This is a genomic window from Rhizobium giardinii bv. giardinii H152, assembly GCF_000379605.1.
Classification (GTDB): Bacteria; Pseudomonadota; Alphaproteobacteria; order Rhizobiales; family Rhizobiaceae; genus Pararhizobium; species Pararhizobium giardinii.
The window spans coordinates 165,714-223,384 of the sequence record NZ_KB902691.1 but is presented as its reverse complement, the minus strand read 5'-3'; the positions used below and the strand labels follow the sequence as shown (position 1 = coordinate 223,384).

Annotated in this window: 45 protein-coding genes, 1 tRNA gene and 1 pseudogene (2 of these 47 cut by a window edge); 16 read left to right on the top strand and 31 right to left on the bottom strand. The window is 62.4% G+C overall.

The features are described 5' to 3' along the window. The 4 genes in view from A3AY_RS0122650 to soxG are tightly spaced (at most 11 nt apart) and all read left to right on the top strand, a layout consistent with a single transcriptional unit that may run on beyond the window. A protein-coding gene (locus A3AY_RS0122650; protein WP_018327971.1) for a sarcosine oxidase subunit beta crosses the window boundary here: on the top strand, positions 1-855 show its 3' portion. Its footprint begins 399 nt before the window's first position; 855 of the gene's 1,254 nt are visible here — the last part of the coding sequence; its start codon lies off the left edge, out of view; its stop codon occupies positions 853-855. Between the two features lie 11 nt (positions 856-866). Next, positions 867-1,211 (top strand): sarcosine oxidase subunit delta, encoded by a 345-nt coding sequence (locus tag A3AY_RS0122645; RefSeq protein ID WP_018327970.1) that lies wholly within the window; start codon positions 867-869, stop codon positions 1,209-1,211. Beyond that, positions 1,208-4,201 (top strand): sarcosine oxidase subunit alpha, encoded by a 2,994-nt coding sequence (locus A3AY_RS0122640; RefSeq protein WP_018327969.1) that lies wholly within the window; start codon positions 1,208-1,210, stop codon positions 4,199-4,201. The genes A3AY_RS0122645 and A3AY_RS0122640 overlap by 4 nt, the downstream gene beginning before the upstream one ends. Further along, a complete protein-coding gene (gene soxG, locus A3AY_RS0122635) occupies positions 4,194-4,757 on the top strand; it encodes a sarcosine oxidase subunit gamma family protein (protein ID WP_018327968.1) in 564 nt (187 codons plus the stop codon). The genes A3AY_RS0122640 and soxG overlap by 8 nt, the downstream gene beginning before the upstream one ends. 205 nt (positions 4,758-4,962) lie before the next feature. Here the strand turns inward: soxG and A3AY_RS0122630 are convergent, their stop codons facing one another. The 16 genes and pseudogenes from A3AY_RS0122630 to A3AY_RS0122550 all read right to left on the bottom strand — a co-directional run bounded on the left by A3AY_RS0122630 (position 4,963) and on the right by A3AY_RS0122550 (position 30,144). Continuing rightward, positions 4,963-6,036: a DUF2332 domain-containing protein gene (locus A3AY_RS0122630; RefSeq protein WP_018327967.1), complete on the bottom strand. Its 1,074-nt coding sequence runs from the start codon at positions 6,034-6,036 to the stop codon at positions 4,963-4,965. Next, positions 6,029-6,517, bottom strand: coding sequence for a MaoC family dehydratase (locus tag A3AY_RS0122625; protein ID WP_018327966.1), 489 nt, complete (start codon positions 6,515-6,517; stop codon positions 6,029-6,031). The genes A3AY_RS0122630 and A3AY_RS0122625 overlap by 8 nt, the downstream gene beginning before the upstream one ends. Positions 6,518-6,596: 79 nt before the next feature. After that, positions 6,597-8,570, bottom strand: coding sequence for a glycogen debranching protein GlgX (gene glgX / locus A3AY_RS0122620; protein ID WP_026203723.1), 1,974 nt, complete (start codon positions 8,568-8,570; stop codon positions 6,597-6,599). A 361-nt stretch (positions 8,571-8,931) separates the two neighbouring features. Beyond that, positions 8,932-9,411, bottom strand: a complete 480-nt coding sequence (locus tag A3AY_RS0122615; protein WP_018327964.1) for a chemotaxis protein CheW — start codon at positions 9,409-9,411, stop codon at positions 8,932-8,934. Continuing rightward, complete coding sequence (locus tag A3AY_RS0122610) at positions 9,411-11,201, bottom strand: methyl-accepting chemotaxis protein (RefSeq protein ID WP_018327963.1); 1,791 nt, start codon at positions 11,199-11,201, stop codon at positions 9,411-9,413. The genes A3AY_RS0122615 and A3AY_RS0122610 overlap by 1 nt, the downstream gene beginning before the upstream one ends. Before the next feature lie 361 nt (positions 11,202-11,562). Further along, positions 11,563-13,191: an alpha-D-glucose phosphate-specific phosphoglucomutase gene (locus A3AY_RS0122605; RefSeq protein ID WP_018327962.1), complete on the bottom strand. Its 1,629-nt coding sequence runs from the start codon at positions 13,189-13,191 to the stop codon at positions 11,563-11,565. A 6-nt stretch (positions 13,192-13,197) separates the two neighbouring features. After that, entirely contained in the window at positions 13,198-14,637 is a 1,440-nt protein-coding gene (glgA, locus tag A3AY_RS0122600) for a glycogen synthase GlgA (RefSeq protein ID WP_018327961.1), read from the bottom strand. A gap of 3 nt (positions 14,638-14,640) precedes the next feature. Then, positions 14,641-15,900 carry a glucose-1-phosphate adenylyltransferase gene (gene glgC, locus A3AY_RS0122595; protein ID WP_018327960.1) on the bottom strand — a complete coding sequence of 420 codons (1,260 nt, stop codon included), beginning with the start codon at positions 15,898-15,900 and terminating at the stop codon, positions 14,641-14,643. 123 nt (positions 15,901-16,023) lie between these two features. Continuing rightward, on the bottom strand, positions 16,024-18,234 hold the full coding sequence (gene glgB / locus A3AY_RS0122590) for a 1,4-alpha-glucan branching protein GlgB (protein WP_018327959.1): 2,211 nt from the start codon (positions 18,232-18,234) through the stop codon (positions 16,024-16,026). Continuing rightward, the gene (locus A3AY_RS0122585) at positions 18,231-20,696 is read right to left on the bottom strand and encodes a glycogen/starch/alpha-glucan phosphorylase (protein ID WP_018327958.1); all 2,466 of its coding nucleotides are present in this window, start codon (positions 20,694-20,696) and stop codon (positions 18,231-18,233) included. Before A3AY_RS0122585 ends, glgB begins: the two co-directional genes overlap by 4 nt. Before the next feature lie 511 nt (positions 20,697-21,207). Continuing rightward, positions 21,208-22,086: a transglutaminase family protein gene (locus A3AY_RS0122575; RefSeq protein WP_018327956.1), complete on the bottom strand. Its 879-nt coding sequence runs from the start codon at positions 22,084-22,086 to the stop codon at positions 21,208-21,210. Between the two features lie 36 nt (positions 22,087-22,122). After that, on the bottom strand, positions 22,123-24,537 hold the full coding sequence (locus A3AY_RS0122570; RefSeq protein ID WP_018327955.1) for a circularly permuted type 2 ATP-grasp protein: 2,415 nt from the start codon (positions 24,535-24,537) through the stop codon (positions 22,123-22,125). A gap of 7 nt (positions 24,538-24,544) precedes the next feature. Further along, positions 24,545-27,874 carry a transglutaminase family protein gene (locus A3AY_RS0122565; RefSeq protein WP_018327954.1) on the bottom strand — a complete coding sequence of 1,110 codons (3,330 nt, stop codon included), beginning with the start codon at positions 27,872-27,874 and terminating at the stop codon, positions 24,545-24,547. A gap of 184 nt (positions 27,875-28,058) precedes the next feature. Further along, positions 28,059-28,832: a VOC family protein gene (locus A3AY_RS0122560; protein WP_018327953.1), complete on the bottom strand. Its 774-nt coding sequence runs from the start codon at positions 28,830-28,832 to the stop codon at positions 28,059-28,061. Positions 28,833-28,884: 52 nt separating this feature from the next. Next, positions 28,885-29,300 (bottom strand): annotated as a pseudogene (locus tag A3AY_RS38125) (DUF1579 domain-containing protein). Between the two features lie 115 nt (positions 29,301-29,415). Continuing rightward, the gene (locus A3AY_RS0122550) at positions 29,416-30,144 is read right to left on the bottom strand and encodes a DUF899 domain-containing protein (protein WP_026203722.1); all 729 of its coding nucleotides are present in this window, start codon (positions 30,142-30,144) and stop codon (positions 29,416-29,418) included. A gap of 75 nt (positions 30,145-30,219) precedes the next feature. Here A3AY_RS0122550 and A3AY_RS0122545 point away from each other — a divergent pair, with 75 nt between their 5' ends. From A3AY_RS0122545 to A3AY_RS35865, 3 genes are all read left to right on the top strand, one after another. After that, complete coding sequence (locus A3AY_RS0122545) at positions 30,220-30,666, top strand: MarR family winged helix-turn-helix transcriptional regulator (RefSeq protein ID WP_018327951.1); 447 nt, start codon at positions 30,220-30,222, stop codon at positions 30,664-30,666. Positions 30,667-30,721: 55 nt separating this feature from the next. Next, a complete protein-coding gene (locus A3AY_RS0122540; protein ID WP_018327950.1) occupies positions 30,722-31,120 on the top strand; it encodes a VOC family protein in 399 nt (132 codons plus the stop codon). 152 nt (positions 31,121-31,272) lie between these two features. Next, complete coding sequence (locus A3AY_RS35865; RefSeq protein WP_338053488.1) at positions 31,273-31,746, top strand: nucleotidyltransferase family protein; 474 nt, start codon at positions 31,273-31,275, stop codon at positions 31,744-31,746. 145 nt (positions 31,747-31,891) lie between these two features. On the opposite strand, the gene A3AY_RS0122530 is transcribed toward A3AY_RS35865, so the two are convergent. Then, complete coding sequence (locus A3AY_RS0122530) at positions 31,892-32,356, bottom strand: MarR family winged helix-turn-helix transcriptional regulator (protein WP_018327948.1); 465 nt, start codon at positions 32,354-32,356, stop codon at positions 31,892-31,894. A gap of 84 nt (positions 32,357-32,440) precedes the next feature. On the opposite strand from A3AY_RS0122530, the gene A3AY_RS0122525 reads away from it, so the two are divergent. Next, on the top strand, positions 32,441-32,845 hold the full coding sequence (locus A3AY_RS0122525) for a GFA family protein (RefSeq protein WP_018327947.1): 405 nt from the start codon (positions 32,441-32,443) through the stop codon (positions 32,843-32,845). Positions 32,846-33,090: 245 nt separating this feature from the next. On the opposite strand, the gene ilvD is transcribed toward A3AY_RS0122525, so the two are convergent. From ilvD to cpdR1, 7 genes are all read right to left on the bottom strand, one after another. Beyond that, the gene (gene ilvD / locus A3AY_RS0122520) at positions 33,091-34,932 is read right to left on the bottom strand and encodes a dihydroxy-acid dehydratase (protein ID WP_018327946.1); all 1,842 of its coding nucleotides are present in this window, start codon (positions 34,930-34,932) and stop codon (positions 33,091-33,093) included. A gap of 433 nt (positions 34,933-35,365) precedes the next feature. Next, positions 35,366-35,554: a hypothetical protein gene (locus A3AY_RS0122515; protein ID WP_018327945.1), complete on the bottom strand. Its 189-nt coding sequence runs from the start codon at positions 35,552-35,554 to the stop codon at positions 35,366-35,368. Between the two features lie 323 nt (positions 35,555-35,877). Further along, positions 35,878-36,078 carry a hypothetical protein gene (locus tag A3AY_RS0122510; RefSeq protein ID WP_018327944.1) on the bottom strand — a complete coding sequence of 67 codons (201 nt, stop codon included), beginning with the start codon at positions 36,076-36,078 and terminating at the stop codon, positions 35,878-35,880. A 249-nt stretch (positions 36,079-36,327) separates the two neighbouring features. After that, positions 36,328-36,537: a hypothetical protein gene (locus A3AY_RS40690; protein ID WP_083926017.1), complete on the bottom strand. Its 210-nt coding sequence runs from the start codon at positions 36,535-36,537 to the stop codon at positions 36,328-36,330. 17 nt (positions 36,538-36,554) lie between these two features. After that, positions 36,555-36,824, bottom strand: coding sequence for a hypothetical protein (locus A3AY_RS0122505; protein WP_026203720.1), 270 nt, complete (start codon positions 36,822-36,824; stop codon positions 36,555-36,557). A gap of 838 nt (positions 36,825-37,662) precedes the next feature. Continuing rightward, a tRNA-Val gene (locus A3AY_RS0122495) sits at positions 37,663-37,737 on the bottom strand. Positions 37,738-37,845: 108 nt separating this feature from the next. Next, a complete protein-coding gene (cpdR1, locus tag A3AY_RS0122490; protein ID WP_018327941.1) occupies positions 37,846-38,208 on the bottom strand; it encodes a response regulator CpdR1 in 363 nt (120 codons plus the stop codon). Positions 38,209-38,403: 195 nt separating this feature from the next. On the opposite strand from cpdR1, the gene A3AY_RS0122485 reads away from it, so the two are divergent. Together A3AY_RS0122485 and hisN are read left to right on the top strand one after the other, a co-directional pair. Further along, positions 38,404-39,288, top strand: a complete 885-nt coding sequence (locus tag A3AY_RS0122485; RefSeq protein WP_018327940.1) for an N-formylglutamate amidohydrolase — start codon at positions 38,404-38,406, stop codon at positions 39,286-39,288. A 399-nt stretch (positions 39,289-39,687) separates the two neighbouring features. Next, entirely contained in the window at positions 39,688-40,461 is a 774-nt protein-coding gene (hisN, locus tag A3AY_RS0122480) for a histidinol-phosphatase (protein WP_018327939.1), read from the top strand. 135 nt (positions 40,462-40,596) lie between these two features. On the opposite strand, the gene A3AY_RS0122475 is transcribed toward hisN, so the two are convergent. Beyond that, complete coding sequence (locus tag A3AY_RS0122475) at positions 40,597-41,610, bottom strand: alpha/beta fold hydrolase (RefSeq protein ID WP_018327938.1); 1,014 nt, start codon at positions 41,608-41,610, stop codon at positions 40,597-40,599. 505 nt (positions 41,611-42,115) lie between these two features. Here A3AY_RS0122475 and A3AY_RS0122470 point away from each other — a divergent pair. Then, positions 42,116-42,607 carry an Hsp20 family protein gene (locus A3AY_RS0122470; protein WP_018327937.1) on the top strand — a complete coding sequence of 164 codons (492 nt, stop codon included), beginning with the start codon at positions 42,116-42,118 and terminating at the stop codon, positions 42,605-42,607. A 324-nt stretch (positions 42,608-42,931) separates the two neighbouring features. On the opposite strand, the gene A3AY_RS0122460 is transcribed toward A3AY_RS0122470, so the two are convergent. Then, positions 42,932-43,978, bottom strand: coding sequence for a threonine aldolase family protein (locus A3AY_RS0122460; RefSeq protein WP_018327935.1), 1,047 nt, complete (start codon positions 43,976-43,978; stop codon positions 42,932-42,934). Between the two features lie 561 nt (positions 43,979-44,539). On the opposite strand from A3AY_RS0122460, the gene gltB reads away from it, so the two are divergent. Genes gltB through A3AY_RS0122445 form a run of 3 tightly spaced genes read left to right on the top strand, consistent with a single transcriptional unit; the run spans position 44,540 to position 50,901 of the window. Beyond that, positions 44,540-49,264 (top strand): glutamate synthase large subunit, encoded by a 4,725-nt coding sequence (gltB, locus tag A3AY_RS0122455; RefSeq protein ID WP_026203719.1) that lies wholly within the window; start codon positions 44,540-44,542, stop codon positions 49,262-49,264. Next, complete coding sequence (locus A3AY_RS39820) at positions 49,264-49,431, top strand: hypothetical protein (RefSeq protein WP_018327933.1); 168 nt, start codon at positions 49,264-49,266, stop codon at positions 49,429-49,431. The genes gltB and A3AY_RS39820 overlap by 1 nt, the downstream gene beginning before the upstream one ends. 15 nt (positions 49,432-49,446) lie before the next feature. Continuing rightward, positions 49,447-50,901 carry a glutamate synthase subunit beta gene (locus tag A3AY_RS0122445; RefSeq protein WP_026203718.1) on the top strand — a complete coding sequence of 485 codons (1,455 nt, stop codon included), beginning with the start codon at positions 49,447-49,449 and terminating at the stop codon, positions 50,899-50,901. Between the two features lie 143 nt (positions 50,902-51,044). On the opposite strand, the gene A3AY_RS0122440 is transcribed toward A3AY_RS0122445, so the two are convergent. Further along, positions 51,045-51,443, bottom strand: a complete 399-nt coding sequence (locus A3AY_RS0122440; protein ID WP_018327931.1) for a RidA family protein — start codon at positions 51,441-51,443, stop codon at positions 51,045-51,047. Between the two features lie 145 nt (positions 51,444-51,588). Here A3AY_RS0122440 and A3AY_RS0122435 point away from each other — a divergent pair, with 145 nt between their 5' ends. Continuing rightward, positions 51,589-52,221, top strand: a complete 633-nt coding sequence (locus tag A3AY_RS0122435; protein WP_018327930.1) for a TetR/AcrR family transcriptional regulator — start codon at positions 51,589-51,591, stop codon at positions 52,219-52,221. Here A3AY_RS0122435 and A3AY_RS0122430 read toward each other — a convergent pair. Then, on the bottom strand, positions 52,218-53,444 hold the full coding sequence (locus A3AY_RS0122430) for an SGNH/GDSL hydrolase family protein (protein WP_018327929.1): 1,227 nt from the start codon (positions 53,442-53,444) through the stop codon (positions 52,218-52,220). The genes A3AY_RS0122435 and A3AY_RS0122430 overlap by 4 nt on opposite strands. A gap of 113 nt (positions 53,445-53,557) precedes the next feature. Beyond that, positions 53,558-54,778, bottom strand: a complete 1,221-nt coding sequence (locus A3AY_RS0122425) for a lytic murein transglycosylase (protein ID WP_018327928.1) — start codon at positions 54,776-54,778, stop codon at positions 53,558-53,560. A gap of 303 nt (positions 54,779-55,081) precedes the next feature. Here A3AY_RS0122425 and galU point away from each other — a divergent pair, with 303 nt between their 5' ends. Further along, positions 55,082-55,969 carry a UTP--glucose-1-phosphate uridylyltransferase GalU gene (gene galU, locus A3AY_RS0122420; RefSeq protein ID WP_018327927.1) on the top strand — a complete coding sequence of 296 codons (888 nt, stop codon included), beginning with the start codon at positions 55,082-55,084 and terminating at the stop codon, positions 55,967-55,969. Positions 55,970-56,020: 51 nt separating this feature from the next. Here galU and A3AY_RS0122415 read toward each other — a convergent pair whose 3' ends face one another. After that, positions 56,021-57,523 (bottom strand): outer membrane beta-barrel protein, encoded by a 1,503-nt coding sequence (locus tag A3AY_RS0122415; protein WP_018327926.1) that lies wholly within the window; start codon positions 57,521-57,523, stop codon positions 56,021-56,023. A 94-nt stretch (positions 57,524-57,617) separates the two neighbouring features. Then, positions 57,618-57,671: the 3' portion of an NfeD family protein gene (locus tag A3AY_RS0122410; protein ID WP_018327925.1), read on the bottom strand. The gene runs 402 nt beyond the window's last position; the window shows 54 of its 456 coding nt (coding positions 403-456); its start codon lies beyond the right edge, outside the window — the gene reads right to left on this strand; it ends in the stop codon at positions 57,618-57,620.

Genomic DNA, 57,671 nt, shown 5'->3' with positions numbered 1-57,671 from the left:
CACATTCACGCCAACCGGCTGAACGGCATCGACAATGAATGGCTGACGCCCGAGCAGGCCAAGGAATTCTGCCCGCCGCTCGATATTTCCCGCACGGCCCGCTATCCGATCAACGGCGCTGCCCTGCAGCGGCGCGGCGGCACGGCCCGCCACGACGCCGTCGCCTGGGGCTATGCCCGCGCGGCCGCCGACCGCGGCGTGCACATCATCCAGAACTGTGAGGTCACCGGCCTTCGCCGCCATGCCAACGGCGCGATTGCCGGCGTCGAGACCAATCGCGGTTACATCGGCGCCAAGAAGGTCGGCGTCGTCGCTGCCGGCCACACCTCGGTGCTGATGGAGATGGCCGATGTGCGCATGCCGCTCGTCAGCTATCCGCTGCAGGCGCTGGTGTCGGAGCCGGTCAAGCCGATCTTCCCCTGCGTCGTCATGTCGAACACGGTGCATGCCTATATCTCCCAGTCCGACAAGGGCGAACTGGTCATCGGTGCCGGCACCGACCAGTATTCCTCCTATTCCCAGACCGGCGGCCTGCAGATCATCACCCATACGCTGGACGCGATCTGCGAACTCTTCCCGATCTTCCGCCGCATGAAGATGATGCGCTCCTGGGGCGGCATCGTCGACGTGACGCCGGACCGCTCGCCGATCCTCGCCAAGACGCCGGTTCCCGGCCTCTACGTCAACTGCGGCTGGGGCACCGGCGGCTTCAAGGCAACGCCGGGCTCGGCCAATGTCTTCGCCCACACAATCGCCAATGACGCGCCGCACAGGATCAACGCGCCGTTCACGCTGGAACGCTTCCGCACCGGCCGCCTGATCGACGAAGCGGCAGCCGCCGCCGTTGCGCACTAAGGGGAAACACCATGCTTCTGATTTATTGCCCCTATTGCGAGGAAGAGCGTTCCGAGCTCGAATTCCGCCAGGCCGGCGACGCCCATATCGCCCGCCCCACAAACATGACCGAGATGACCGACGAGGAATTCGAGGCGTTCTTTTTCCTGCGCGACAATGTCAAGGGCCTGACCTATGAGCGCTGGCGGCATCTGAACGGCTGCGGCCGTTTCTTCAACGCCGCCCGCGACACGGTCAGCGATAAGTTCGTGACGACCTACAAGGCCGGCCTGCCGAAGCCCGATATCAGCACGCTGCGCCCGGCCACGGAAGCCACCGTCGAAACCTATGAAGCCACGGAGTCGAACGCGAAATGAGCGGCGCCAATCGTATCCCCGGTGCAGGCCGTCTCACCCCTGCAAAGACTGCGCGTTTCGTCTTCGACGGCAAGAGCTTCGCGGCGCTTGAAGGCGACACGGTCGCCTCTGCGCTCCTTGCCAACGGCGTCCATCTCGTCGGCCGCTCCTTCAAGTATCATCGCCCGCGCGGCATCGTCTCGGCAGGGGCCGAGGAGCCGAATGCCCTGATCGGCGTCGAGCGTGATGCTGCCCGCAAGCAGCCGAACGTGCGTGCCACGGTTCAGGAAGTCTTCGACGGCATGAAGGTGATTTCGCAGAACCGCTGGCCGTCGCTTTCCTTCGATGTCGGTGCGGTCAACAACCTGTTGTCGCCCTTCTTCGCCGCCGGCTTCTACTACAAGACCTTCATGTGGCCGAAGCAGGCCTGGAAGCACGTCTATGAGCCGCGGATCCGCGCCGCCGCCGGTCTCGGCGTCTCGCCGACCGAGGACGACACCGACCACTATTCCAGCCGCTACGCCCATTGCGACGTGCTGGTGATCGGCGCCGGCGTCGCCGGCCTCTCGGCCGCACTAGCCGCCGCCAAGACCGGTGCGCGCGTCATCATCTGCGACGAGCAGGCAGAAGTCGGCGGTGCGCTGCATTACGACAAGAGCGTCACCATCAACGGGATCGAGGGCTTCACCTGGGCTCAAGCGACGGCTGCCGAACTGGCCGGAATGGAGAACGTCACCGTCCTGCCGCGCACGACCGCGTTCGGTTACTACGCCCAGAACTTCGTCGGCCTGACGGAGCGCGTCACCGAACATCTGGCCAAGCCCGACAGGAAGCTGCCGCGCGAACGCCTCTGGCAGGTCCGCGCCAAGCGCGTCATCATCGCCACCGGGGCAATCGAGCGTCATATGGTGTTCGCCAACAACGACCGCCCCGGCATCATGCTGGCGTCGGCCGCGCGCACCTTCCTCAATCATTTCGGCGTTGCCGTCGGCAAAAAGGTCGGCGTCTATACTGCCAACGATTCCGCCTATGAGGCCGCCTTCGACCTCAAGCGCGCCGGCATCACGGTTGCGGCGATCGTCGACAGCCGCGAGAAGCCGGGCGAGGCGGTTCTGGCCGAGGCGCGCAAGCTCGGCATCGAGGTTCTCGCCGGCCACGCCGTCGTCGATACCGCCGGCAAGCTGCGCGTCTCGTCGATGTCGGTTGCCCGCAACGGCGGCGGCCGCGGCCGTTCGATCGCCATCGACGCCCTCCTGGTCTCGGCCGGCTGGACCCCATCGGTGCACATGTTCTCGCAGTCGCGCGGCAAGGTCGCCTACGATCACGAAAGCCAGCGCTTCCTGCCCGGCACCTACGCGCAGGATTGCCTTTCCGTCGGCGCCTGCAACGGCACCAACGACCTGCAGGCAACCATCGAGGAATCGCTGGCGGCCGGCGAACTGATGTCGAACGCATCGGGCTTTACCGCCGCGCAGAAGGTCGAGGTTCACGGCACCAATGCCTTTGCCTGGACCGGCGGCATGGCCGGGGCGGCCGAAGGGGCCGGACCGGACACGACCGTCAAGGCCTTCATCGATTTCCAGAACGACGTCTGTGCCAAGGATATCCGCCTTGCCGTGCGCGAAGGCATGCACTCGATCGAGCATATCAAGCGCTTCACCACCAACGGCATGGCGACCGACCAGGGCAAATTGTCCAACATCCATGGCCTGGCGATCGCTGCCGAAACGCTCGGCCGCGAAATCCCGAAGGTCGGCCTCACCACCTTCCGTGCACCCTATACGCCGGTGACCTTCGGCGCGCTGATCAACCACTCGCGCGGCGAGCTGTTCGACCCGACCCGCAAGACGCCGATGCACGCTCTGGAAGAAGCCCAGGGCGCGGTGTTCGAGGATGTCGGCCAGTGGAAGCGCGCCTGGTACTATCCGCGCGCCGGCGAGGACATGCATCAGGCGGTCAACCGCGAATGCAAGACCGTGCGTGACGTCGCCGGCATCTTCGACGCCTCGACGCTTGGCAAGATCGAGGTCGTCGGTCCGGATGCGGCGCAGTTCCTCAACCTGATCTACACCAACAGCTGGGATACGCTGAAGCCCGGCCGCTGCCGCTACGGCATCATGCTGCGCGAAGACGGATTCGTCTATGACGACGGTGTCGTCGGTCGCATGGCCGAGGACCGGTTCCATGTAACGACGACGACGGGCGGTGCTGCCCGCGTCATGAACCACATGGAAGACTATCTCCAGACCGAGTTCCCGCATCTGAACGTCTGGCTGACGTCGGCCACCGAGCAGTGGGCCGTCATCGCCGTGCAGGGACCCAAGGCCCGCGAGATCATCGCGCCGCTGGTCGAAGGCATCGATCTTTCCAACGAAGCCTTCCCGCATATGAGCGTTCGCGAAGGCAAGATCTGCGGCGTGCCGACCCGGCTGTTCCGCATGTCGTTCACCGGCGAAACCGGCTTTGAAGTCAACGTGCCCGCCGATTTCGGGCCGGCCGTGTGGGCTGCGATCTGGGAGCGGGCGGAACCGATGGGCGCCTGCTCCTACGGCACCGAGACGATGCACATCCTGCGCGCCGAGAAGGGCTACATCATCGTCGGCCAGGACACCGACGGCACGGTGACGCCGGACGACGCGTCGCTCGGCTGGGCGGTCGGCAAGAAGAAGACGGACTTCGTCGGCATCCGCGGCCTGCGCCGTCCCGATCTGGTGGCCGATGGCCGCAAGCAGCTGGTGGGCCTCCTGACCAAGGATCCGAAGGTCGTGCTCGAGGAGGGCGCGCAGATCGTTGCCGATCCGAACCAGGCGCTGCCGATGACGATGATAGGGCATGTCACCTCGTCCTACTGGTCGGAGAATTGCGGCCGGTCGATCGCGCTGGCGCTCGTCGCCGCCGGCAAGGCGAGGCTCGGCGAGACGCTCTACGTGCCGATGCCCGACAGGACGATCGCCGTCGAGGTGAGCGACATGGTGTTCTTTGACAAGGAAGGAGGCCGCATCAATGGCTGATCTGATTGGGGCTGATCTCGCTACCCGTACCCTGCCGCTCGCCGGCTTCCATGGCGGCTCCGGCGCTGCGAGCCTTTCGGCCGCAGCCCCGGCCACCCGCCTGTCGCTGCGGGCCAAGCCGGACGCCGTTTCGGCGCTTTCCCTCGCGCTCGGCCTGTCGCTTCCCACGCGGCCCAAAACCTCCGCTTCCGCGCATGGCCGCCATGCGCTGTGGCTCGGGCCGGACGAGTGGCTGGTCATCGACGAGAACGGGGCCGACATGATGGGCGCCGTCGCATCGAGCGGCGTGCTCCATTCGGCGACCGATATTTCCCACCGCAACACCGCCGTTATCGTCAGGGGCCGCGGCGCCGAGGTGGCGATCAATGGCGGCTGCCCGCAGGATCTGTCGCTCGGCATCTTCCCGGTCGGCGCCTGCTCGCGCACCGTTCTCGGCAAGGCGGAAGTGGTGCTCTTCCGCACCGCCGAGGATACGTTCCGGGTCGAGTGCTGGCGCTCGTTCGCACCCTACGTTTCGGGGCTTCTGAACGAAGCCGCCGAGGACGCGGGGAATTGATCGTCATGCCGGGCTTATGCGGGTTCGGTTAATTTGTTGATATGCGCCGACATTGTTTGCCCCTCATCCGCCCCTCTTTGTTTGAGAAGTAGGGCGGGCACCTTCTCCCCGTAAACGGGGCGAAGGGACAAGCGGCGAACTCGGTCATCGCCTCTCCCCACAAGCGGGTGAGGGGCATTGGCCACGATACCGGAGCCAATCGGCCTCAATGCAGGCCGGGCCAGCCGGTCCATTCCACCCAGCGGCCATGAAAATCGGCGCGGCCGATCAGGTGTTTTTCGCCTGGCGGCCAGATCTGCAGGGTCAGCGCGGCGCTGTGTTTCTGGTCATCCGCTTCCATCTGCAGCCGCGCCAGCGGTGCGGCCGGCGTTGCGCGCGCTCCCGCCATGCTGATCAGCGCTTCGCCCTTTTTCTGCAAGGGTTGCGGCAGGTACTGCCAGGCGATGGTGTGATAGATCACATGGACCCGATCTGCGTGAACCTGTCCAAGGCGCTGCTCCAGCCAGTCCACGGCGTCCGCCTTTTCGACGGTCTGGTGACGGGCAGCGGCGATGGCGAGCGCGAGGCGCGTGCGGTCCAGCCGATCGGTCTGGTCGGCCCAGATGTAGGAGAGGAGCCGCAGGGCGTCCTCCTCGCGGGCCGGATCCAGCGGATTGAGGTCGCAGCCGGCGCGGCCGGCGACATGAACCGGCACATCCGGCGGGTTGGGGCCCCTCCATTCCGGCGCGATGACCACCGGCGACGGCCCGGTTGCCCAAGGAAGGGCGCCGAGCCGGTAGGCATAGCGATCCCACTGCAGGTTCAGGCCCGCACTGGCACCGATTTCCGAAAGCACCAGTGGCTTCCCGAACAGGCTGGAAATGACCAGAAAACCGGGGAGAAGGGCGGCGGAGCGGCGGACCTCGTTGGTCTGCGGGGCGGATTTCAGACGATCGATGATGAAGGTCGCATGGGTGCGGCAGGCGTTTTCGACGGCGTTCCAGAGCTCGTCCGGTTCTGCGGTATTCGGCGGGTAGACTTCGGCGAGGGCGCGGTCGAGACCCGCGAGCACCAGGGCATGCAGCGCGCCGGCGAGGCGAAGCGGCACCGAATCGCCACTGGGCGTGGGATCACCCGTCCATGAAAGGATCTTTTCGCCGACCGCATGGCTCGCGGAGAGCCTTTCGGCGGCAAGCGCGCAGAGACTTGCGGTGAAGGGCGAGCCGAGACCCCGGCAGGCACTTGCCTGCTGGGTGAAAGCGAGACGCACCGCCTCATCCGTCGCCGACCGCTCAGGCATCGGCTGGCCGGTCCTTCGGGTCGAACTGGATGATGGTCAGCCAGTTGGCGGTGAGCGCCGGCTTGCGCTCGCCTTCGATGTCGACGGTGACGTCATAGGTGACCATCAGCATGCCGGCGCCGCGGAAGCGGGCTTCGGCCATGGTGAAGCGGCCGCGCACCCTCGCGCCGCACTTCACCGGCGTCATGAAGCGCACCTTGTCGAAGCCGTAATTGATGCCCATGGTCTGCTCGCGCACCTTGGGCAGGCAATTGTAGTTCATCGCCGACAACAGCGAGAGCGACAGGAAGCCGTGCGCGATCGTGCCGCCGAAGGGCGTTTCGGCGGCTGCCCGCACCGGGTCGGTGTGGATGAACTGGTGGTCGTCGGTGGCGTCGGCGAAACCGTCGATGATCTTCTGCGTCACCGTGATCCAGTCGGAAACCCCGATTTCCTTGCCGACCAGATCCTTGACGTCAGACAGCGAAATTTCCTGCGGCATTCTCTTTCCCGATCAAAAACATTCCCCCGCCTTCTATATGCCGCTCTTTTGAAAAACGACAATCAGGCGCGATTGAGGTTCATAAAATTTCGACGTGGAAACCGACGCTGCGCGCCGCGATCATGCCGTTGCCGGCCTCGTGTGCGGGCAGGAGGCTCTGCCACCGGGCGTCCTGCCGCGCAGGCAGATGGAAGGGCTGCGGGGCATGGCTGCGGTTGATCACGACGGCAAGCCGGGTGCTTCGGTTCTGCACGGCGTCGCCGGTGACAAGCACCATCGTCAGGTTGTCGGTCGCGGGGCTTTCCCAATCGCCGACGGTCATCGGCTGGCCGTCGAGCCTCAGCCATTCGACATCGCCGTTTCCGGTGAAGAAGGCGGTGCCGCGGAAAACGTCGAAGCGCCGGCGGATCTGCGACAGGGCGGCGGTGTGGGCGATGAGATGCTCATCGAGTGCGGTCCAGTCGAGCCAGGTGATCTCGTTATCCTGGCAATAGGCGTTGTTGTTGCCGTGCTGGCTGCGGCCGGCCTCGTCGCCGGCCGTCAGCATGACCGTGCCGCGCGTGGCAAACAAGGTCGAGAGCAGGGCCATGACGTCGCGGCGGCGGAAGGCGAGGACCTCCGGATTATCCGTCGCACCCTCGGCACCATTGTTCCAGGAGTGATTTTCGTTGTGGCCGTCGCGATTGTGCTCGCCGTTGGCCTCGTTGTGCTTGCCGGCATAGGAGACGAGATCCATCAGCGTGAAGCCGTCATGGGCGGCGATGAAGTTGACGCTGCGCGTTTCCGTGCCGCCGCCCCGCGAGAAGATGCTGGAGGAGCCGGCCAGCGCGGTTGCCAGATCGCCGACGACGTGCCGGTCGCCCCGCCAGGCGCGGCGCAGGTCGTCACGGGCGCGGTCGTTCCATTCGAGGAAGGGGGCCGGGAAATTGCCGAGCTGATAGCCGCCGGGGCCGATGTCCCAGGGTTCGGCGATCATGATGCGGTCCTTGAGGAGCGGATCGGCCAGCATTTCCGTCAAAAGCGCGGCATCACTGCGGAAGCCGTCCATGTCCCGCCCGAGGATGGAGCCGAGGTCGAAGCGGAAGCCATCGACGCCGGCGGAGCGGACGAAGTGGCGCAGGCTGTCGAGGATCAGGCGGCGCACGACCGGGTGGTCGCAGGCAATCGTATTGCCGCAGCCGGTATCGTTGACGAGTTCGCCGGGCTGCCCTTCGGTGTGGCGGTAATAGGTGGGGTTGTCGAGGCCGCGCATCGAGAGCGTCGCGCCCAGCCGGTCGCTCTCGCCAGAATGGTTGAAGACCAGATCGAGGATGACGCCGATGCCTACCGCATGCAGCGCCGCCACGGTATCACGCAGTTCCGTCATGCCACCGGGCACGAGGCGCGGATCGAGCGCCATGAGGGCGATCGGATTGTAGCCCCAGCCGTTGGTGAGGCCGAGTGGCGGCAAATGGCGCTCGTCGATCCAGGCGGTGATCGGCATGAGCTCGACGGCGGAGACGCCGATGCGTTTCAGGTGGGCGATGACAGCCGGATGCGCCAGCGCTCCGACCGTGCCGCGCAGGCTCGCCGGAATCTCCGGGTGCAGCCGGGTGAAGGGACGGACGGCGACTTCGTAGATCAGGCCGCCGGCCTGGAAAAGCGGTGCAGCCAGTTGCGCCGTCACCGGCGCCGTGACGATCGCCCTCGGCACGAGATCTTCGGTCTCGTCGCCGAACACCGACAGGCGTGGATCGTAGCGGAAGGGGCGGTCGAGCTCGCGGGCATAGGGATCGACCAGCAGCTTGGCGGGATCGAACCACAGGCCCTGATCCGGCGCGTAGGTGCCCCAGGCGCGAAAACCGTAGCGCGTACCGGCCGGGGCATCGGCGACCGTCAGGCTGTGAACGCCGTCCTCGCCGCGCTGCATCGGCAGGCGGCGCAGTTCGCTCTCGCCGTTTTCATTAAAGAGGCAGAGTTCGATGCCCGCGGCGGACGAGGCGTGGACTGCAAAGACCGTGCCGTCGGCTCCGATGGTGGCGCCGAAGGGAAGGGGAGCAGTCGGAGAAGGCATCGGGTCACCTTGGGATTGGTCTGGCGGCATGAAGAACGAAGATTTGATACCAGCTTGGTTTGCCCCGCGATTTGTCCTTGCTTTGAGCCGCGTTGCAAGCGGATTGTTTTCAGCCTGCCCTCGAGGCGGAAGCGAAGCTCCGGGTACATCCGCGACTTCGTCGCGTCCCCAAGGGCAGGTTGGACATTGCCGCAAATACCTTTGCCCACGCCCGGAAAAGTCCGCCGTGGTTCTCGCCACCCGCCCCGGTCCCGCATCGCGGGGTAGCCGACGACGGAACGGCATCGCACAGGTTTTAAGGCGGGGATGAGCGGGATGGTTTCTTTAACCCCCGCAGAATGCGTCTGATTTAACGGATACTCTAAGCCGCGTAGGCTTGCGTCTCGTCTGCCGGAAACATCCTCGCCAGATTGAGAAAGCAGATCATGCCGTTTTCATGGGTGATGATGCCATCGGAAAAATTTCCGTTGAAGGATGTGACGACATCCGGAATAGGCTGGATCTGGCTGCCATTGACCGTCAAGATATCGGAAACCTGATCCACCAGAAACCCGACGATCATGGTGTGGATCTCTGCCACGACAATCGCGCTGCGTTCGTTCGGTGACGTTGCCGGCATTCCCAGCTTGGTGGCCAGATCGATGACCGGAATGACAAGGCCCCGCAAGTTCATAACGCCAAGCATTTCCCGGGGCGAACGCGGAACCGGCGTCGAGGGTGACCATCCGCGGATTTCGCGGATGGTTCTGGTCATGACGCAGAATTCTTGCCCTTGCAGGCGAAAGGCGATGATTTCCATCTGATCGCCGACGAGACCGGCCAGGTGTTGCGCTTTCGCCATCAGAATTCCTCCCAGCTATCGCCGCCCTTGAGCGCCGCATTGCCGTTGAATGCCTGGACCACCTTGGCCGTCATCTGACGCGCCGGGGATGCGACAGGGCGTGAATGCTGGCTGGCCTGCGCCGGTGCGGTGCGATGTGTCGCGGCTCCCGAGCCGATGTTGAACTCGCCGAGAAGCTGGAACAATTGCTCGGCCTCCCGGGCAAGACTGTGGGCGGCGGCCGTCGTTTCCTCGACCATTGCCGCATTCTGCTGCGTGCCCTGGTCCATCGTGTTGACGGCGGTGTTGATTTCCTTGAGGCCCGTGGCCTGCTCCTTGGAAGCCTCCACGATCGCCCCGACGTTTCCATCCACCTGGACGACCTGGGAGACGATCTGCTGCAAGGCCTTGCCCGTGTCGCCGACCAGCGTGACGCCGCTCTTGACGTGCTCGTTGGAGGCGTTGATCAGTTCCTTGATTTCCTTTGCAGCCTTGGCCGAGCGCTGGGCGAGTTCGCGGACCTCCTGGGCGACGACGGCAAAGCCCTTTCCGGCATCCCCGGCGCGGGCGGCCTCGACCCCGGCATTCAGCGCCAGGAGGTTGGTCTGGAAGGCGATCTCGTCGATAACGCCGATGATGTTGGCAATTTCACCCGCGGACTTCTCGATCTTGCCCATGGCCTCGACGGCCTGACCGACGACATTGCCGGAATGCTCGGCGTTTTCCTTGGTCTTGCGCACCAATTGCCCGGCTTCCTCGGCGCGGTTGCTCGAGTCGGCGACGGTCGTGGTGATTTCCTCGAGCGCCGCGGCGGTCTCCTCCACCGAGGCCGCCTGCTGTTCCGTGCGTTTCGAGAGGTCGTTGGAGGCCGACTGGATCTGCTGGGATGCCGCCGCGATCGCACCGGCATTCTGTGAGATCGTCTGCAACGTGCCGCGCAGCTTCGAGGAGGCGCTGTTGAAGTCGACGCGAAGCTTTTCCAGGGTCGGCAGGAACGGTGTATCGAGCGCCTGCGTCAGGTCGCCATCGGACAGGGCGTTCAGCGCGCTTGCCAGTTGGTCGACATTGCTCACCCGTGTCGTGACGTCGGTGGCGAATTTCACCACCTTGAACACCTTGCCGTTCATGTCGAAAATCGGGTTGTAGGATGCCTGGATATAGACCCGCTTGCCCCCCTTGCCGATCCGCAGGAATTCATCCGCGACAAATTTGCCGGAGGCAAGCCTGGCCCAGAACCCGCGATACTCGTCGCTGTTCGTGTAGCCGGGCTCGCAGAACATCGCGTGGTGCTTGCCTTGAATTTCCGACAGCTGATAGCCCAGCGTGGTCAGGAAATTTTCGTTGGCGGTAAGAATATCGCCCTTCGGTGTGAACTCGATTATCGCCTGGGCGCGGGAAATGGCGTCGAGCTTGCCGCTATCCTCGGCTGCCTTCAGCTTCTGTGCGGTGATATCGGTGGCGAATTTCACGACCTTGTAGGGTTTTCCGCCGCGAAACACCGGATTGTAGGAGGCCTCGATCCAGACTTCGCCGCCATCCCTGCTGATGCGCTTGTATTGCCGGCGATCGAACTCGCCGCGGCCGAGCTTTGCCCAGAAATCGCGGTAGTCCGTGCTTGCGACTTCCGCAGGATCGACGAAAATCCGGTGGTGCTTGCCGACGATCTCCGAAAGCGGATAGCCGAGCGCGCGACAGAAGTTCTCGTTCGCGGTGATGATCGTTCCGTCAAGCTTGAACTCGATGATCGCCTGAGATTTGCTCATCGCCTCCAGTACAGCCTTGGCATCCGAGCCTGCGCCAAATCCCAACATATCGTCCTCCAAAAATCGCCACGGCGTGGAATGCGCGCTCCTCAAATGGTCGCGAACAACTGTGCCTCTCTGACGGGAATGGTGGGTGCCTATACTTAAGAATAAATGAATGTTCTAAGCCTCATGCCTCCATATCGATCAAAATGAATATTTTTTGCTTTTCACGCCAAGGCGAACCACCCCTCTGGGGGGAGGTCAAAGAAGGATGCAATCGCGGGTCGATGCCAGAGGTGCTGCACGGCATCACTCGGCGGACCTCTCCCGTCCGGAAAGCCGATCGAGCGGCTCCCCTTTGCGCGTCAAATATGACGCGCAAAGGGTTCTGTTGACCGGGCGGCGGGAAACGCCGTGCGGCATCCGCTCAGGTAATGACGCTTGGTTCCGTCCGACCCGTCCGCTGCTTGATGCCGGCGATTTCGTCGGCGACGACAATGAGGTCGGCGAGCGCTTCCTGCGTTTCGAAGTGGTGGCGGTCGGCATCCGGTTCGTAGCGTTCGATATAGACGCGCAGCGTCGCACCTGAAGTGCCGGTGCCGGAAAGGCGGAAGACGACGCGCGAGCCACCTTCGAACAGGATACGGATGCCCTGGTTGTTGCTGACCGACTTGTCGACCGGATCGTTATAGGAAAAGTCGTCGGCGGTCTCGACCGTGAGCGCGCCGAAGCTCTTGCCCGGCAGGGTGGCGAGCTGGTCGCGCAGCGCCTGCATCAGGCCGTTTGCGGCATCCGAATCGACCTCTTCATAATCGTGGCGCGAATAATAGTTGCGGCCGTAGGTGGTCCAGTGCTGGCGGGTGATCTCGGCGACGCTTTCCATACGCACGGCAAGGATGTTGAGCCACAAAAGCACCGCCCAGAGGCCGTCCTTCTCGCGCACGTGGTTGGAGCCGGTGCCGGCGCTTTCCTCGCCGCAGATGGTGACCATGCCGGCGTCCATCAGGTTGCCGAAAAACTTCCAGCCGGTCGGGGTTTCGTACATGCCGATGCCGAGTTTTTCGGCGACGCGGTCGGCGGCCGCACTGGTCGGCATCGAACGGGCGATGCCGGCAAGCCCCTTGGAATAGCCCGGGGCACAGGTGGCATTGGCCGCGAGGATGGCGAGGCTGTCTGACGGGGTGATGAAGATGCCCTTGCCGATGATCAGGTTGCGGTCGCCGTCGCCGTCGGAGGCGGCGCCGAAGTCGGGGGCGTCCTCGCCCATCATCTCTTCATAAAGGGCGCGGGCATGGACGAGGTTCGGGTCGGGATGATGACCGCCGAAATCGGGCAGCGGAATGAAGTTGAGCACCGAGCCCTTGGCGGCGCCGAGGCGGTTTTCGAGAATTTCCTTGGCATAGGGGCCGGTCACGGCGCTCATGGCGTCGAAGACGATACGGAAGCCGCTCGACAGGAGACGGCGGATCGCCGGGAAATCGAACAGCTTTTCCATCAGCTCGGCATAGTCGGAGACCGGGTTGATCACCACGACCTCCATTCCGGCCACGTCCTGGCTGCCCTCGATATCGAGATTGACGTTGGGAACATCGACGATCTTGTAGGTGTCGATGGTCTTGGTGCGGGCAAAGATCGCGTCGGTCACCTTTTCCGGGGCCGGGCCGCCATTGCCGATATTGTACTTGATGCCGAAATCCTCGGTCGGGCCGCCGGGATTGTGGCTGGCCGACAGCACGATGCCGCCGAACGCCTTGTATTTGCGGATGACGTTGGAGGCGGCGGGCGTCGACAGGATGCCGCCGCGGCCGACCAGCACGCGGCCGAAGCCGTTGGCGGCCGCCATCTTGATGGCGATCTGGATGACCTCGCGGTTGTAGTAACGGCCGTCGCCGCCGATCACCAGCGTGTCGCCCTTGAAGCCGTCCAGCGAATCGAAGATCGACTGGATGAAATTCTCCGCATAGTTCCTCTGCTCGAAAACCGGCACCTTCTTGCGCAGGCCGGAGGTTCCAGGCTTCTGGTCGAGATAGGGCGTGGTTTGTACGGTGATGATCATAGGGTCTTAGCCTTTCGCAAGAAGACTGGAATAAAGATCGGCATAGCGATGCGCGCTCAAATCCCAGGAGACGTCTGATTTCATGCCTTGGGCCTGGAGGCGGGCCCAGACCTTCGGTTGCCGGTAGGTAGCGAACGCGCGCCGAAGCGCCTGACGCAAGCTTGCAGCAGAAACGGGCGAGAATTGGAAGCCGGTGGCGACGCGTGCCGCAAGCGCTGCCTCGTTGGCGTCGATGATCGTGTCGGCAAGGCCGCCGGTGTGGGCAACGATCGGCACGCAGCCGTAGCGCAGGCCGTAGAGCTGGGTAAGGCCGCAAGGCTCGAAGCGCGAGGGGATGAGGATGGCGTCGGCGCCTGCCTGCATCAGGTGCGACAGCGGCTCGTTATAGCCGGTGACCATGCCAACCCGGCCGGGATGGCGGGCGGCGGCGGTCAGGAAGGCGCTCTCGAGCGCCGCATCGCCGGAGCCGAGCACGGCAAGCTTGCCACCATTCTCGACGATGTCGTCGATCACTTCTGCGAGCACGTCCATGCCCTTCTGCCAGGTGAGCCGGCTGACGACGCAAAAGATCGGGCCGGGCGCATTGTCGAAGCCGAAATGCTCCGACAGGGCCTTGCGGTTGATCTCGCGCTTCTTCAGCGTCGTCGGGCCGTAGTTCGCGGCGATATGCGGGTCGGTCTGCGGGTTCCAGACATCGGTGTCGATGCCGTTGACGATGCCGCTGAGGTGGGAGAGGCGGGCCGTCAGAAGGCCGTCGAAGCCCATGCCGAACTCAGCCGTGAGGATTTCCTGGGCATAGGAGGGGCTGACGGTGGTGATGGCGTTCGCCGTCTGGAGGCCTCCCTTGAGGAAGCCGACATCGCCGAAATACTCGACGAAGTTGACGGAGAAGGCCTCCGGCGGCAAGGCCAGCTGGGGGAAGACCTCCGGGCCGAACTGGCCCTGGAAAGCGATGTTGTGGATGGTGAGCACCACTGGCATGCCATGGGCCGGGCCAAAGCGCATATAGACGGGGGTCAGCGCCGCCTGCCAGTCGTGCACGTGAACCAGGTCCGGCTTCCAGCTCGGCAGCAGTCCCCCGGCGATCTCGGCGGCTGCCAGCGAAAGGGCGGCAAAGCGGCGGAAATTGTCGGTGTAGTCCAGACCGCGCTTGTCGAGATAGGGGCCGCCATCGCGATCGAACAGCTCCGGCGCGTCGAGCACGAGAAGGTCGAGGCCCCGATGATCGACGGCGAGGATCGAGGCCGGATGGCCGAAGAGATTGGTGAAGCCGCCGACCTTCTGCGGCTTCTTGAGCTTCTGCATGACGACCGGATAGCCCGGCATCAGCGTGCGCATGCGCACGCCGTGCGGTTTCAGCGCTGCCGGCAGGGCGCCGGCCACGTCGGCGAGACCCCCTGTCTTGATCAGCGGAAAGACTTCCGATGCGACGGAAAGAACTTCCATGCCTTACAGGTCCAGCTTATCGATCATCGCCTGGGTGATCAGGCAGATGCCGTTTTCCGAGCGGCGGAAGCGCTTGGCGTCGAATTCCGGATCGTCGCCGACGACGAGGCCTTCGGGAATGACGACGCGACTGTCGATGACGACATTCTTCAGCTGCGCATGCCGGCCGATCTTGACGTTGGGCAGGATCACCGCGCCATCGAGGCGGGAGAAGGAATTTACGCGGACGCCGGTGAACAGCATGCTGCGGTTCAATGCCGCGCCGGAAATGATGCAGTCGCCGGAGACGAGCGAAGAGGTTGCCGAGCCGCGGCGATTCTCGTCGTCATGGACGAACTTCGCCGGCGGCTTGATCTCGGCGAAAGTCCAGATCGGCCAGGTGCTGTCGTATATGTCGAGCTCCGGCGTGACATGGGTGAGGTCGATATTGGCCTGCCAGTAGGCGTCGATCGTGCCGACGTCGCGCCAATAGGCCTCGCGCTCGAAATCGGAGCGGACGCAGGACTGGTTGAAACGGTGGGCGACGGCTTTGCCGTGCTGGACGATGTAGGGGATGATGTCCTTGCCGAAATCGCGCGAGGAGGACGGGTCGGCGGCATCGCGGCGCAGCACTTCCATCAGGAATTTGGTGTGGAAGACATAGATGCCCATCGAGGCGAGCGCCATCTCCGGATTGCCGGGAATGCCCGGCGGGTCGGCCGGCTTTTCGACGAAGGCGATGATCTGGTCCTTGTCGTCGACATGCATGACGCCGAAGCCGGTCGCTTCCATGCGCGGCACTTCCAGGCAGCCGATGGTGACGTCGGCGCCGGAATCGACGTGCTGCTGCAGCATCAATTCATAGTCCATCTTGTAGATATGGTCGCCGGCGAGGATGACCATGTATTCGACGCCGTGATCCTCGATGATGTCGATGTTCTGGTAGACCGCGTCGGCGGTGCCTTCGTACCACTGCGTTTCGGACACGCGCTGCGAGGCCGGCAGGATGTCGAAGCTTTCGTTTCGTTCGGGGCGGAAGAAGTTCCAGCCGCGCTGCAGGTGGCGGATCAGCGAATGCGCCTTGTACTGGGTTGCGACGCCGATGCGGCGGATACCGGAATTGAGCGCATTCGACAGCGCGAAGTCGATGATGCGGGCCTTGCCGCCGAAATAGACCGCGGGCTTGGCGCGACGATCAGTCAATTCCTTGAGGCGGCTGCCGCGGCCGCCGGCGAGCACATAGGCCATGGCGTCACGGGCGAGGGGCTGGCTGCGTTTTTCCATTGATTTTTCCTCCCGATAGTATGGTTCCGGAGAGGTCTGCCAATCTCCTCGGACCGGCATAGTCTCCCAATATTCTTGCCTCACACGGCCTGGACAGGCCTTGGGAGCCCGCCTTTGCGTGCGCTAATCCTGCTCCAACATCAGTGTCGCCAGAGGCGGCAGGGTGATGGTGGCCGTTGTGACACCTGCGCTGTTCTTCGTTGCCTGGACGGCGCCTCCGTTGCCTTTGCCGCTGCCGCCATAGATTTCGGCGTCGCTGTTGAGGATTTCCTTCCACCGCCCCTCCACGGGCAGCGGGATGGTGTAGCTCTCCCGGTAGACCGGGGTCAGGTTGGCAACGACGGCGATCAGTTTTTCGCCGGGCGCCTTGCGCAGCCAGGCAAAGACCGAGTTGTCGCGGTCGTCGGCGATCAGCCATTCGAAGCCGTCGCCCTCGCAATCGCGGCCATGCAGTGTGGCCTTGTTGCGATAGGTGCCGTTGAGATCCCGTACCAGCCGGCGCATGCCTTCGTGCAGCGGATATTCGAGCAGGTTCCAGTCGAGCGCGCGGTCTTCCGACCATTCGCGCCACTGGGCGAATTCCTGTCCCATGAACAAGAGCTTCTTGCCCGGATAGCCCCACATGAAGGTGTAGTAGGCGCGCAGATTGGCGAATTTCTGCCAGTCGTCGCCGGCCATCTTGGCGATCAGCGAGCCCTTGCCGTGCACCACCTCGTCATGGGAGAGCGGCAGTACGAAATTCTCGCTGAAGGCATAGAGCAGGCCGAAGGTCAGGTCGTTGTGGTGAAACTTGCGGTGCACCGGTTCGCGCTGGAAATATTGCAGCGTGTCGTGCATGAAGCCCATGTTCCACTTGAAGCCGAAACCGAGGCCTCCGGTATGAACCGGATGCGAGACCTTGGGCCAGGAGGTGGATTCCTCGGCAATGGTGATGATGCCGGGGTGGCTGCCGTAGACTTCCTTGTTCATCGTCTGCAGGAAGCGGACGGCATCGAGATTCTCGTTGCCGCCATATTCGTTCGGCACCCATTCGCCGTGCTTGCGCGAATAGTCGAGGTAAAGCATCGAGGCGACGGCATCGACGCGCAGGCCGTCGAGGTGGAACTTCTCGGCCCAGTAGAGCGCATTGTTGACGAGGTAGGAAAACACCTCGGCGCGGCCGAAATTGTAGATCGCGGTGTTCCAGTCGGGATGATAGCCCTGGCGCGGGTCCTCATGCTCGTAAAGGGCGGTGCCGTCGAACCAGCGCAGCCCGTGGGCGTCGGTCGGGAAATGCGCCGGCACCCAGTCGAGAATGACGCCGATGCCGACCTTGTGGGCACCGTTGACGAAGCGGGCAAAGCCCTCCGGCTCGCCGAAGCGGGCGGTCGGCGAATAGAGCCCGGTCGTCTGGTAGCCCCAGGAGGGATCGAAGGGATATTCGGTGACGGGCAAGAACTCGATATGGGTGAAGCCCATGTCGACGCAATAGGGGATCAGCCGGTCGGCAAGTTCGTCCCAGCTCAGCATCTCGCCATCGTCGCGGCGCTGCCAGGAGCCGGCATGGACCTCGTAGATCGAGATCGGCTGGCGGCGCGCGTCGACGCTTGCCCAATGCGCCCGGTGCGCTGCGTCCTCCCAGGCCTGGTTTATTTCGCCGGTTGTCATCGAGGCGTTCTTCGGGCGCAGTTCCGAGCGCCGGGCGAAGGGGTCGGCCTTCAGCGGCAGCACCTCGCCGTTCTTGCCGACGATCTCGTATTTGTAGATCGCGCCTGCCTGGATATCCGGAACGAAGATTTCCCAGATGCCGGTGTCCTGGCGAAGCCGCATGACGTGGCGCCGGCCATCCCAATTGTTGAAATCGCCAACCACCGAGACACGCCGCGCATTCGGCGCCCAGACGGCAAAGTGAAAGCCATCGGCGCCGTCATGCTTGAGCGGATGCGCGCCCATCTTGTCGAAGAGGCGCAGATGCGAGCCTTCGCGGATGTAATAGTCGTCCATCGGCCCGAGCACGGGGCCGAAGCTGTAGGGATCGGTGACGGTCCACTCGCCGCCCTCGTTGCGGGCCCGGTAGCGGACCGGCTGGATCTTTTTGGTGGCGATCAGGCCTTCGAAGAAGCCGGCATCGTCCCGACGGGCAAGGGCACCGAGCTCCTTGCCGGCCAGTGTCTCGGCTGTCACCGTTTCGGCGCCGGGGATGAAGCAGCGGGCAACGAAGTCCTTGCCCGCCTGATGCACGCCGAGAACGGCGAACGGATTGCTGTGAGTGCCAGCGAGGATCGCCGCAATCTCTTCCGTCGACAGGCTGGCTGGCGGAACGGTAGGCGTGGCGTCGTTCGGCACTGTTGTCATCCGGCTCTCCAGATTTCCCCGGCATATTGCCGGATTGTGCGGTCGGAGGAGAACCAGCCCATCCGCGCGGTGTTGCGGATGGTCTTGGAATACCAGATGGCCGTGTCGGTCCAGATCGCATCAACCTCGCGCTGGGCCTTGGCATAGGCGTCGAAATCGGCCGCCACCATGAACCAGTCGTGATTGTAGATGCCGTCGATCAGCCCGGAGAAGCGGTTGCGATCGTCGGGCGAGAAAACGCCCGAGGCAATCGCCTGCAATGCCTGCGAGAGTTCGCGCGATTGCTCGATGATGGCGCGGGGATTGTGCCCCTCGGCGCGCACCTTGGAGACTTCCTCCGCCGTCATCCCGAAGATCTTGATGTTGTCCGCGCCGACCCAGTCGCGCATTTCGACATTGGCGCCATCCAGCGTTCCGATCGTCAGTGCACCGTTCAACGCGAACTTCATGTTGCCGGTTCCCGACGCTTCCATGCCGGCGGTGGAAATCTGTTCCGACAGGTCGGCAGCGGGCACCATGATCTCGGCGAGCGAGACGTTGTAGTTCGGGATGAAGACGACCTTCAAAAGGCCGCGCACGGCGGGGTCGTTGTTGATCACGCGGGCGACGTCGTTGGCGAGCTTGATGATCAGCTTGGCATTGTGATAGCTCGGCGCCGCCTTGCCGGCGAAGAGTTTCACCCGCGGCACCCAGTCCTTTTCCGGATGAGAGCGGATCTGGTCGTAGAGCGAGATCGCCTCGACGATGTTGAGCAACTGGCGCTTGTACTCGTGGATCCGCTTGATCTGGATGTCGAACATCGCCGACGGATCGAGCCGGATGCCCATGCGGCTTTGCACCAGCTGGGCGAGCTTGACCTTGTTGGCACGCTTGATCGCGGCGAATTTCTCCTGGAAATCGGGCTTGTCGGCGAAGGGATCGAGCGCCTGCAAGGCCTCGGTATTGTCCATGAATTCATCGCCGATGGCGCCGCGAATGAGGGTCACCAGCTCCGGATTGCACTGCATCAGCCAGCGGCGAGGGGTGATGCCGTTGGTCTTGTTGTTGATGCGTTCCGGATAGAGCCGATGCAGGTCGGCGAAGACGGTTTCCTTCATCAGCTCCGTATGGAGGGCCGAGACGCCGTTGATCGAGTGCGAGCCGACAAAGGCGAGATTGCCCATGCGCACCCGGCGGTCGCCGCTCTCGTCGATCAGGGAAATGTTTTGGACTTCCCGGTCGCTGTGGGCCTTCTGCTTGCGGGCCTCGAGCAGGATCTTGGCGTTGATCGCATAGACGATCTGCATGTGGCGCGGCAGAAGCCGCTCGAACAGTGGCACCGGCCAGGTTTCCAGCGCTTCGGGCAGCAGCGTGTGGTTGGTGTAGGAGAAGGTATGGCGGGCGATATCCCAGGCCGCTTCGAAATCCATGCCGTGGACGTCGGTCAGCAGGCGAACGAGCTCGGCAACCGACACCGCCGGGTGCGTGTCGTTGAGCTGAATGGCGACCTTGTCCGGCAGGGAGGTGAAGTCGGGATATTGCTGAAGATGACGGCGCAGGATGTCCTGCAGCGAGGCGGAGGAGAAGAAGAATTCCTGGCGCAGGCGTAGCTCCTGGCCGGCCGGGGTGGCATCGGCCGGATAAAGCACGCGGGCGAGGCTTTCGGCCTTGTTGCTTTCGCGCAGAGCGCCGATGTGGTCGCCGGCATTGAAGGCGTCGAGCAGGATCGGATCGATCGGATGGGCGGTCCAAAGCCGCAGCGTGTTGACGCGCTTGGCGCGCCAGCCGACCACCGGCGTGTCGCAGGCGGTGGCGATGACGCGCTCGGCCGGTTTCCAGACGTAGCGGGTCACTTCCTCATCGACATTGACGGTTTCGACCGAACCGCCGAAGCCTATTTCATAGGAACTTTCGCGGCGCTCGAATTCCCAGGGATTGCCGTGCGCAAGCCAGGTTTCCGGCAGTTCGACCTGCCAGCCGTCGGCCATTTGCTGGCGGAAGAGGCCGTGGACGTAACGGATGCCGTAGCCATAGGCCGGGATGTCGACGGTCGCCATGGATTCCATGAAACAGGCGGCGAGACGGCCCAGACCGCCATTGCCGAGCGCTGCATCGGGCTCCAGCGTCGCGATGACGTCGAGATCGACGCCAAAGGAGGCGAGCGCGTCGCGCAGTTCGTCCATCAGGCCGATATTGGTGACGGCGTCGCGCATCAGGCGGCCGATCAGGAATTCGAGCGATAGATAGTAAACGCGCTTGGCATTGGTGGAATAGGTCTTGCGCGTCGATTCCATCCAGTTGTCGGTGATGCGGTCGCGCACGACCAGGATCGCGGCCGTCAGCCAGTCATGCGGCTTGGCGACTTTCGGATCCTTGCCGATGCGGTAGGTCAGGCGCTCGATAATTTCCTTGGCGAGAACTTCGGAGTTCGAGGCCCGGGGGGCGGCACTCGGAATCTTTTCGTTGTGCAAACGATCGATCATGAAAAAGGCTTACCCTCTCTTGCGGTTTGGGAGACCGGAGGCGAACACCAACGGGGCATATCAGCGATTTATGCACCGATACGAAGCGCTTGCAATAGCGTTTTCAATAAGATGAAAATTGAATCCAGCGGCGCGGTATGGGCGGTTTCAAGCCGCGGCAGGCCGACGAAGCGACCCTGCGGCGCGGCGCGGCGGTCGCTCCATACGGTTCGAACTGTCGCCGGCAGCGGGGCTGCATCGCCTCCGCACCCGGTGAATTGCCACGCAAAAATGGCCCGGTCCTGTCCAAGGCTGGGAGCCGCAGCGGCCATCTTTTCAAGGGGATGGCCCGACGGGCTTGGGCGCTCTATCGCGAGTTACTTTACGAGGCGTACATATTGTCCGTCGGCGCCGCAGAGAGTCTTACGAGCTTGTTCAAATCATTCGTCGGAATTGATTGGAGTTTTATGGTGCCTGCAAATGCAGGGCGTCGAGGGGGCTGCGGTGTGCGAAAGAGGGACGCCAGCGGGGATCATTGCAACGGAATGACATCCACGGCCTGCTCCGTCTTGTGCGATCCGTAGCTTTTCAACACGCCAATGACGGGTGCAACGTCGCTGTAGTCGCGGCCGTGGCCGACGACGATGTGATCCAGTCCGGCAGCAATATTGTTGGTGGGGTCGAGTTCCATCCATCCGGTGGTGCTTCCGCACCAGAAACGCACCCACGCATGCATGGCATCGGCGCCTTCGAGACGTTCCTTGCCCGGCGGCGGGATGGTGCGCAGGAAGCCGCTGACATAGCCGGCGGGTATGCCGAGGCTGCGCAGCGCGGTGATCATCACATGGGTGAAATCCTGGCAGACGCCACGCTTCAGCTTGAAGGCCTCGCGCGGTGTCGTATCGACGGTCGTCGCCTTCGGGTCGTAGGTGAAGTCCTTGTGGATCTGGTCGCAGATGGCGGTGGCGATCTGGCGGATCGTCATGCCCGGCTTGGCAATGGCCTGGGCATAGGAGGCGATCGCCGTATCCTCGGGCAGGCGCGGGCTGGCGCCGAGGAAATGGTGCGGCGAATCGGCGTCCAGCGACCAGACGTCGCCGATCTCTGCCGGAAAGGCCGCAAGGTCCGGCGAAAAATCGGCGGTCAATGGCTGGGGCTCGAGCTGGACCCGCGCCTGCATGCGGATCACCAGCTTTTCATGCTGTTTGCGAAACAGGATCGACGTCGAGGGATTGCCGAAGAAATCGCCGCTATCCCGGCGCTCCTCCGGCGTCGGCGTGCAGGTGACCGTGCCCGCCACCAGTCGCTGGCGGTCCTGCAGCGAGACGGGCAGCACGCGAACGACATGCCGGCCGCCGGAAACGGGGACTTCGTAGGTATAAGTGATCCGCAGATTGATGTCGTAGAGCATGGAACTCTCAGTTTCGGCACAAGAGGTTTCTCTATCCTATCCGAGATAGGTTTGCGCGAGGATATCGGAGAAACGCCCCAGTTCCTGTTCGAGGCGATTGTAGACCAGAGCGTTCATCGCCTCCGGCGTCATGACGGCAAGACCGGCGTGGAGGCGCATTGCTTCGCGGTAGAAGGGCGACATCTGGCCGTTCGAGAAGGCGTTCGGCAGTTGCTCGACCTCGGTCTTGATCTCGTTCAGCTGGTAGAGGATCGAGCGCGGGTTGAGCGGGTCGAGCGCCAGAAGATCGGTGACGGTGAGGGCTGCGGTATTGACGTTGTAGCGGCGGCGGTGGGTCATGACGCTGTCGCCGATCTCGAGCAGCATGTCATAGGCGCCGTCCGGCGCGTCCTCGCCCGACATATGGCCGAGCAGGCGGGTCATGTGCAGGCCGCGCTCGAGATAGCGGCCGATCGACAGGAAGCGCCAGCCGGTGAAGCGATACATGTTTTCATGGACGAGACCGGCAAAGCCCGCGAGCTTGCGCAACAGGATCGTCATCGCATGCGTGGCGTCGTCGCCGGCCTGCACCGTCGACTGGAACTTGCGCGCGGTCTTGGCGAGATCGTTGAGCGCCAGCCAGCCATCGGCCGAGAAACGGTCGCGGATATTGCTGGCGGAAAACAGGGCGCTGTTGATGTTGGTGACCAGGCTTTCTGGCACGGCCTGCCGGGTGTCGATATCAAGACCCGCCAGATAGTCGGTGATGTCCTTCAGGAGCGGCATCTGGGTATTGGCGGTTTCGGCAAACCGCCCGTGCCAGGCGCGCAGGATGCGCAATGCGCCTTCCGCCCGCTCGATATAGCGGCCGAGCCAGAAGAGGTTGTCGGCCGCTCGGCTCGGCAGACTGCCGGGCATGATGCGGATGAAGCTCTCCTCGGCCGGCAGGAGCGTCATCTGCTCCACCGGCTTCTGGCTGACGATCCAGACATCGGCGGCCGAACCGCCTGCCTGCATGGCGATCGCGGCGGCGTCGGCGCGCGAGCCGATGCGGGCAAAGCCGCCCGGCATCACCTGCCAGCCGTCGCGGGTACGGGCGACGTAAACGCGCAGGCTCATCGGCCGCGGCGTCAGCTTGCCGTTGACCCAGGCGGGCGTGGTCGAGAGGGTCACCACTTCCTGGCCGACGAGCTTCGGGCCGTCGGTCTGCAGCCAATCGGAGACCGACACCTTGGCATTGTCTCGCAACGTCGAACCGAGGACCGAGCGGTCGTTGTCGTCAAAGAAGGGACGCGTCGAATAGGCGGGGCCGATCACCATCTTCTCGATGTTGCCTGCCACCTGATCGCGTTCCGGCTGCTGGCCGCACCACCAGGTGGCGATGCTTGGCAGGATCTGGTCCTCGCCCAGAAGACGGCGGCAGATCTTCGGAAGGAAGGCGAGGAAGGCGCGGGTTTCGACGATGCCGGATCCGAGCGAGTTGACGATCGACACCGAGCCGGAGCGAAGCGCCTCGACCATGCCGGGCGTGCCGATCTGCGAGCGCTGGTTGAGCTCCAGCGGATCGGCGAAGGCGGCGTCGAGGCGGCGCCAGAGCACGCCAACAGGCTTCAGGCCGGCGACGGTGCGCACCATGACGCGGCCATCGATGACGGTCAGATCCTCGCCCTCGAGCAGCATGAAGCCGAGGTAGCGGGCGATGTAGGCATGCTCGAAATAGGTCTCGTTGGCGACACCGGGGGTCAGGACGGCGATGCGGTCGTCGGGATGCTTCTTGCGCGATTGCAGCGTATCGCGGAAGGCGCCGAAGAAGCCGGCAAGGCGATGGACGTGCGTTTCGGCGTAGAGATCGGAAAAGGCGCGGGTGGTCGCCACGCGGTTTTCAAGCGCGAAACCGGCGCCCGAGGGGGCCTCGGTGCGATCCGACAGCACCCACCAATTGCCGTCCGGGCCGCGGCCGATCTCGAAGGAACAGAAATGCAGGAAATGCCCATCGGCCGGCAGTACGCCGACCATCGGGCGCAGGAATTCCGGATTGCCGGCCACCAGCGACGGCGGCAGGAAACCTTCGGCGACAAGCCGGTTGGAACCGTAGATATCGGCGACGATACGCTCCAGCAGCTCGGCGCGCTGGACCAGGCCTTTCGAGACGGCCTGCCACTCGACATCGTCGATCAGGACCGGCACATGCGACAGCGGCCAGCTGCGTTCGGAATTTTCCTTCGTGCCGTAAGCCCGATAGAAGACGCCGGCGTCGCGCAGATAGCGGTCGGCGCGGGCGAAGCGGTTGGCAAGCTCCGTCTCGTCCATGTGGCCGATGGTCGAAAGAAGATGCTGCCAGACCGGCCGGACATTGCCATGCGTATCGAGCATCTCGTCGGCAATGCCGGGAAGGGCGCGATAGCCGAAGGCCGGGTCATTCTCGTCCCGCTTTTGCGCACGCACTGCTTCCGCCGTCTGCTTCTTTGACATCGAGGCCCTATACTCCTGCCGGACGCCGCAAATCGAGCGTCAGGGGAAATTCCGCTGATCGGGTTTCCGGCACAAGCGCGTAGGCGCCGGCTGTATGCCCCCACGGCTCGAAGCGTGCGAGCCTGCGGGCTTCCGCCTCGTTGCCATTGACTGGAAACGTGTCGTAACTGCGCCCGCCCGGATGGGCAACATGATAAATGCAGCCGCCGATCGAACGCCCCGACCATGTATCATAAATGTCGAATGTAAGCGGTGTGTTAACCGGCAAGGTCGGGTGCAAACCCGACGCGGGTTGCCATGCCTTGTAGCGGACACCGGCGATCGAGACGCCGTTGACGGCGGTCCCGGTCAAGGGAACCGGCCGGCCGTTGCAGGCGACGGTATAACGTTCGGGATTGGACGTATCGAGCTTCACCTGCAGACGTTCGACGGAACTGTCGACGTAGCGCACGGTGCCGCCGACGGCGCCCTGTTCGCCCATCACATGCCATGGCTCCAGCGCCTGACGCAGTTCGAGCTTGGCGCCCTCATACTCGACCTCCCCACAGAAGGGGAAGCGGAATTCGAGCTGGGCCGCGAACCATTCGGGCCGCAGGTCGAAACCATTGGCGCGCAGATCGTTCAGCACGTCGATAAAATCCTGCCAGACATAGTGTGGCAGCATGAAACGGTCATGCAGCGCCGTGCCCCAGCGCACGAGCCTGCCTTCGGCCGGGTTCTGCCAGAAGCGCGCGATGAGGGCGCGTATCAGCACCTGCTGGGCAAGGCTCATGCGGGCGTTCGGCGGCATTTCGAAGCCACGGAACTCGACGAGGCCGAGACGCCCCGTCGGACCATCCGGCGAAAACAGCTTGTCGATGCAGATTTCCGAGCGATGGGTATTGCCGGTGACGTCCGTCAGGAGATTGCGGAACAGGCGGTCGACCATCCAGGGCAGGGGTTGCGCGCCCTGGCCCGGCAGCGGCACCTGCGACATGGCGATCTCCATCTCATAGAGCGTGTCGTGTCGCGCCTCGTCGACGCGCGGCGCCTGGCTGGTCGGGCCGATGAACATGCCGGAGAAGAGATAGGACAGCGACGGATGCCGCTGCCAGTGCAGGATCAGGCTTTTCAAGAGGTCCGGCCGGCGCAGGAAGGGGCTGTCGTTGGGGTTCTGACCGCCGACCACCACATGGTTGCCGCCGCCGGTGCCGGTGTGGCGGCCGTCGATCATGAACTTGTCGGCGCCGAGCCGCGACTGGCGGGCTTCCTCATAGATCGCCGTGGTGATGTCGACGCAATCCTGCCAGTTGGATGCCGGGTGGATATTGACCTCGATGACGCCCGGATCGGGCGCGACGCGCATGACGTTGATGCGCTCGTCCTGCGGCGGCGCATAGCCTTCGATATGGATCGGCAGGCCGAGATCGGCGGCGGCCTTCTCGGCGGCGGCGATCAGATCGAGATAATCCTCGATACGCTCGACCGGCGGCATGAAGACGCAGAGCCGACCGTCGCGCGGCTCGACGCTGAGCGCGGTGCGCACCGCGCCGCGGATGTCGCCCGTGGATCCGGCGATGTTCTGCTCGTTGCGGCTTTGGCTCGGCTCGCTCGCCGTGCGGGATGCTTCCGCCAAGGCCCGCACCGGTGCGCTGTAGTCGGGCAGCGGACCGTGCGGGATCGAGGGATCGGCCGGATGGACATAGGGATATTGCGACGGCGGCACATAGGGCAGGGTGCCGAGCGGCATGCGGAAGCCGATCGGCGAATCACCGGGGATGAGGAAAATCTTGCCGCGGCGGGTGCGCCATCTCTCGCTCACCCATCGGCGTCCGCCGGCCTTGGCATTCCAGGCCTGAACGGGAAGGATGTAGCCGGTCGCGGTCGTCAGGCCGCGCTCGAACACCTTGGCGATGCGGGCGCGCTCTTCCGGGCTCTCAAGCTTGGAATTGGAGGGGTCGACGTTTTCGGGCAGGCTGCCTTCCTTGATGATCCATTCCGCCGGGTCTTCATAAGCCGGGATGATCATGTCGGGCTCGATCTCAAGCTCGGCGGCGATGCCGGTGAGGAGAGCCTCGGCCTGCCTGTCGGTCACCTTGGTGTCCTGGCCTTCGGCAGCGATCAGATCGGGATTGGACCAGATCGGCTTGCCGTCCTTGCGCCAGTAGAGCGAGAAGGTCCAGCGCGGCAGGCTTTCGCCGGGATACCACTTGCCCTGGCCGTAATGCAGGAAACCGCCGGGGGCGAAACGTTCGCGCAACCGGCGGATCAACTGGTCGGCCTTGTCGCGCTTGGTCGGGCCGACGGCACCGGTGTTCCATTCCTCCGATTCGAAATCATCGATCGAAACGAAGGTCGGCTCGCCGCCCATGGTAAGCCGCACGTCGCCGCCGGCGAGCACCTTGTCGACCTGTTCGCCACGTGCGTTCAGCGCCTGCCAGCTCTCCTCGGAAAACGGCTTGGTGATGCGCGGATGTTCGGCAACGCGCGCCACCTTCATGTCGAATTCGAACGTCGTGTTGGCGTCGCCATAGAGGCCGCCGGAGATTGGCGCGGCGTTGCGATAGTGCGGCGTGGCGGCTAGCGGGATATGGCTTTCGCCGGTCAGCAGGCCGGAGGTCGGATCAAGGCCGATCCAGCCGGCGCCGGGAATATAGACTTCGCACCAGGCATGCAGGTCGGTGAAATCGACCTCGGTGCCGGACGGGCCGTCAAGCGCCTTGAGATCGGGGGCCAGCTGGATGAGGTAGCCCGAAACGAAACGGGCGGCCAGCCCGAGATTGCGCAGGATCTGCACGAGTAGCCAGCTCGAATCACGGCAGGAGCCGAGTGCCAGCGTCAGCGTCTGTTCCGGTGTCTGGACGCCGGGTTCCATGCGGATGACGTAGTTGACCTTCTGCTGCAGGCGGGCATTGAGCCCGACGATGAAATCGATGGTTCGCACCGGGGTGAGGTCGACAGACGCGATATAATCGGCCAGCGCCGGGCTCATCGGCTCCGGCTGCATGTAGATCTTCAGGTCGTCTCGGATATCCTCCGGGTACTGGAAGGGGAATGTTTCGGCTTCTTCCTCGATGAAGAAATCGAACGGATTGTAGACCGTCATATCGGCGATCAGATCGACCTCGATCTTCAGCTCGGTGACCGGATCGGGAAAGACATAGCGGGAGAGATAGTTGCCGTAGGGATCCTGCTGCAGCGTGACGAAGTGATTGGAGGGCGCGACCTTAAGCGAGTTGCTGATCACCTTGGTCTTCGAATGCGCCGCCGGTTTCAGCCGGATGATCTGAGGACCGAGCCGTACCGGCTTGTCGTATTTGTAGTGTGTCAGGTGATGAATGCTTGCTTTGATCGCCATGCGGATTTTTGTCCCCTTGATGGTGGGTCTTTGCCACCATTGGGAAGACTTTGTGCAATGCGAAGAAAGATTGCAAGGCTGAAATATTGAGAGGAGATCCCTCGGTCGTCCGCACCTGGGGATGGCGGTGCTTGCGACCACCGGCAGCGAACTGCCGGTGGTCGACATAAATGGAACGACAGGTCTAGCGTTTCATCGAGACCAGGCTGAAATGGGCGCCTTGCGGATCGATGCCGCCAATGACCCAGGCCCCTCCGGGGACCTCCATGGGGCCCATGACGATCTTGGCGCCGCGCGAGGTTGCCCGTTCGACAGCGGCGTCGAGCGCGTCGACGTTGAAGTAATAGCCCCAGTAGGGCGCCGGAATTTCCGGCGTCTTGGTCATCATGCCGCCGATCTGCGCGCCGTTGTGGGTGAAGAGCTGGTAGACGCCCATCGGCCCCATATCCATCGCCTCGTCCTTCCCCCAGCCGAACATCTTCTGGTAGAAGGGGAACTCGACGGAAAGGTCGCCGGCCATCAGCTCGTGCCAGCCGACATTGCCATTGGCGTTCTGGGCAAGCTCAGGCATCTCGCCATCGCCAGCGCCCTTGAACAGGGCGAACACCGCGCCGTGCGGATCGGCGACGATGGCGAAGCGGCCGATGGTCGGGATATCGTCCGGCTTGCGATGCACCTTGCCGCCGAGTTCGGCGACCTTCCTTGCCGCGGCATCGACGTCATCGACGCCAATATAGCCGATCCAGGCCGGCGGCGCATTCATCTGCACCGCGCCTTCGGGCATCGTCATCAGGCTGGCAACGCGCACGCCGTCCGCCTTGAAAAGCGTGTAGCCGGCGCCGGGCATGCCGCTGTCCTCGGACGTCCAGCCGACGACGGCATCATAGAATTCTTCCGCCGCCTTGGTGTCGGTGGTCATCAGTTCGTACCAGACGAACGCTCCATGCTTATTGCTCATTGCAATCCTCCCTTGAATGGTTGCGGGACCCCGTGGCCGAAAGGGCAAAGGGTCAGACTGCGGAAATGCGGTTGTAGTCGGAAGACATGACAGGCTTCCAAGTGCCGTCGGGATTTTGCGTGCGGGACGAGAAATTCCGCGTGTTCTCGTCCTTGATCGTAATGATGTCCTGGTACCGCGCTGTCCTGCCGGCCTTCTCGAAGTCGGGACCTTCGCAGTCGAGCGTCAGCACCGTGCCGGTCTCGTCAAGCGTGCCTTCGTAGACCCAGAGATAGGTCATCACCGAACTGGCGAAAGAGCCGACATAACGCTTTTCGCAGGATCATAGCCGAGCATCATGATATTGGTCGCCTTGCTGCCGTCCGGCATGATCCCGGTCATCTCCGAGACAATCCAGGCGCCGCCCAGCGAGCGGGTTTCGTCGATCCATGCTGCCTCGGATGGCTGTTCGCCGTTGGCGTCGGGCATGTCGAAGGTGACACGCCAGCGGCCCGTCAGCTGCTCCAGCCACCGGTGTTGCTCCAGAATTTCAGCTTTCATCGCGATGGCCTCCTCGTCGGCGCGATCGGCGGGTTGGACAGGATCAGGCGCAGCAGGAGTGCGGCTGCGCCTTATCCTCATACTCGTCATGGCGCTTCACGAAGCTCAAGGTCGACGTTTCATTGCGCCCCTTGGGCGCCCGGTCGAGGATCATCAGCGTCGTCAGGATCTCCTCGCCGCCGCGGGCATAGTCGGAATAGGTGTGGTAGACATTGCCGGCATCGTCGCGGGCAAAGGCGCTCATGCCCGGAAGCTCGTCATTGGCCTGGTCGCCGGACATTTCGGTGAAATTGTAGAAGACCTTGCCGCCTTCCAATTCTTCCTTGGTGAAGGAGACGTGGAAATCGAAATTGAAATCGCTGCCGAAGGACGAGACCCAGGGGAACTTCCAGCCCATGCGCTTCTTGTAGGCTTCGATCTTGGCAAGCGGCGCGCGGGAAACGGCGACAAAGGTCACGTCATGGTGATTGAGGTGGGCAAGCGTGCCGTCGATATGGTCGGCGAGGAAGGAGCAGCCGGGGCAGCCGGCCTCCCAGTCGGGGCCGAACATGAAATGGTAGATCATCAGCTGGCTGCGGCCGTCGAACAGATCGGCGAGCGTCTTCTTTCCCGTCGGCGTGTCGAATGTATAGGCCTTGTCGATCCTGACCCAGGGCAGGTTCTGCCGCGCTGCGCGGATCTTGTCGCGGCGGCGCGTTTCTTCCTTTTCCTGCACCAGCAGCGCCTTGCGCGCCTCGAGCCATTCCTCGCGGGATACAACCGGATTCGTCAACATCGTTCATTCCTCCTCGAGAATTCGTGTTTCATTCCGCTTGACTAAATACGTTGATATCAACATTATTGCGCAATGTCAAAGCCTGGCGTTATTCCGTTCGAGACCACCCTTCATGTGCGCGACACATGCCTGTGCCTTCATGTGCAGCGTGCGGCGCGGGCTCTGGCGCGAAAATTCGACGAGGCGCTGCGTCCGCTCGACCTGACCAACGGGCAGTTTTCGCTGCTGATGGCGCTCAACCGGCCGGAGCCGCCGGGCATGGGCCCCGTCGCCCATCTGCTCGCCATGGATCGGACGACGCTGACGGCGGCGCTGAAGCCGCTGGAAAAGCGGGGGCTTTTGCAAACGATGTCCGATACCAAGGACCGGCGCCTGCGCCGGATGAAGTTGACGCCGGCAGGGCATGCCCTACTTTCCCGGGCGGTGCCGATCTGGGTCAAGACACATGCCGAGGTCGATGACGCGCTGGGCGAAGGCCGGCCTGACCGGTTGCGTTCGGACCTTCTGGCGCTCGCCTGAGCGCCATTCCATCTCCGCCGGAGGCGGCAACCCTTCAATCAACAGGAGAGAGCAGATGAGGATGATTTTCGTGAACCTGCCGGTCAAGGACGTTTCGCGTTCGAAAGCATTTTTCAGCGGGCTCGGTTTCAGTTTCAACCCGGACTATTCGAGCGACGATACGCTGTGCATGATCGTTGAGGAAAATATCTTCGTCATGCTGATGCATGAGGCACGCTTCAAGGAATTCATCATCGATGAAATCAGCGACACCAGCAAGACCACGGAAGTGCTGACGGCGCTGTCGGCCGCAAGCCGACAGGAGGTGGACGAGACGCTGGCCAAGGCGCTTTCGCTGGGCGGCAAGGAATGGCGGCCGGTGATGGATTATGGCTTCATGTATGGCTGCAGCTTCCAGGACCCGGACGGTCACGTCTGGGAACTGGCCTATATGGAACCGCAGCAGGCGAACTGATGCGGGCCTGCGGCTGAATTGGATGGGCGCCGGCCTGGCTGGCGCCTCTTTGGTGAGTGCTTGACGATTGTGCGGGCTCCCGCGCTTATCCGGCAGAGGGATGAAATCCACCGGCTGCTCCTTCGGGACCGCCAGAGCGAAGGGCAGGTTCGATGTCGATTTCCGAAGCGCAATTCATGAGGTCGGTGCTGGCGAACCCTGTCAATGCCGAACTCCTGACGATGCTGCCGATGCTCGGGCTGCCGCAATGCACGCTGACGGCAGGATGCCTCTTTCAGACCGTCTGGAATCTGCGATGCGGCAACGACGCCGCCTGGGGGGTAAAGGACTATGACGTCTTTTATTTCGATGACGGTGATCTGTCCTGGGAGGCGGAGGATGCCGTCATCCGCCGTGCCAGGGCGTTTTTGGGCGATGCCGGATTGAAGGTCGAAATCAGGAACCAGGCACGGGTGCATCTCTGGTACTTCGAAAAATTCGGCAAGGCCTATCCGCGGCTGGAATGTGTCGAAGACGGCATCGATCGCTACCTGATTTCCTGCACGCGGTTGGGAATCCGGGTGGCAGACCAAACGCTGCATGCTCCGGATGCCTCGAAGACATGTGGAACGGCGTTTTGCGGATGAACGCCGTCAACGCTCAGCCGGACCTTTTTGAAAGGAAGTGCAACGACTATCGTTCGCGCTGGCCGTGGCTGACGATCGGGGATTGAAAAAGTCGCCGAGGCGGTCCTGTGGCGGCCTCCTGGACTGCGCGCGGACGTCGGGTCGTCTAGCGGCGCGACGCCTTCGGACGGGCGAGGCCATCCAGGACGCGAGCAAGGACTTCGGTCGTGGCGCGCAGATCCTCGGCTCTGAATTCAGCGCCGAGCGCATCGGCCCAGGCGGCCTGCCGGGTCTGGATGTCGTGCAGCGTCGTCTCACCTTCTGACGTCAACACCAGCAGCTTTGCCCGTTGATGGGCCGGGTTTTCCTCGTAACGCACCAGCCCCTCGGCTTCGAGGAGATCGGCGATCCGCTGGACACCCTGACGTGCCAGGCCGAGAATGCGGCCGATGTCGGCAACCGACATATTGGCGTGGCTGGCCGCTGCCAGCACCTGCCAGCGGGCGCTGGTCTGGCCGCTCGGCTTTGCGAGCGCATCGCCCTCGGCGCTAAGATGCGCGGAAAGACGGATGACTGACATCGAGAAGGCTGCGAAGGCATCGCCTGCAGCGGTACGGTCTGGTTTTTTCATATTGACAACATATTGTCATTCTGTAAGGTGCGGATATGACAATATGTTGTCATACTAAGGCGCGTCAGGCAAGGGAGAACCGGGATGAAAATGACCTACAAGGGAAGCTGCCATTGCGGCCGCATTCGATATGAAGCCGATATCGACCTGGAGGCCGGTACGAGTCGGTGCAATTGCTCCATCTGCTCCAAGCGGCGGTTCTGGGGTGCGAACGTGAAGCCGGAAGACTTCCGCCTGTTGTGCGAGGAGGCTGGCATCGGTGACTACCAGTTCGGGACGATGAGCGGCCATCATCGGTTCTGCCTCGCTTGCGGCGTCGCGCCTTATGTCCATGGCTATGTCGAGGAGATCGGCGGCGCCTTCGTTTCCATCAATATCGCTTGCCTGGACGATATGGACCCCGCTGTGCTGGTGTCTTTGCCGGTCCAGTATATGGACGGCCTGCACAACAACTGGTGGAACGAACCAGCCGAAACGCGACATATGTGAGGGAAGGCACTCCTACCGAACAAGAAAAGGTCGAAGCAGCCTCTGAGCAAAATGCGGAATTGAGGACGTCAAGACCGCGCTCGGCACGGGCGCTGTGGTTTCCCGAGGCAATTCTGACTGCCGTGCTGCAAAAGTCCAATTGCCATGGCGATGCGCTCTCTCGGTAACGTCAGTTACCAATCGCACAAGTCAGTCATGCGACAGACTTGTGCGCGGCAAATATCCCCGAAGCAGCTCTCGTCCCGTCAGTGGTCGCCCAGATCGCGCACGGCGCCGCGGTCGGCGGAGGTGGCGAAGGCGGCGTAGGCCTTGAGCGCGGTCGTCACCTTGCGCTTGCGCTGTTCGACCGGCTTCCAGCCCTTGGCGTCCTGTTCGGCGCGGCGGGTGGCGATTTCGGCCTCGTCGAGGCGCAGCGAGATCGTCCGGTTGGGGATGTCGATGTCGATCATGTCGCCTTCCCGCACGATGCCGATCAGGCCGCCATTGGCGGCTTCAGGCGAAACGTGGCCGATCGAAAGACCCGAGGTGCCGCCGGAGAAGCGGCCGTCGGTAATCAGCGCGCAGGCCTTTCCAAGGCCCTTCGATTTCAGGTAGCTCGTCGGATAGAGCATTTCCTGCATGCCCGGTCCGCCCTTCGGGCCTTCGTAGCGGATGACGACGACGTCGCCGGCCTTGACCTCGTTGGCGAGGATCGCCTTGACGGAGGCATCCTGGCTTTCGAAGACGCGGGCGGGGCCTGAGAATTTCAGGATCGATTCATCCACGCCGGCGGTCTTCACGATGCAGCCGTTCAGCGCGATGTTACCCTTCAATACGGCCAAGCCGCCATCCTTGGAGAAGGGATGCTGGGCGTCGCGGATGACACCCTTTTCGCGGTCGAGGTCGAGGTCCTTCCAGCGGGCGCTCTGGCTGAAGGCGACCTGGGTCGGCACGCCGCCCGGAGCGGCGCTGAACAGTTCGAGCGCTGCCGGATTGTTGGTGACGGCGATGTCCCAGCTGGCCAGCGCTTCGGCGAGGGTCTTCGAATGCACCGTTGGCAGGTCGCTGTTCAACAGGCCGGCCCGGTCGAGTTCGCCGAGGATCGCCATGATGCCGCCGGCGCGGTGCACGTCTTCCATGTGCACGTCCGCCTTGGCCGGCGCCACCTTGGAGAGGCACGGCACCTTGCGCGACAGACGGTCGATGTCGTCCATGGTGAAGTCGACTTCGCCTTCGTGGGCGGCGGCGAGGATATGCAGGACGGTGTTGGTCGAGCCGCCCATGGCAATATCGAGCGCCATGGCGTTTTCGAAGGCGCCCTTGCTGGCGATCGTGCGGGGCAGGGCGGTGACGTCTTCCGCCTCGTAGTAACGCTTGGCGAGCGAGACGATCTCCCTGCCGGCGCGCAGGAACAGCTTTTCGCGGTCGGAATGGGTGGCAAGTGTCGAGCCGTTGCCGGGGAGCGACAGGCCGAGCGCCTCGGTCAGACAGTTCATCGAATTGGCGGTGAACATGCCCGAGCACGAGCCGCAGGTCGGGCAGGCGGAGCGCTCGATGACCTTGACGTCCTCGTCTGAGACCTTGTCGTCGGCGGCGGCAACCATGGCGTCGACCAGGTCGAGCGCATGGATCTTGCCGTCCGACAGCACGACCTTGCCGGCTTCCATCGGGCCGCCGGAAACGAAGATCACGGGGATGTTGAGCCGCAGCGACGCCATCAGCATGCCGGGGGTGATCTTGTCGCAGTTGGAAATGCAGACCATGGCGTCAGCGCAGTGGGCATTGACCATGTATTCGACCGAGTCGGCGATCAGTTCGCGCGACGGCAGCGAATAGAGCATGCCGTCATGGCCCATGGCGATGCCGTCATCGACGGCGATCGTGTTGAATTCCTTGGCAACGCCGCCATGGGCTTCGATCTCGCGCGCAACCAGCTGGCCAAGGTCCTTGAGGTGGACATGGCCGGGCACGAACTGCGTGAACGAGTTCACCACGGCGATGATCGGCTTGCCGAAATCGCTGTCCTTCATGCCCGTCGCGCGCCAGAGGCCGCGAGCGCCGGCCATGTTGCGGCCGTGGGTGGTGGTGCGGGAGCGATAGGCGGGCATGGACGTCTTCCTTGAACGTTAAGCCTGGGTAAGGGCGGATATGGGGAGCAGGGCTTACAATTGCAGCGGTTCCTATCGCAAAACTGCGCCCGCGTCACGATTTTCGTAACAATATTTCGTGTTTTTTCGACGGCGACCGGTCTTGCGAGGGAGCCGCACGACAGTTGACCTGCGCGAGGCGGATGACCGGTTTTCGTTGCACTGCGCCGCGGAATTTGTGCGCGCGGTTCGGTGCGTGGCGCGACGAGGAACGCGGTTCGCAAAGCTTTTTGAATTTCACGACGGGGCGATGACAAATCCCTAACCCATTCGGGGGATGCGCGCCGCGGCGTTTCATTCTTTATTGCTACTGCCGGACACTTTGCAATCGGCAATTTCATGACGCAAACATTTTTCCAGCCCCTCTCCGGCAACGGGGAAGGGCTTTTTCATTCTAGACCAGCGGGCTTTCGCGGCCGGCGAGGTAATCGCGGTTCAGCGCCTCGGCAATGTCTCTCGCATCGTCCTGTTCAAGGCCGGTCAGATCACGCCCGTCCGACGCTGCCGGCAGGCGGGTGATGATGTCGATCACGGTCCAGGTGCCGTTCGTTTCCTGGCGCAGGCTATAGCGGGGTTCGTTCATCGGCAGGATGTCCTACTGCATGTTTGCTTCAATCCTAGCCGATTTAAGGAAACATGCAGCACTTCCAAGTGCCGCAATTTCCTTTGTGCGTCTGAAAGCACGCGCGGCGCGGTTGTGGCGCCGTCTTGTTGAGGGCTGGTTCAACTGCGTTGGCAACACTCCGTGACATGTTCCGCCGGGAAACGGTGTCGGAATGAGTCGGCTTCCCCGCCGGACGTGTGTCCGGCGGGGCTTACCCGTGTTCAGGGCTGAGCGTGTGATGATCCCGTTCGGGGGTATTGGCAGAATATATCCATATCCCAGAGGGGCTATTTCGGTTGCGCTCAGATCGACGACTGTCTTCTGCGCCGAATTCTCAGTGTCGTCTCGAAAATCAATTTGTTGCGATAAGTAAGAAAGGGCGCCGGGGCATTCAAAAGGGCGGCTTCAATAAGCTTTTTTCTCATATAATGAACTGCTGCCTCCAATTCTTCAGTCCCGACGCTTGGATCAGCGGCTAATTGCTTGGCCACGGTTTTGGGCATCATGCTCTCCATAAAGCCGCATCATGCGGCTAGCGGAGACTATAGATCGCACAATATTGATGAGAAGAGTCAAGTATGGCGGAAATAAAGATCGTCGTTACCAAAGGATAAATCCTGCACCAGATGGAAACAGTTACCATCGACCAAGCGTTACCGCGACGCGCCGATAACACAGACCCGGTGAATATGCCTGGCAAGGTCGTGAGGCTACAAGCAGCGGCGCATTTCGTGGATGAGCCCAACCCTCGTCTAAGGGCGGCTTTCCGGCAGGACGCTCAAATTATCCTCTTTGGATACCCGCTCTTGCCCCAGTTCGTCGTTGCGAAGTCGATATTGGGGAGAAAGATCCATTATCGGGAGAAGAGATATGACCCGGTATGTCTCGGCCGCGGTCGGGGAGAGCCAAGTTCGGCTTATCAGTCGAACTTCTGCGCCGATTGCGAATTTGTGACGGGCCATGCGCACCTGCCGATCTGCTATCGTCCATCGCCAATGCCATCACGCCGAAGCATCTCTTCGAGCGCCTCGGCATCGATCGGAAGCATGCGGGAAACGTGGCCATTTTCCGGCGTCGCCGGTACGGTGATGAAGGTAGCGACGCGGCGATAGGCGAGCCAGGAGAGACCCTCGATCAATTCTTCGTCCTCATTCACCTCATAGTCGCCCGGGGCCAATGGACGATCGAGACCGTCCAGCGATGCCGGTGCGTTGAAATGAATGGTTCGGTGTATCGTGCGCGTCAGCATGATCGTCATCGTTTCTCTTGCGTCCGTTTCAAGCGGTCGCGTCAATTGCCGCCGTTCGCCGATCTACCAAAGGTAGTCTTCGAACGTGATGTAGGTTAAAAAGGCGAGGCTCAGCGCTGGACTCGCTCTGATCAGGAAGTCGACATATCGAAACCGGCGAAGGAAACGGCCCAGATTTCCCAGATAAGAGATGTTGAGAATGGAAGACATCCAGCGTCCTCCTTATCGATTGGGGCAGGGTAATGAACCCTTAGGCGACAGCGCCCGTATTGTTGGCTATCGACAATGATACAGTGCGCGCTTCTAGTTAGATTAGCAAACATTAAATTGTATTCAGCTGCAGACCGTCATCACCCCGATTGACATAAACACACCCAAATTTGGCGTTCGACTATTTTATTAGCGACCGCTAATCTCAACTTGCCGTGACCAGATACTAAACCGGCGCGGCTTTTACAGCGAAAGCGTTATTGACTTGTCAGTAAGATTTTGAGTTTCTCTATATTTTCTAGGCTATTTAGGATCCCGTCACCTTTTTGGTGGCGGGTTTTCTTTTCCCCAAAAGGCGATGAATGGCACTTCTTGCGAGTTTCACCAGATGGTTAAAAAGTGTAAATATTTAAGCGACGCCGTCGTTGTTAGCGCTTTTCGGACAGGCATGCGCATTTTGGTCGCCAATTGCGTCCTGGCTCTGTCAGGCACAGCCGCCTCGCAGGCCCGGGCAAGCTGCCGCTTCGAAAGGAACTCCGGCGCTGAGCAGGGGGCAGACCATGCGCCGATCAAGAAAAAGGGCTCGCCAATCTCTTGGCAAGCCCTTTGTCTTGGTAGGCAATTTGGATGGTGGGCGTGACAGGGATTGAACCTGTGACCCCTACGATGTCAACGTAGTGCTCTCCCGCTGAGCTACACGCCCATCCGATGTCGGCGCATAGACCACAAAACCTCTTGCGGCGTCAATAGGCTTTTATCGGCTTTTTGACAGGAAGTTTTGCGACCTCGTGGACGCCTTGCAAACCCGGCCTCAGGCGGCCAGCATCTTGTTCACTTCATCGACGAGATCGCGCAGGTGGAACGGCTTGGACAGCACCTTTGCATCCTTCGGGGCCTTCGAATCGGGATTCAGGGCGACGGCGGCAAAGCCGGTGATGAACATCACTTTCAGGTCCGGATCGAGCTCGGTTGCGCGGCGGGCAAGTTCGATGCCGTCCATTTCAGGCATGACGATGTCGGTCAGAAGGAGCGAGAACGGTTCTTCGCGCAGCCGGTCATAGGCGCTTGCGCCATTGTCGAAGGACAATACCTTGTAGCCGGCCTTTTCCAGGGCTTTCACCAGGAAACGGCGCATGTCGTTATCGTCTTCGGCGAGGAGAATTTTTGGACTCATGGATAAAGCCGTTGCACCTTACGTGTCGATGTCGGGAATTGCGGTGACTTTCAGGAAACCGCATGTGGGTAAATATCCGGTGAAGACATGAGGTCAAGCCCCGTTCACTGGCAGGAAACGACTATGGACATGAATGCTGCCTGCTGGCAACATACACGAAGCACCAAGATTGTGACATGGTAAAAAAGGGCTGCGATGGCGCAGAACGTCAGCGAAACCGAACACTTCGAAGTTCGCGAGCCGGAACTGCAGCGCATTCCTTTTGTGTTCAATTCCCCTCACAGTGGCCGGACCTATACCCAGTCCTTTCTCGATCAGTCGCGTTTGGACGGCCTGTCGATCCGTCGTTCGGAGGATCATTTCGTCGACGAGCTGTTCCATTGTGTGACAAATCTCGGTGCGCCCTTGCTGCTGGCGCATTTCCCGCGCGCTTTTCTCGACGTCAACCGCGAGCCCTACGAACTCGATCCGCGCATGTTCGAGGGGCAGTTGCCGCCCCATGCCAATATCAGTTCGATGCGGGTGGCCGGCGGCCTCGGCACCGTGCCGCGGCTGGTGGCGGAAAACATGGAAATCTACCGCAGCCGCTTTCCGGTCGCCGAGGCGCTGGAGCGGATCGAAACCATCTACAAGCCCTATCATGCCTGCCTGCGGCGGCTGATCGCCCGCACCCATGTCCAGTTCGGGCTGGCAGTGCTGATCGATTGCCATTCGATGCCGGGCAATATCCGGCTGGCCGGCACCGGCCAGCGTCCGGATTTCATCATCGGCGACCGCTACGGCACCAGCGCCGCAGCCGACCTGTCGCGCACGGCCGTCTCGTTGCTGGAGGATCTCGGCTTTTCGGTTGCCCGCAACAAGCCTTATGCCGGCGGCTTCATCACCGAGCACTACGGCCGGCCCGCGCGCGGGCTGCATGCCCTGCAGATCGAGATCAATCGCGGTCTCTATGTCGATGAGACGACGCTGCAGAAGAAGAACGGTTTTCGGACGCTGGCTGACGCCATAGGCATCTTCCTCGCCGGCCTTGCGGCGCATGTGGAAAAATACGCTGGGAATTCTTCGCTGGCGGCCGAATAGCGCTGCAGCGCCTTTCCAGCATCTCTCCCCAAAATCCAGGCAAAAAAAACCGCGCTTGTGGCGCGGCTAAGTCTAGGGAGGAAACACCCAAGGAGGGTATTTACAGCCACAAGTGACTGTAGGAAAAAGTTATTATTGCAGCGCACAATTGTCAAGCGGGATCGGGCTTTCCGTGCTGCGCTGCGCCATTTCCGAGTCGACGGAAGTTTGCTGAAAACGGCGGGTTTTCGAAGCGCTTTGGGAATTTTGAGGCACGTTCTTCCGAAAATCTCGGCAGATGTCGCTTCTCTCGCATAAATTGCCCGCGTTTTTCCTATTTTTCAGGCGTGGCCTTCTTTTTTAAAAAAATCTGCAATAAGCACGTTATGCACCCTCTTTCCTCGAATTTCGTGAGGCCCCATGCTGCCGGACCGTGAATTTTTCGACCGCCTCGCCGATGCGGCCAAGGCCGAAACACTGCCGCGTTTCCGCACCGGCATCAGCGTTGCCAACAAGGAGGCTGCCGGTTTCGACCCGGTGACCGAAGGCGACCGTGCGGCAGAAGCGGCGATCCGCAGCCTGATCGAAAGCCATTTCCCGGATCACGGCATTCTCGGCGAGGAATTCGGCAATGTCGGCCTCGACCGGGATTATGTCTGGGTCATCGACCCGATCGACGGCACGCGTGCCTTCATCTCCGGGCTGCCGGTCTGGGGCACGCTGATCGGCCTTTATCACAAGGGCGAGGCTGTGATGGGGCTGATGGACCAGCCTTTCACCGAGGAGCGCTATTTCGCCGACGGCAAGGATGCCTTCTATCGCGGCCGCGACGGCAACCGGAAGATCGCGACGCGCGCTTGCGCCGATCTTTCGCAGGCGATCCTGTTCACCACCTCGCCGCATCTCTATACCGGCGACATCAAGGCCCGGTTCGAGGCGGTGCAGAGCAAGGTGCAGCTCGCCCGCTACGGCTGCGATTGCTACGCCTTCGCGCTGCTCGCCTCCGGCCATATCGACGTCGTCATCGAATGCGGCCTGAAGCCCTATGACGTCGGCGGGCTCATCCCGCTGATCGAGCAGGCCGGCGGCATCGTCACCGACTGGAACGGCGGGCCGGCGGAAATGGGCGGCGAAATCATCGCGGCCGGCAGCGCAGAGGTTCACCGGCAGGCGCTGGCCATTCTAAAGGGCTGAGAGTCCGTTTGGAACGTCGCACGGGTCGATCCGCCGGGTCTTTTTGCGCTCCCTCGCGTCGCGCTTCTTGCCGGATATCCGGAGATATCGGCTGCAAATCGCTCCTCAGGGAGCACAAAAATCCCCCGACGGCTCTCAGCCGCCGAGTTTCCAAACGGACTCTGAGACGCTCTCGCCGGACGGCTCATCCGCATCCGTCATCGCCACATCGGCGCTGCTGCCGGGAATGAAGGCTTCGATCGCGGCGATCGCCTGGGCTCGGTAGTAATCGGCCTCCTGCAGCAGTTCGTGGCGGGCCCCGTCGATCGGAATCATGTGGCCGGCGCGGAAGTTGCGGGCAAGGTTCTCGACGGCGAGATGCGGCACGAGCAAGTCCCGCGTCGGTGCCAGCAGGATTGTCGGCACCCGGATCTGCGTCAGGTGCTCGCGGCTTGAAACGCGCCTGATCGCCTTGAAGGTCTCATGCAACCAGCGGGCGGTCGGCGGCCCCAGCGCCAGTTCCGGATGGATGTCGGTCAGCGCGGTGTTGCGGGCGAAGCGGCGCGCATCCGATGTCAGCAGGTTTTCCGAAAACGGCAGCGCGTCTTTGTCGCGCATCAAGGGCAGGAATCCCAGGCCGCACAGGCTGAAGGCGGCGGCGAGAAAACCGATCGTGCGGTGTCCAAACCTTTGAGCGCCAAGCGCGACGAAGGGCGCCAGGATCGCCAGGCGATCGATGCGGCTGGCGAGCAGCGGCGCCTGCGACAGCGCGACCAGCGCACCCATCGAATGGGCGATCATGAAGAAGGGCAGGCGCGTATCGGGCAGCACGATCCTGTCGAGGAAGATGGTGAGGTCGCGCTCGTAGTCGCTGAAGCGGCGGACATGGCCGCGGCGCGGCTTCTTCAGCAGGCGCTCCGAGCCCGCCTGGCCGCGCCAGTCGAAGGTCGCGACCCAGAGACCGCGCGCCGTCAATTCGCCGATGGTCTCGGCATATTTCTCGATCGATTCGTTGCGGCCCTGCAAAAGCACGACGGTGCCGCTCGCGACAGGCGCGGCGCATTTGAAAATAGCATAGCGGATTTTCTTGCCGCCGACCCCTTCGAAGAAGCCGACGGTATGATTGCTGGGGATCGGATTGTCCGGGGTGGAATGAAGGGTTGGCATCATGGCAAGGTCGGTCCGGCGGCGCTCTGCAAGTTGCGTGCTGATAACACTGGATACTCAGGACCCAACCTTGAAAGATTCCGATTAAGGAAGGGTGCAGGCTTGCGCATCAAGGGATAGGCGAGCACGCACCAGCCGTCAAAGAAAAAGCGGCCGGAAACGGTGGGGGGACAGATTTACCGTTCCCGGCCAGAGACAGTCGGTCGGCCGAGCAGGGCAGCCTGCGGGAGAAGGGACGTTCACCGTGCTGCCCGCCTTGTCTTCCGATCATGCCAATCTAGCCGGCTCAAGCTGAACGGCAGACGAACCGACCGTTCATTCTGCGTTTATCGAAAAAGGCTGTGTTTCCGGCGGCCCCAACTTGTTTTCCGGGTCTTGAAGGCCGGAAAAACAATCCCCATCTCATCGTTGCGGGCGCCGAAGGCGGGCCCGTCTAACCGGCTTTGCCATCGCCGCTTTTCGGGATGACAAGGCCATGATCGCTAACAGTTGCTCTCAAGAGGACACCATGCGTCACGTTGATTTTTCCCCCCTGTATCGTTCCACGGTCGGCTTCGATCGTCTCTTCACCATGCTTGACAGTCTCGGCCAGCCGGACCAGTCGCAGACCTACCCGCCCTACAATATCGAGCGGACCGGTGAAAACACCTACCGGATCACCATGGCCGTCGCCGGCTTCGATGAAACCGAGCTTTCGATCGAAGCGCGCGAGCACACGCTGACCGTCAAGGGTGAGAAGAGCGAAGAAAAGACCCCGGAAAACCAGTTCCTGTATCGCGGCATTGCCAAGCGCGCCTTCGAGCGCCGCTTCCAGCTTGCCGATCACGTGGAAATCCAGTCCGCTTCGCTGAAGCACGGCCTGCTTCACATCGATCTCCTGCGCGAGATCCCCGAAGCCGCCAAGCCGCGCCGCATCGAAATCAGCGCCGCGGCGTCGCAGCCCAAGCAGATCGAGGCGACCCAGGTCGATTCCGCCCAGATCGAAGCTGCTGCCAAGTAAGCGGATCACGAGATGAAGAAACGGCGTCCGGGAGGGCGCCGTTTTTTATTTGGTTCAACGGACAGGACCACCGCCATTGTTGAGCGGCGGCAGCCGCCCCCCTTTGCGCATATTTCTGGGCAATCACCGCAGGCCATCAACTGGATCTGGTGGACGCGATCTTCGTCGCCAGGCCGAACTATTCGGCCGGCTCTGCGGAAATCGGAAGCAGAGAGGCAAGGAGGACAGTCAGGACGAGAAGGAGGGTGAAGGTTTCAGGCAGGAAGCGGCGCATCGTCTCTCTTTACTCATTCAGGCGCCGCATCCATTGCCCGCGGGCCGGACTTAGCAAGCCGCGATAAATTGCTCCACGTCCTCCTTCGACGTCGCGAAGCTGGTGACCAGGCGATAGAGGCCTTCATCGGCCGCGATCGATCCCGCCAGGGTGTGTGGCACGGGCCAGTCGTAGAAGACGGCGCCCTTTTCTTCCAGCTTTTTTGCCGTGTCCTTCTTCAGGATGACGAAGAGTTCATTGGAGCCGCTCGGCCAGGCAAGCCGTGCGCCCTTCGATGCTTCGATGCCCTCGGCCAGCCGATACGCCATGCCGTTTGCGTGCCGGGCAAGGTCCAGCCAGAGGCCGCCTCCGAGATAGGCATCGAACTGGGCGGCGATGAAGCGGGACTTGGAGAAGAGCTGGCCGGAGCGCTTGCGCAGATAGTGCATCTGGCTGGCCTTGGCGGTATCGAACAGGATGAGCGCCTCGGCGCACCAGCAGCCGTTCTTCGTGCCGCCGAAGGAGAGCAGGTCGATGCCGCGTTTCCAGGTCATTTCAGCCGGGGTGACGTCAAGCGTCACCAGCGCATTGGCAAAGCGCGCACCGTCCATGTGCAGGGGCAGTTTGAATTTTCGGGCGATATGCGCGATCACGTCGATCTCTTCGAGACTGTAAACCGTGCCCGCCTCGGTGGCCTGCGTCATCGTGATCGCCATCGGCTGTCCGCCATGGACGAAGCCGGGCGGAAAGCGCTTGATCTCGGCCTCCAGTCTTACGGGATCGATCTTGCCCAACGGGCCGTCCACCGGGGTCATGCGGCTGCCGTGCGAGAAGAATTCGGGGGCGCCGCATTCGTCGACATTCACATGCGCCTCGCGATGGCAGAAGACATGGCCGCCCGGGCGGTTGGCGCTGGAAAGCGCCAGTGAATTGGCCGCCGTTCCGGTGGCGACGAAGAAGACGGCGACATCGCGTTCGAAAATCTCCGAAAGGGTCTTCTCAACCTTCTTGTCGAGGTCGCTGGTGCCATAGGCGGAGGCGTAGCCGCTGGTGGCTTTGACCAGGCTTTCGGCAATCACGGGATGGGCGCCCGCCCAGTTGTCGGAAGAAAAGATCATCGATGTGGTCCTGTGGTTTGCGGGCAAACGCTCCGGCGGGATTGGCTGGTCGCGACCATAAAGATGCTTCAGCGGCAATCAATCCGGAATTGCCGGATAAGGACAATGTCAGACCAGTTTGAAACCAAATTGAAGAAAATGGCGGGATGGCGAAAGAAAATTACAAAAACGCGAAATTAACCGCAATGTTCGGCAAAATCTCCCGGAATATTTTATATTGGTACCCTTGCGGTGCGGGGAGGTTTCTGGCATAGAGCCTATGAAATAGGACAGCAAGACTGTCCTATTTCGGTCTCACGACCGGAAAGACGCCGGAACGCCCGCGCAAAAGCGGTGGCCGGCCGACGATTGTCAACCGCGCCGGGCGCTCCATTGTCCGGGCCAACGTGGCAATCGCGATGGTCGCGAGCATCTTGCCTGATGCAGTAAACGCTTCATTTGCGACCGGCTCAGGATCATGCAACGATAATGCCGGCGCCGGCCTGGAACGGGAAACTTGCCCGCGAAAGCCTGCCTGGACTGCGGAAAATCCGGCTCAGCCGGGTCAACAGGAGGAAGACGATGACGGACTTTACGCCATCCACCGAAACTGGACTCAACACTGTGCGCCCAACGGCGACGGTTGAGAAAAACACCGCATTCCCGTCCGGCCTGCCGAAAAAACAGGGTCTCTATGACCCGAGGAACGAGCATGACGCCTGCGGCGTCGGCTTCGTTGCGCATATGAAGGGCCAGAAGTCGCACCAGATCGTCAAGGACGGCCTGTTCATCCTGGAAAACCTGACGCATCGCGGTGCAGTCGGTGCCGATCCGCTGATGGGCGACGGCGCCGGCATTCTCGTGCAGATTCCCGACCGCTTCTTCCGCGAGGAAATGGCGCTTCAGGGCGTGACCCTGCCGAAGGCAGGCGATTATGCCGTCGGCTATCTCTTCATGCCGCGCGACGAGGCGCAGATCGCCCACTTCAAGCAGGTGATCGCCGACGTCGTCGCGGAAGAAGGCCAGGTGCTGCTTGGCTTCCGCGAGGTGCCGGTCGACAATTCCTCGCTGTCGAAGGCACCTGAGATCGCCGCGACGGAGCCGCACCACCTGCAGGTGTTCATCGGTGCCGGCCGCGATGCAGCGACCAACGCCGAGTTCGAACGCCGCCTGTTCACGCTGCGCAAGGTGATCTCCAACCGTATCTATGACGCGTTCCATGGCGCCGAGACCGGTTTCTATCCGGTATCGCTGTCGTCGAAGACCATCGTCTACAAGGGCATGTTCCTCGCCTATCAGGTGGCCGCCTATTTCAAGGACCTGTCCGATCCGCGCTTCGAATCGGCAGTCGCGCTCGTCCACCAGCGGTTCTCGACCAACACCTTCCCCTCGTGGAAGCTGGCGCATCCTTACCGCATGGTCGCGCATAACGGCGAAATCAACACGCTTCGCGCCAACGTCAACTGGATGGCGGCGCGCCAGGCTTCGGTGTCCTCGCCCCTGTTCGGCGACGATATCTCCAAGCTCTGGCCGATTTCCTACGAAGGTCAGTCGGATACGGCCTGTTTCGACAACGCGCTCGAATTCCTGGTGCAGGGCGGCTATCCGCTGTCGCATGCCGTCATGATGCTGATCCCGGAAGCCTGGGCCGGCAACCAGCTGATGGCGCCGGCACGCAAGGCCTTCTACGAATATCATGCTGCCCTGATGGAGCCGTGGGATGGTCCGGCCGCCGTCTGCTTTACCGATGGCAGGCAGATCGGCGCGACGCTCGACCGCAACGGCCTGCGTCCGGCCCGCTATCTCGTCACCGATGACGACCGCGTCATCCTGGCGTCCGAAGCCGGCACCCTGCCGGTGAAGGAAGAAAGCATCGTCAAGAAGTGGCGGCTGCAGCCGGGCAAGATGCTGCTGATCGACATGGAGGAAGGCCGCATCATCTCCGACGAGGAGGTGAAGTCGAAGCTCGCCAACGAGCACCCCTATCGCCAGTGGCTGGACAACACCCAGCTCATCCTGGAGGATCTGAAGCCCGTCGAGCCGCGCGCGCTGCGCCGTGACGTGTCGCTGCTCGACCGCCAGCAGGCCTTCGGCTACAGCCAGGAAGACACCAAGATCCTGATGTCGCCGATGGCGACGACCGGCCAGGAAGCGATCGGCTCGATGGGGACCGACACGCCGATTTCGGCAATGTCGGACAAGACCAAGCTGCTCTACACCTATTTCAAGCAGAACTTTGCGCAGGTCACCAACCCGCCGATCGATCCGATCCGCGAGGAGCTGGTGATGAGCCTCGTCTCCTTCATCGGGCCGCGGCCGAACATTCTCGACCATGCCGGCATGTCGCATGCCAAGCGGCTCGAAGTGCGTCAGCCGATCCTGACCAATGGCGATCTGGAAAAGATCCGCTCGATCGGCCACACGGAAGACCGGTTCGACACCAAGACGCTCGACTTCACCTATGACGTCGGGCGTGGCGCCGAAGGCATGCCGGAAATTCTCGACCGGCTCTGCGAGCGGGCGGAAGCGGCCGTCAAGGGCGGTTACAACATCATCGTGCTGTCCGACCGCCAGATCGGCCCGGACCGCATCGCGATCCCCGCACTTCTGGCGACCGCTGCCGTGCATCATCACCTGATCCGCAAGGGGCTGCGCACCTCCGTCGGCCTGGTCGTCGAGAGCGGCGAGCCGCGCGAAGTGCACCATTTCTGCCTGCTCGCGGGCTATGGAGCCGAAGCGATCAACCCCTATCTCGCCTTCGATACGCTCACCGACATGCACAAGCGCGGCGAGTTTCCGAAGGAAGTCGATGGCGGCGAAATCGTCTATCGCTACATCAAGGCGGTCGGCAAGGGCATTCTCAAGGTCATGTCCAAGATGGGCATCTCGACCTATCAGTCCTATTGCGGCGGCCAGATATTCGACGCCGTGGGTCTCTCGTCCGAACTCGTCGACCGCTATTTCTTCGGCACGGCGACGCAGATCGAGGGCATCGGCCTTATGGAGATCGCCAGGGAAACCTTCAACCGTCACAAGGCGGCTTTCGGTTCCGACCCGATCCTTGCCAACACGCTCGATATCGGCGGCGAATATGCCTACCGCATGCGCGGCGAGGGTCATGCCTGGTCGCCGGACGCCGTCGCCTCGCTGCAGCATGCCGTGCGCGGCAATGCCGTCGAGCGCTACCGCGAATTTGCCGAGATGGTGAATGGTGCCGCACTGCGCATGAACACCATTCGTGGCCTGTTCTCGATCAGGTCAGCCGAGGCGCTCGGCCGCAAGCCGATCCCGATCGACGAGGTCGAGCCGGCCGTCAACATCGTCAAGCGCTTCTCGACAGGGGCGATGTCCTTCGGCTCGATCAGCCGCGAGGCGCATACAACGCTGGCCATTGCGATGAACAGCATCGGCGGCAAGTCCAACACCGGCGAAGGCGGCGAGGAGAGCGATCGCTACTTCCCGCTCTATGACGGTTCGCCGAACCCCGAGCGATCCGCCATCAAGCAGGTGGCGTCCGGCCGCTTCGGCGTCACGACCGAGTACCTAGTCAATGCCGATATGCTGCAGATCAAGGTGGCGCAGGGGGCCAAGCCCGGCGAGGGTGGCCAGCTGCCCGGCCACAAGGTCGATGCGACGGTTGCCAAGACCCGGCATTCGACGCCGGGCGTCGGCCTGATCTCGCCGCCGCCGCACCATGACATCTACTCGATCGAGGATCTGGCGCAGCTGATCTACGACCTGAAGAACGTCAACCCGCAAGCTGATGTTTCGGTGAAGCTCGTTTCCGAAGTCGGCGTCGGCACGGTTGCGGCCGGCGTTGCCAAGGCGCGCGCCGATCACATCACCATCTCCGGCTATGACGGCGGCACGGGTGCCTCGCCGCTGACCTCGCTGAAGCATGCCGGTAGCCCATGGGAAATCGGCCTTGCCGAAACCCATCAGACACTGGTGCTGAACGGGCTTCGCTCGCGCATCGCGCTGCAGGTCGATGGTGGCCTGAAGACCGGCCGCGACGTCATCATCGGCGCGCTGCTCGGTGCCGACGAGTTCGGCTTCTCGACGGCACCGCTGATTGCCGCCGGCTGCATCATGATGCGCAAGTGCCACCTCAACACCTGTCCGGTGGGCGTGGCGACACAGGATCCTGTCCTGCGCAAGCGCTTCAAGGGCGCGCCGGAGCACGTGGTCAACTACTTCTTCTTCGTGGCCGAAGAAGTGCGCGAAATCCTCGCATCGCTCGGCTTTGCCAGGTTCGACGACATCATCGGCCTTTCCGAACTGCTCGAGAAGGACGCGATGATCTCGCACTGGAAGGCCAATGGTCTCGACTTCTCCCGCATCTTCCACAAGGTCGATGCGCCGAAGGAAAAGACCTACTGGACCGAGAAGCAGAACCACCCGATCCACGACATCCTCGACCGCAAGCTGATTGCGGCCGCACAGCCGGCGCTGGAAGCGAAGACCCCGGTCTCGATCGAGGTCGACATCAAGAACGTCGACCGTTCGGCTGGCGGGATGTTGTCGGGCGAAGTCGCCAAGCGCTATCGTCACAAGGGCCTGAAGGATGACACGATCTCGGTGAAGCTGCGCGGCACGGCCGGCCAGTCCTTCGGTGCCTTCCTGGCACGCGGCATCACCTTCGAGCTGATCGGCGACGGCAACGACTATGTCGGCAAGGGCCTTTCGGGCGGCCGCATCGTCGTGCGCCCGCCGGAAAACTCGAAGATCGTCGCGGCGAAGTCGATCATCGTCGGCAACACGGTGCTCTACGGTGCCATCTCGGGCGAATGCTACTTCAACGGCGTCGCCGGCGAACGCTTCGCCGTGCGGAACTCCGGCGCCATCGCGGTCGTCGAGGGCGTGGGCGACCACGGCTGCGAATACATGACCGGCGGTGTGGTGGTGGTTCTTGGCGAGACGGGCCGCAACTTCGCGGCCGGCATGTCGGGCGGCGTCGCCTATGTGCTGGACGAGAGCGACGATTTCCCCAAGCGCTGCAACATGGCGATGGTCGAGCTCGAGCCGGTTCCGGAAGAGGACGACATGCTGGAGAAGCTGCATCATCACGGCGGCGATCTCATGCACAAGGGCAGGGTGGATGTGTCCGGCGACATGACGCGCCATGACGACGAGCGGCTCTACCAGCTGATCTCGAACCATCTGCACTACACCGGCTCGCCGCGCGCCAAGGAAATCCTCGACCACTGGGTCGAGTTCCGGCCGAAATTCCGCAAGGTCATGCCGGTCGAATACCGGCGTGCGCTGGAGGAAATGGAGCGCATGCGGATGGGCATCGCGGCGGAGTGATGCCGCACGGCGCTGCCGTTCATCGGGTGATTTCGGCGGGTGTCGCGGTCGCTGTTCCGGCGATCGCGTTCATGGCGAACGGCGAAATCGATATGGAATTCATTGTGCTGGGGGCGCTGATCGGCTTCGCCTACTGGTACTGGGGTCCCGCGTGGCCTCCTCTATGATATAAGGGACGAAACATGGGTAAGGTTACAGGTTTCATGGAAATCGACCGGCAGCTGGCAAAGTATCAGCCGGCGTCGGACCGCATTCGGCATTTCCGCGAATTCACAATCCCGATGTCGGACCCGGAAGTGCAGAAACAGGCCGCACGCTGCATGGACTGTGGCATCCCCTATTGCCACGGCCCGACCGGCTGCCCGGTGCACAACCAGATCCCCGACTGGAACGATCTCGTCTACAACGGCAACTGGGACGAGGCGATCCGCAACCTGCACTCGACCAACAACTTCCCGGAGTTCACCGGCCGCATCTGCCCCGCTCCCTGCGAGGAAGCCTGCACGCTGAACCTCGAGGACGCGCCGGTGGCGATCAAGACCGTCGAGCAGGCGATCGCCGACAAGGCCTATGAAATGGGCTATATCGTGCCGCAACCGGCCGTCGTGAAGACCGGCAAGAAGGTGGCGATCATCGGTTCCGGGCCGGCAGGCATGGCGGCTGCGCAGCAGCTTGCCCGCGCCGGTCACGAGGTCCATGTCTATGAGCGCGAAAGCAAGCCCGGCGGCCTGCTGCGCTACGGCATTCCGGACTTCAAGATGGAGAAGAACTTCATCGACCGCCGCGTCGACCAGATGCGCGGCGAGGGGGTCACCTTCCATTGCGGCGTCAATGTCGGTGTCGATCGCACCGTCGAAAGCCTGATGGCCGACCATGATGCCGTGCTCTATTGCGGCGGTTCGGAAACGCCGCGCAATGCCGGTATTCCGGGCGTCGATTTCGCCGGCGTGCATGATGCGATGCCCTATCTCGTCCAGCAGAACCGTCGCGTCGGCCGCGAGAACATCGACAGCGTCGGCTGGCCGTCCGATCCGATCCTGGCCGGCGGCAAGCATGTCGTCGTCGTCGGCGGTGGCGATACCGCATCCGACTGCGTCGGCACCGCCTTCCGCCAGGGCGCCGTCAAGGTGACCCAGCTCGATATCCGCCCGATGCCGCCGGAAAAGGAAGACAAGCTTGCCGTCTGGCCGTTCTGGGCAACGAAGATGCGCACCTCGTCCTCCCAGGCCGAAGGTGCCGTGCGCGAGTTCCAGGTGGCGACGCTCGAATTCGTCGGCGAAGACGGCCTGCTGACGGGTGTCAAATGCTGTCAGGTCGATGAGCGCCGCAAGCCGATCGCCGGCACGGAATTCGTCATCAAGGCCGATCTCGCCTTCATCGCCATCGGCTTCAGCGGCCCGTTCACCGACAGCGTGCTGAAGGATCTCGGCGACACGCTGAAGATCAACACCGACCGCCGCGGCTCGACCAATGTCGTTGCCAACGACAAGGACTACCGCACCTCGGTCGACAAGCTCTGGGTGGCCGGCGACGTGCGCCGCGGCCAGTCGCTGGTCGTCTGGGCGATCCGCGAAGGCCGCCAGGCCGCCCGCGCCATCGACGAGGCGCTGATGGGGTCGACGGTGCTGCCGCGGTGATAAGCGGCTTTCCGGCAATGCCATGCGCCGGCTAAATGAAAGTGAACTGCCGCAAAACCGGGTTTGTTCGACCGGTCTGCGGCAGGCTTCTCGTCAATTCTGGAAGTCTGCGGCTTTCTCCCGAAAACCGGGAGTGAACAGCGTCATGATTTCGAAGGAATACGGGCGATGACCTTGATCTCGAAATCGAATCCCGCGAGCCAGTTTACGCCGACTGCTGTCCAGTTCGGGTAGGGCGGCCGTTCGAAAATCGACTGCTTGACGGCCATGACCGCCCCGAATTGATTTTCGGGGTCGGTGTGGAACGTGGTCACATCCACCAGATCGTCGAACGTGCAGCCCGCCGCGTTCAGCGTCGCCTTGAGATTATCGAAAGCCAATTTCACCTGCTGTTCGAAATCCGGTTCTGGTGATCCATCGGCGCGACTGCCGACCTGCCCGGAAACGAACAGGAGGTCGCCGGAACGGATTGCCGCCGAATAGCCGTGCGCCTCGTAGAGAGCGTGCCGGTTGGCGGGGAAGATTGCCTGTCGTTCAGTCATGTCTGATCCTTCCTTTTTTGGGGAGCGCGATCCTGCAGGGCTGCCCTTCACACGCGGCTCCCTTTGATATACGGTGCGTATGTAGATACTGACATACGATCCGTATGTCAAGTTAGTATACGATGCGTATGTGGAATTACCAAAAATGGCGAACAAGCGCGCCGAGACGATGGAACAGAACCGGGCAAAGTTGATTGCCGCGGGTCGCAAGGCCTTTGCCGAAAAAGGATATTCCGCTGCGTCGATGGATGACCTGACTGCCGATGCCGGACTGACGCGCGGCGCGCTCTATCACAACTTCGGGGACAAGCGCGGGCTTCTGGCGGCGGTCGTCGACCAGATCGATTCGGAAATGGCATCGCGCGCGCAGGAAATTGGAGCTCGCGCGGGAGATGATTGGCAGCGCCTGCTTGCGGAAGGGGTGGCCTATATCGAGATGGCGCTTGATCCGGAAGTCCAGCGTATCGTTCTGCTCGACGGACCCGCCGTGCTGGGCGATCCGTCTCAATGGCCCAGTCAGAACAGCTGCCTGCAGGTCACCAAGCGGGCCGTGGAGCGACTGATTGCGCAGGGGGTGGTCAAGCCGGTCGATGCCGAAGCGGCAGCCCGGCTCCTGAGTGGCGCGGCGCTGAACGCGGCATTATGGATCGCTGCCAGCGACAATCCGCTGGACGTGTTGCCGAAGGCTGTCGAGGCATTCCGCATTCTGGCCTCGGGATTTTCCGTCAAAGCCGGGGATGCTGCCGGTCAGACCGCAGACCCGTTGCCTCTCGCTTAATTCCGGATCACCGGGTTGCTGATCACCGTCTGCGGCTTTGCCAGGCGGAAGTCGTCGACGCGTCCGATCGGAGCATCGGCGACCTCGCCTTTTTCGACGAGGCGGTCGCGTGGGCTTTTGCCGTTGCTGATGAGCGCCGTCGCGCCGTCGAGAAGGCTCGCGCCGCCGTCGAGATCGGGGTCGTCGAGGCTGATCGGCTGGGTCTGGATGATGTCTTCGTTGGCGGTAGGAGCGGCGACGACGAGGTCTTTGAGACCATCGGCGCCCGGAACGTCCAGCGTCGAGGCGGCGGCATCGCCGAGCAGCTTGCGGATGTCCTTCTCGACGTAAAAAGCGAGCTTGCGCTTGCCGGCCTTGGTCAGGTTGATGCCGTCCGAGCCGCGCAGGCGGACCTGCTGGCCGTTGATGTCCGAGCCGGTCATGACGAATTTGCCGCCCTCGTCGACGAAACCGTCCCAGATGTCGATGAAGGTGCCGCCGACCTTTTCCGTTTCCGTGCGGAAGATACCGTTCAACGTGACCATGTCGGCGGTCATCGCGGTGGACTGGAAGGGCGGCATGCCGACCCAGAGCAGGGGGATATTCTCGCTGCGGGCAAGCGCCGCAAAGGCGCCGGTGCGGCGGGTATACTCGGAAAGCCAGCGGTCCGTGCGGAATTTTTCCTTTTCCCCATCGATCGACATCTGCTGGCGTTCGTTGGCACCGAGGCTGACGATGACGATCGACGGTTTTATCTCGGCGACATAGGCCGGCAGGCTTTCCGGCCAGTTGAAATAATCCTCGCGCACCAGGCCGGAGGAGCCGTTGGCGCGGGTTTCGATGACAATGCCGGGGGTCGTTTCAAAAGCGGTCTTCAGCCCGTCGCCGAGGCTGCCAGCCATGAAGTCGCCGACGACCAGCACCTTTTTGGCATTGTCCAGTTTTTCCACCACGACGGGGGCGGGCTCGACCGGAGCGGGCTTGGCCTTCTGCTTTACCTTACGCGGCCGCTGCCGCTGTTGCTGCGGCTGCCGCTGCCGTGGCTCGTAGATCGGAACGTCTTCATAGACCGGCGGCGGTCGCCGCCGGCCGAAGCCGAACAGCATGTCGAGGATCGACCGGCGCTCCTGGGCGCCGGCCTGTCGTGGCGGCTCGACCACGAATGCCGTGACGCCGACCGCAATGACAATCAGGCCATTGAGCAGCCACTTCATGCCGCGTCTGAATGCCGTCTTCGTGCTCATGAATCGTACCGGGCGTCTTTCGCGCTGAAGCCAATACGCAGCGCAGGATGCGCATCGGCTCCCTTTAGGACCTGTCCGTCGATCGTGGCGCAGGAATGCGCCGCAATTGAGGGCTAGTTCCGCAGAGCCTTTAACAGATGCTGCGTCGGTTCGCCGTCCGGTGCGAGGCCGTTGCGGCTCTGGAAGGCCTGGATGGCGGCCTTTGAGCCGGAGCCGAAATTGCCGTCGACTTCGCCGTCATAATAGCCGAGTTCCTTCAGGCGGGACTGCAGCTCGAACTTCTGCTTGATGTCGAGCGAGCCGTCCGGACGGCTCCAGGCCTGCTGCATGCCGCCGTAGCCGGCGATTTCGTCGGCAAGCAGGCCGACGCCGAGCGCATAGGAATCCGAGGCGTTGTAGCGCTTGATGACAAAAAAGTTCTTGGTCATCAGAAAGCCCGGGCTGCCGGCGCCGCCGGGCATTTTCAGCTCCGCGCGCTGGTCGCCGTTGCGGAAGCCCTTGCCGTTCGGGCGGGTGAAGCCGAGGGCGGCCCACTGTGCCAGCGTCTTCGTCTGGCCGGCATACTGGCTGCCGTCGCGCGGCGGGGCCACTTCATAGCCCCAGGTCTGGCCCGGCTGCCAGCCATTCTTCTTCAACAGATTGGCAGCGGTTGCCAGCGCATCCGGCACGGAGTTCCAGATGTCCTTGTGGCCATTGCCATCGGCGTCGATGGCGTAGAGCAGATAGCTGGTCGGAATGAACTGCGTGTGGCCCATGGCGCCAGCCCAGGAGCCGTTCAGGTCGCGCGGGCCGACGTCGCCGTTCTGGAGGATCTTCAAGGCAGCGATCAGCTGGGTCTTGGCATATTTGGCCCGTTTCGGATCGGCATAGGCAAGGGTGGCCAATGCGCGCGGGACATAGTGAAGCCGCTCGTCCTTTGCCAGGACCGCGCCATAGTTGGATTCCATCGACCAGATCGCCAGAAGAATGTTCCTGTCGATGCCGAAGTGGCGCTCGAGGGCAGCGAGTGTCCGGCCATGCTTGACCGCCATTTCCTGCCCGATCTTGCGCGTATAGGGGTTTACGCGGCTATCGATATATTCCCAGATCTTGTGCTTGAATTCGGGCTGGTAGCGTGCTTTCTCAAGCACGTCCGGATCGGGCGTCTTGATACCGGCGAAGGCCTGGCGATAGGTGGCCTTGCTGATCCCGCTCTTTGCCGCGGTGGCATAGAAGCTGTTGATCCAGGTCTCGAAACCGGCATCCGCCCAGACGGGGGACGAGGCAAACAAGGCTGTGGCTGTGATGAACGCGGCTGCGGCACGGCAAAGGAGATTTTTTTGGGTCTTTGTCATCAGCTGTCGTTTCCGTTGGTCGGCGCTCCGCACGGGATCAGTGGTCTGATCGGCGGTGCGCAAATTTACAGTCTTAGAGCCAGCTTCACGCATAGGTTACATGCATGTGGTTCCATTTTCGGGCCGTTCAGCCAAAAGGCGACCGCCAGAGTGGGAATCTTACGAAAATGAAGTCAACAAATTCTTTACCATGAATGGGTGGAACCGTCTTCCTTCTCAAAAAAATAGCAATTTGCCCTTTAATGCCTATCGATAGCAATTTGCCCCGTTTAAAATCGCAGTGTGATGATTCTGGAGATGTCAATGACTGACAAGCGTAAGGTCCGTAAGGCCGTATTCCCCGTGGCCGGTCTTGGAACGAGATTCCTGCCAGCAACAAAGGCCGTACCCAAGGAAATGCTGACGGTCGTCGACAAGCCCATCATCCAGTATGTCGTCGACGAGGCGCTGGAGGCCGGCATCGAACATTTCGTTTTCGTCACCGGCCGCAACAAGCACGTGATCGAGGACTATTTCGACATTCATTTCGAGCTCGAGCAGACGTTGCGCGAGCGCAGCAAGAAGGCCGAGATGACGCTTCTGGCGCAGCAACTGCCGAAGGCGGGCTCGGTGAGCTTCACGCGCCAGCAGGAGCCGCTGGGACTTGGACACGCTGTCTGGTGCGCCCGCGAGATCGTCGGCAACGAACCCTTCGCGCTGCTTTTGCCCGATATGATCATGCGCGGCGAGCCGGGCTGCATGAAGGGAATGATGGATCTCTATTCTGAGAGCGGCGGCAACATCGTAGCGGTGGAGGAGTGCGAACCCGACCAGGCGCACAAATACGGCATTGTCGGCGTTGGCGAAAAGATCGGCGATGGCTTCCGCATCACCGGCATGGTCGAAAAGCCGGCCAAGGGCACGGCACCGTCCAACTTCTTCATCAACGGCCGCTATATCCTGCAGCCGGAAATCTTCTCTATCCTGGAAAACCAGGAGCGTGGCGCCGGCAATGAAATCCAGCTCACGGACGGCATGCTCAAGCTGCTTCAGTCCCAGGATTTCGCCGGCTACGTGTTCCGCGGCGACACCTATGACTGTGGCGCCAAGGACGGTTTCATCCTTGCCAACGTTGCCTTCGCGCTCGAGCGCGCCGATATCCGCCCGACCGTCGAAGCCCAGCTCAAGGCGCTGGTTTCGAAGCTGCAGTAACCCACCGGACATGAATGGAACCCCCGTCTGCCGCGCAGGCGGGGGATGTTGTTAGCGCCGCAACGTCAGGCCGACGCCCACGCGGGCAATATTGGTCGATGGGGCGGTATCCTGCGTGGTGCGTTCGTATCCGACATCGCCGGTGAGGGCGAGATAACGGTTCAGGTCCCAGGTCAAACCGGCGCCCGCGAGCCAGACCCTCTGGTCTTCCGAAACGCTGCCGGACGGATAGTTGCGGAACGTCAGGCTGTTCGACAGGCGAGCCACGAGGTTCGAGCGCAGTTCATGCGTCGCCTTGCTGCTCAGCGTATAGGCGAGCGCGCCGCTGTCGCCGGGCGTGGTCGAGGGTTCGATGCCGGTCGAAATGCCGTATGTTATGTTCGTGCCGCGCTGCGGCGACCAGTTGAGCAGGCCGTCAATGGTGACGCCGTCAAGGTCTTCGAGGCGATTGTCCTCGAACCGGTAGGTCTGGTAGCCGAGCGCGATTTCGCCGTTGAGCTTTTCGCCGAGATCGACCTCGACGCCGGCCCGGCCGCCATAGCTGTCATAGGACCGCTCGAAGCCCGAGGTGTCCGTGCGCAGGTCGTAGATCGACTTTCCGGCCGAGGCTTCGATGAACGGGATGAGCGCCGGCGAAAGGTCGTAGCCGACGCGCACCGTGACGGCGCCTGCGTTGCGGTTCCTGTCTTCCTGCGACAATGTCGAGCCGTCGCTGAGATCCACATCGCCATAGACGTAGCGGTCGTAATCCACCTTGGCGGAGCCGCGCAGGATGCCGAAGTCATGCGCAATGCCGGCGCCGAGCGTATATTGGTTGACGCCCGACTGCGTGCTGGCGTCGCTGATCGCGTTCGGATCGGTCGCATCCTCGCGCTCGAAATGATAGCCGGCCTTCAGCGTCCCCGTGGTGTCGTTGCCGATGTCGAGGCGAAGGGCCGCCTCGATGTCGGCGGTCGGTTCGGTTTCGCCGGAGCCGGAGACGTTGCGTTGCCAGGTGCCTTCGCCGGTGACGGTCAACTGGTGGCGCGACCAATCGGAGGTCAGCGTACCCTTCAGGCCGGTTTCGAGATAGCTGCGGCTCTGCTTCGAACTGCCGGTCTTGGTGCTCTCGTAGTTGAAGGTCTGGCCGAGGGTCGGTTTCAGGATGAAGCTGCCAAGCCGGACGCCGGGCGCATCGTTGCGGTCGAGATCGAGCTGCGACCGCAGGCCATCGACGGTGCTTTCGCGCAGATTGGTGCGGGCCAGATCTTCGTCGATGGCGGGATCGTTGAGCAGCGGTTCGCCGGCATCGGTGCTGATCGAACCGGTGGTGAGCGTAGATACAGGGTCCTGGCCGGCCCCGGAGCCCGGTGTGGTCGCATTGGCGGCCGCGGTGCCGGTTGTTGTCGTTGCAGTGCTGCTGACGGTTGTCGTGTCGGCGTCGTCAGATGCAGGCAGAAGAGCCTGGGCGAAAACCAGATGGGGCGAAAGCAGCGCACAGCCGGCGACGGCCCACGCAACCGCGGCCGGGCGCGGGACGTAAGTCCTCTTCGTTCGTGGAAAGATTGGCGTCATCTGCCGAATGCCCGGGAATCCGTTTACCAGTGTTGAGCAACCGTAAACGGATGTGGTTAACCGTTTCTTTCCGAAGCGGCTTTCGGCTTTAATTTCAGGCGCTTTCCACGGTCAGCCGGCCGCCGCTGCTGCCGGTTACCTTGACACG

Coding starts and splice junctions, on each gene's coding strand:
- A3AY_RS0122645 (WP_018327970.1), top strand. CDS start 867: ATGCTTCTGATTTATTGCCCCTATTGCGAGGAAGAGCGTTCCGAGCTC.
- A3AY_RS0122640 (WP_018327969.1), top strand. CDS start 1,208: ATGAGCGGCGCCAATCGTATCCCCGGTGCAGGCCGTCTCACCCCTGCA.
- soxG (WP_018327968.1), top strand. CDS start 4,194: ATGGCTGATCTGATTGGGGCTGATCTCGCTACCCGTACCCTGCCGCTC.
- A3AY_RS0122630 (WP_018327967.1), bottom strand. CDS start 6,036: ATGCCTGAGCGGTCGGCGACGGATGAGGCGGTGCGTCTCGCTTTCACC.
- A3AY_RS0122625 (WP_018327966.1), bottom strand. CDS start 6,517: ATGCCGCAGGAAATTTCGCTGTCTGACGTCAAGGATCTGGTCGGCAAG.
- glgX (WP_026203723.1), bottom strand. CDS start 8,570: ATGCCTTCTCCGACTGCTCCCCTTCCCTTCGGCGCCACCATCGGAGCC.
- A3AY_RS0122615 (WP_018327964.1), bottom strand. CDS start 9,411: ATGGCGAAAGCGCAACACCTGGCCGGTCTCGTCGGCGATCAGATGGAA.
- A3AY_RS0122610 (WP_018327963.1), bottom strand. CDS start 11,201: ATGTTGGGATTTGGCGCAGGCTCGGATGCCAAGGCTGTACTGGAGGCG.
- A3AY_RS0122605 (WP_018327962.1), bottom strand. CDS start 13,191: ATGATCATCACCGTACAAACCACGCCCTATCTCGACCAGAAGCCTGGA.
- glgA (WP_018327961.1), bottom strand. CDS start 14,637: ATGGAAGTTCTTTCCGTCGCATCGGAAGTCTTTCCGCTGATCAAGACA.
- glgC (WP_018327960.1), bottom strand. CDS start 15,900: ATGGAAAAACGCAGCCAGCCCCTCGCCCGTGACGCCATGGCCTATGTG.
- glgB (WP_018327959.1), bottom strand. CDS start 18,234: ATGACAACAGTGCCGAACGACGCCACGCCTACCGTTCCGCCAGCCAGC.
- A3AY_RS0122585 (WP_018327958.1), bottom strand. CDS start 20,696: ATGATCGATCGTTTGCACAACGAAAAGATTCCGAGTGCCGCCCCCCGG.
- A3AY_RS0122575 (WP_018327956.1), bottom strand. CDS start 22,086: ATGCTCTACGACATCAATCTGCGGATCACTTATACCTACGAAGTCCCC.
- A3AY_RS0122570 (WP_018327955.1), bottom strand. CDS start 24,537: ATGTCAAAGAAGCAGACGGCGGAAGCAGTGCGTGCGCAAAAGCGGGAC.
- A3AY_RS0122565 (WP_018327954.1), bottom strand. CDS start 27,874: ATGGCGATCAAAGCAAGCATTCATCACCTGACACACTACAAATACGAC.
- A3AY_RS0122560 (WP_018327953.1), bottom strand. CDS start 28,832: ATGAGCAATAAGCATGGAGCGTTCGTCTGGTACGAACTGATGACCACC.
- A3AY_RS0122545 (WP_018327951.1), top strand. CDS start 30,220: ATGTCAAAGCCTGGCGTTATTCCGTTCGAGACCACCCTTCATGTGCGC.
- A3AY_RS0122540 (WP_018327950.1), top strand. CDS start 30,722: ATGAGGATGATTTTCGTGAACCTGCCGGTCAAGGACGTTTCGCGTTCG.
- A3AY_RS35865 (WP_338053488.1), top strand. CDS start 31,273: ATGTCGATTTCCGAAGCGCAATTCATGAGGTCGGTGCTGGCGAACCCT.
- A3AY_RS0122530 (WP_018327948.1), bottom strand. CDS start 32,356: ATGAAAAAACCAGACCGTACCGCTGCAGGCGATGCCTTCGCAGCCTTC.
- A3AY_RS0122525 (WP_018327947.1), top strand. CDS start 32,441: ATGAAAATGACCTACAAGGGAAGCTGCCATTGCGGCCGCATTCGATAT.
- ilvD (WP_018327946.1), bottom strand. CDS start 34,932: ATGCCCGCCTATCGCTCCCGCACCACCACCCACGGCCGCAACATGGCC.
- A3AY_RS0122515 (WP_018327945.1), bottom strand. CDS start 35,554: ATGAACGAACCCCGCTATAGCCTGCGCCAGGAAACGAACGGCACCTGG.
- A3AY_RS0122510 (WP_018327944.1), bottom strand. CDS start 36,078: ATGCCCAAAACCGTGGCCAAGCAATTAGCCGCTGATCCAAGCGTCGGG.
- A3AY_RS40690 (WP_083926017.1), bottom strand. CDS start 36,537: ATGGCCCGTCACAAATTCGCAATCGGCGCAGAAGTTCGACTGATAAGC.
- A3AY_RS0122505 (WP_026203720.1), bottom strand. CDS start 36,824: ATGCTGACGCGCACGATACACCGAACCATTCATTTCAACGCACCGGCA.
- cpdR1 (WP_018327941.1), bottom strand. CDS start 38,208: ATGAGTCCAAAAATTCTCCTCGCCGAAGACGATAACGACATGCGCCGT.
- A3AY_RS0122485 (WP_018327940.1), top strand. CDS start 38,404: ATGGCGCAGAACGTCAGCGAAACCGAACACTTCGAAGTTCGCGAGCCG.
- hisN (WP_018327939.1), top strand. CDS start 39,688: ATGCTGCCGGACCGTGAATTTTTCGACCGCCTCGCCGATGCGGCCAAG.
- A3AY_RS0122475 (WP_018327938.1), bottom strand. CDS start 41,610: ATGATGCCAACCCTTCATTCCACCCCGGACAATCCGATCCCCAGCAAT.
- A3AY_RS0122470 (WP_018327937.1), top strand. CDS start 42,116: ATGCGTCACGTTGATTTTTCCCCCCTGTATCGTTCCACGGTCGGCTTC.
- A3AY_RS0122460 (WP_018327935.1), bottom strand. CDS start 43,978: ATGATCTTTTCTTCCGACAACTGGGCGGGCGCCCATCCCGTGATTGCC.
- gltB (WP_026203719.1), top strand. CDS start 44,540: ATGACGGACTTTACGCCATCCACCGAAACTGGACTCAACACTGTGCGC.
- A3AY_RS39820 (WP_018327933.1), top strand. CDS start 49,264: ATGCCGCACGGCGCTGCCGTTCATCGGGTGATTTCGGCGGGTGTCGCG.
- A3AY_RS0122445 (WP_026203718.1), top strand. CDS start 49,447: ATGGGTAAGGTTACAGGTTTCATGGAAATCGACCGGCAGCTGGCAAAG.
- A3AY_RS0122440 (WP_018327931.1), bottom strand. CDS start 51,443: ATGACTGAACGACAGGCAATCTTCCCCGCCAACCGGCACGCTCTCTAC.
- A3AY_RS0122435 (WP_018327930.1), top strand. CDS start 51,589: ATGGCGAACAAGCGCGCCGAGACGATGGAACAGAACCGGGCAAAGTTG.
- A3AY_RS0122430 (WP_018327929.1), bottom strand. CDS start 53,444: ATGAGCACGAAGACGGCATTCAGACGCGGCATGAAGTGGCTGCTCAAT.
- A3AY_RS0122425 (WP_018327928.1), bottom strand. CDS start 54,778: ATGACAAAGACCCAAAAAAATCTCCTTTGCCGTGCCGCAGCCGCGTTC.
- galU (WP_018327927.1), top strand. CDS start 55,082: ATGACTGACAAGCGTAAGGTCCGTAAGGCCGTATTCCCCGTGGCCGGT.
- A3AY_RS0122415 (WP_018327926.1), bottom strand. CDS start 57,523: ATGACGCCAATCTTTCCACGAACGAAGAGGACTTACGTCCCGCGCCCG.